This window comes from Ligilactobacillus aviarius subsp. aviarius DSM 20655, from assembly GCF_001436315.1.
GTDB lineage: Bacteria > Bacillota > Bacilli > Lactobacillales > Lactobacillaceae > Ligilactobacillus > Ligilactobacillus aviarius.
In genome coordinates, this window is sequence record NZ_AYZA01000022.1 from 154,013 (window position 1) to 203,398 (window position 49,386).

Consider the following 49,386-nt stretch of genomic DNA (forward strand, 5'->3'; position numbering starts at 1 on the left):
GGATTCGGAGGTTTTCGAACTTCACTAGCTTCGCGTCGTAGCTCGTTTGTTTTGGAACCCGATTATGCGAATATAGCAAAGAGGTTGCGACTTACGTCACAACCTCTTATTTTTTCCGGCGTTCTTCCAACGAAACGCTGTCGGCATTGATCCAAAACGGATAATTGATCAGTTTTAAATAAAGATCGTTATATTTACCACCCAATTCACGGCAATCGACTTGGGTTTGTTCAAGCGAGTTAACGGTAATGTGAAGATTATCAGTCCGCCAATGATGAACAAATGGTAATTTAGTCGGGTCGCCGAATTTTCGGGTCGCAACAAAAATCAAAAATAAGAAAATGTTGACCCGATCAACGATGGTGATCTCAATTGGTTGATCATTGTTTGAAAAGTCACTTTCTTGTGTTCGATTTTGAAGGTTAACGATAAATGCACGTTTGTAAAATTTATATTTATGGCCGATTCGCAAGGTTGCACTAAAAGCATCGGCACTATTGTAATATGCTTTGCAAATATCAATGACGTTTGCAAGCCACCGACAGTGCGTTCGCAACCAGTGGTGATGTTCGCGGGACCGAAGATTGGCAAGATTAGCTGCCATTCCAATCGAATAGTTATCTAAAAAATAACCGGTTTCTTCATGATTGGATTCATAGTACTGAATTAATGAATATTGAACCGCTTCGGTTGCATTTAAAATTTGTTTAAGGGCAACGAGGGGATTGGGGGCAATCCCAAGCTGATCAGCAAATTGGTGATGATTGCTGGTGCAGATAAAGGCAAGCGGTAAATCATGAACGTCGGCTTCTTTAATTCCCGTTAATACTTCATTTAAGGTTCCATTGCCGCCAATTACGAGGACAACGTATTTTTCATAGTCGGCGTAATCAAGATTTTTAAGGAAAGCTTGAATATTGGCTTGAGCGTCGCCGGCAACGCTTGTTTCGGCTGCGCGGTAATCCACGGCATGTTCATCTAGATATTTTTGAATTTGTTCCCAGTCTTTTTGGGATTTGCCTAAATTCGCGTGTGGATTTGCAATCACGTAAAATGATTTCATTTTTTCCGCTCCCTTATTGATCTTATCTAGAATAATTATCTCATGTTACAAAAAAATTACAAGCCAAATTATTTAGTCAAATCAATAAAAGAAGGTGTGACAAAACGTTAAAAACGAGCGTGGTGGAAGTAGAAAAACGAACGAATCGCGCAAGCACAGATTCGGAGGTTTGCGTCCTTCCACTCAGCTCGTTTGTTTTGGAACCCGATTATGCGGATATAGCAAAGAGGTTGTGACCTATGTCACAACCTCTTTTACATCTTAAATTGTTACAAGCATTGGTAAGATCATTGGATGCCGTTCTGTTTGTTCATAAAGGAACAATTGCAAATCAGAAATAATGGCATCTTTGATCATTGCTTCAGTGATTTTTTTGTTGTTTTTAAGAACCCGGTTGATTGTTCGAGCAATCCGCCGTTTGCCTTTACTGATCAATTCCCCAGATTCACGCATGTAGATAAATCCCCGTGAAAGAAAATCAGGTCCGGCGATGATTTTATGTTTCTTCATATCGATCGTTGCGACAACGACAACTAATCCTTCTTCTGAAAGGGCCCGCCGATCACGTAAGACAATGTTGCCGATATCGCCGATTCCGGAACCGTCAACGTAAACATCACTTGCATTGAAGTGACCAGCAACCCGAGCAGAATCTGCTGTCAATGCCAAAACATCACCGTTTTCAAGGATGAATGAACGGTCTTGCGGAATATCGCATTCTTCAGCTAATTCAGTATGGATCTTTAACATCCGGTATTCACCGTGAATCGGCATGAAGAATTTTGGCTTGATCAGCCGTAACATTAGTTTCTGTTCTTCTTGACCACCGTGACCGGAAGCATGAATGTTATTGACCTTTCCGTGGATTACATTGGCGCCGGCTTCTTCAAGTTCATTGATTACCCGGTTAACACTGGTTGTGTTTCCTGGAATTGGTGAACTTGAGAAGACGACCGTATCACCAGGTTGAATTGATACCTGACGGTGGGTTCCATTTGCAATTCGACTTAACGCTGCCATCGGTTCACCTTGTGATCCCGTACATAAAATCATGACTTGATTTGCAGGAAGATTATTAATATCCCGTGCATCGACGATTGCATCTTCTGGGATGTCAAGGTATCCTAATTCGCGTCCGTTTACGATTGCAGCTTCCATACTTCTTCCGAAGACAGCAATCTTCCGTCCGCGTTTGATGGCGGCATCAGCTGCTTGCTGAATCCGTGAAATGTTTGAAGCAAAGGTAGCAAAGATGATTCGGCCATCAACCTTTTCAAAAATGTGACGAATTGAATGACCGACCCATTTTTCAGATTTCGTGAAGTTTGGAATTTCGGCGTTCGTACTGTCTGAAAGGAGACACAAGACACCATCTGAACCTAATTTAGCCATCCTTTGCAAGTTCGGCGGCTGATGGGTAATTGGTGTTAGATCAAACTTGTAATCTCCAGTTTCAACGATCGTGCCGGATGGGGTTTTAACTGCAACCCCTAAAGTATCCGGAATCGAGTGGGTCGTTCTGAAAAATGAAACACTCGTTTTTCTGAATTTGAGAACGGTGTCTTCATTGATTTCATGTAACTCGGCTGTCCGAAGTAATCCATGTTCTTCAAGCTTGCTCTTGATCAGTGCAAGGGGAAGGGGTCCCGCATAAATCGGAACATTGATTTCCTTAAGTAAATATGGAATTCCCCCAATGTGGTCTTCGTGACCGTGAGTGATTACAAGAGCCTTAACTTTCTGTTTATTAGCGACAAGGTATTGGAAATTCGGAATGACGTAGTCGATTCCAAGGAGATCATCTTCAGGAAACTTAATTCCCGCATCGATTACGATGATTTCATCTTGAAATTGGACCCCGTACATGTTCTTTCCAATTTCGCCCAGACCGCCGATTGCAAATACAGCCGTCTCATTATTTTTTACTTTAAGCTGTTTCATAGGCTAAAACTCCGTTAACTTAAAGTTCTCGCTTTGCTTTTCATATTCTAAAGTCTTGTCATCGAGGCCTTCGATAAATTCAACGTTGTATTCTGTGTTTTCTTCAACGAGTAACCGCGCTTCAACTTCTGACTTGGCTTCAAGATATAAAGTTTCGGTGTTTTCACGCCGCGGATTGATCCGTTTGGTTGGTTGATAATATACTTTAAAAATCATACTAAAATCTCCTTTAATAATGTATTGTTTTAAAATTACCGAACAAGGATTGCTTACACAATAATTATTTCTATTTTAGCATATTGAAGAAATTAAGTATAGAAAGCAAATCAATTCGGAAATAAATGTTCCAATTTAGTGAATCAAAGCAACGTGTTTTATAATGAAGACGGTAGGTGATTAAAATGCTAAAGTGGATTTTGATAATCATGGTTATTTTGGTTGCTGGGGTCACAATTTTAGTTTGGAAAAATCAAAAGAAAAAGAAGGCTTTGCTTTTAGTTCAAAAAGAAAGTCAGAAGATCACGGATGAAGCTTTTACAGCGGCAATTCAGCAAATTTCGTTAATTAGTTTTGGAAAGCCGATCAAACTGCATTCGGAATTTGTTTCAAATATTTGGGGAAGCAAAGTAACGGCGTTTGAATATTCAATTGAAATTCCCCAAATTGAAACCCAGGATCTTGCTAAAATTAAGAACGAATTAACCGAAAAATTGCAAGCGTACGCAAATGAAAAACATCTTGCTGCGTATAAAGAGCATCCAGTATTTGTTGTATCGGATATTTGGATTTTTGCAGGGGTCTTACACGTTGATGTTTCACACATTACGAATGCTGAAACGTGGTCGTATGTTGAAGATGTTGCTAAATCAGATCGAACAAATTAAAAAGGTTGTGGCTCAGGCCACAACCTTTTTTATCAATTATTCTAAAATCAAAGTTCCTTCAGGGGCGCTGAATGGATTATCTTTATTAATATGGTCAAAGAATAGAATTCCATTTAAGTGATCAATTTCATGTTGAACAACGATTGCAGGATAATCTTTTAATCGTTGAACATGTTCATTCCCGTCAAGATCAAACCAGCGAAGTTTGATTCGATCAGCCCGCGGCACATATCCTGGAACATCGCGGTCAACTGAAAGACAGCCTTCACCTTCTGCTAACGCAGCTTTTTGAACTGATTCACTGACGATCGTTGGGTTAACGAGAACATGTTTAAAAATCGGTTCTTCACCTTCAGCTCCCGGAACAAGGACCGCTGTCATTCGAATTGAACGGTCAACTTGCGGAGCGGCTAATCCGACCCCTGCGCGTAAATGATACTTTTCAGCAATTTTTTCATCTTGACTATTTTCAAGAAATTCCATTAAATCATGGGCAAGTTTTTGATCTTCTTCTGATAAGGGGAAGGTTAATTTTTCAGCCCGCTTGCGCAGTGTTGGATGACCTTCACGGATAATGTTATCCATTGTAATCATGTAAATTTCCTCCTTATTACGATTAATGCTTTACCATTAATCATACCACAAAGTATAATGATTTTAGAGTTATATCTTAAATCTAAAAAGGATGATTGGTGGACATGAAAGAAAATTATGAGTATCCGTTGATGCCGGAATGGTCTAAGGATGAGATCATTACAATGGTTGAGTTTTATGCTCAAGTTGAAGATGCTTATACGACGGGCGTTGCCAAGGACGAGTTCATGAAAATGGTGCAGAAGTTTAAGGCGATTGAACCATCGATTGCAGCTCAAAAGCAACTTGACCGCAAATTCAAGGAATTATCAGGATACAGTATTTATCAAGCAATTAAAACGGTAAGCAACTCATCTAAAGAACATGTAAAGGTGGAAAAATAATGGAATGGCAAGTAATTGACGAAAAAATTAAACGGTGGATGTTTGAGGCGCGCGAGATGATTCTTGCGAGCTTTGATACGAAGCTGGATATCAACACGAAGTCAAACCGCAATGACTTGGTAACCAATATGGATAAAAAAATCGAGAAGTTTTATATTGATCACATTCATGAAAGCTTTCCGGATGCGAAAATCATGGGTGAGGAAAGTGAAAAGGATGCCTTGCAAGATGCTGACGAGCTCTTTTTCGTGATCGATCCGATCGATGGCACGATGAATTTTGTCAAGCAACAGGATAACTTTGCTAGCATGATTGCGGTTTATCAAAATCATCAACCGATTTTAGGCTACATTCTGGATATTCGGAATAATAAACTTTATTGGGGCGGCAAGGCGATCGGCGTTTACTGTAACTTTAAACGGTTAAAGGCGCCGCAAAATTTAACGCTGCGTGACGGTCTTTTAGGAGCAGGTTTACCGATGATTTTAAATGATGAATATCATTTTCAGGAAATTGCGCGTGAAGCTTCCGGAGTTCGCATGTATGGCAGTGCAGGAATTGAATTTATCAATGTTTTAACGGGTAAAACATTGGGGTATGTTTCCCGGTTGCATGCCTGGGATTATGCGGCCGGAAAGATTCTTGCCGAAGAACTTGGTTTAGTTGTTCAGGCGATTGACGGAACGGATATTGATGTGCTATCATCAAAAGTTGTATTAGTATCGACAAGAAGCGCAAACGAGAAAATTAATCAAATTATCAATGCCTAATATTAACTGTGGCGGTGGTCACAGTTTTTTTATGACACTGCTTGAAAATCAGCAAATAATTTTCAAAAAGAATGAAAATGCACTTTTAGGGTCGAAAAAAGAAAATGAAGGGAAGATAAACATTGAAAAGACGCGAAGACATCCGCAATGTTGCTATTATTGCGCACGTTGACCACGGTAAAACAACATTAGTTAACGAAATGTTAAAACAATCTGATACGCTTGATTCGCATACTGAAATTAGCGATCGTGCAATGGACTCAAATGATATTGAAAAGGAACGTGGAATCACGATTCTTTCAAAGAACACAGCCGTTAAATATGGCGATAAGCAAATTAATATCCTTGATACCCCAGGACACGCCGATTTTGGTGGTGAAGTTGAACGAATCATGAAGATGGTTGACGGGGTTCTTTTGGTCGTTGATGCTTTTGAAGGAACAATGCCGCAAACGCGTTTTGTTTTGAAGAAAGCCTTAGAACAACACTTGACACCAATCGTTGTCATTAATAAGATTGATCGTCAAGGGGCACGTCCAGAAGAAGTTGTTGACGAAGTTCTTGATTTGTTTATCGAACTTGGTGCAGATGAAGATCAACTTGATTTCCCTGTAATTTATGCATCAGCTGTTAACGGAACAACTTCAATGGATCCGGATCCATCAACTCAAGAACACACAATGGATCCGATCTTTAAGACAATTTTAGATACGATTCCTGCACCAGTTGATAATTCTGATGAACCATTACAATTCCAAGTTGCAATGCTTGATTACAATGATTTCGTTGGCCGAATCGGAATTGGACGTGTATTCCGTGGAAAGATCAAGGTTGGCGACCAAGTTACAGTTATGAAACTTGATGGTTCACAGCAAAACTTCCGGGTTACAAAATTATTCGGGTTCATGGGACTTAACCAAGTTGAAATTCAAGAGGCTAAGGCCGGCGATTTGATTGCCGTTTCAGGAATGGAAGAAATCAACGTTGGGGAAACCGTATGTCCAGTTGACCATCCGGATGCATTACCATTATTGCGGATTGATCCGCCAACATTGCAGATGACATTCATGCAAAGTGATTCACCATTTGTTGGTAAAGATGGCGATAAGGTTACTGCCCGCAAGATTGAAGACCGTTTAAGAAAGCAACTTCACACTGACGTTTCATTGAAGGTTGAAGATACTGATTCACCAGATGCATGGACCGTTTCAGGACGTGGTGAATTGCACCTTTCAATTTTAATTGAAGAATTACGGCGCGAAGGCTTTGAATTAGCTGTTTCACGGCCAAAGGTTATTTACCGTGAAATTGATGGCAAGCTTTCAGAACCGTTTGAAGCCGTTACAATTGATACACCTGATGAATACACTGGCTCAATCATTGACTCATTGGCACAACGCAAAGGTGAAATGAAGAACATGGAACCAAACGGCAATGGTCAAACACGGTTGGAATTCTCAGTTCCAACCCGGGGATTGATCGGTTACGATTCACAATTCTTATCAATGACACGTGGATACGGAATTTTGAACCACACATTCGATGAATACAAACCAGTTATTCGGAACTGGGAACCTGGACGCCGGAATGGTGCTTTGGTATCAATCAACCAAGGCAAGGCAACAACGTATGCTATCATGGGAGTTGAAGGTCGGGGAACGATCTTCGTTGATCCAGGAACAGAAGTTTACGAAGGAATGATCGTTGGGAAGTCATCCCGTGAACGTGACATTTCAGTAAACGTTACAAAAGGAAAGAACTTAACTAACGTTCGGGCAGCTGCAAAGGACCAAACAGCAACGATTAAGACTCCAGAACACCTTACATTGGAAGAAAGTATGGAATTCTTAAACGAAGACGAATTGCTCGAAGTTACACCAAATCACTTACGGTTGCGGAAACGGATCTTAAATACAAATGCCCGTGAAAAGGCAGCTAAACGTGATAAGCGTGCTAAACAATAATAATTAATGGAAAAGGGTCGCTGCTGCGGCTCTTTTTTAGTTAGCGTTTTGTAAATTTATTGCGAATCATTTTATGGTATAATTTTACAGAATGTTTCAAAATATTTAGAAGGGTGGTTAAGCATTAGGTTATTAATCACTTCTGGACCTAATAAAGATATGAAAAAGATTAGAGAGAAATTGAAATATTTTGATTGGATGCTGTTTATTCCATATGCGATTCTGTGTGTGATTGGAATTGTGATGGTTTACTCGGCAAGTTCGATCAATTTATCATACGTTGGGTTAAACTCAGCATCGTATATGATCAAGCAAGCAATCTATGTTGTTATCGGAATGATTTTAATGTTCTTGCTGGCCCATTTTAAAACCAAATGGTGGGTCAATTCAAAATTCTTAATGGTCGGTTTCGTTATTATGGCAGTGGCCCTTTTTGTTGCAAAGTTCTTTACAAACGCAATTAACGGGGCAAATGGATGGATCCAACTTGGACCGATCAGTATTCAACCATCTGAATTTGCTAAGCTGTTCAATATTCTTTTCTGTGCATATACCTTTTCAAACTGGGCCGATCGGCGTGAGCGCGGATTAGGTCATGGAAATGGACCATATGTTGCACTTGCAATAATTTTAGGATTGATTATTTGGGAACCCGATGTTGGGGGATTTATGATCAACTTCGCAATTATCATGATCATGTACCTCACTTACCGGGATCCCGAAACGAGTAAGTGGAATCGAATCAATAATCAAACGTTTCTGATTGGATTGATTATTCTGTTTGTTATTATGTTACAGGTTCCACGACTTAAGTTCATTCAAGATTTAAGTTCGCACTTTTATCAGATTCAACGGTTTACGGCGTTTTATCATCCGTTCAAATACTCGGCTAGTGTAGGGCGGCAGTTAGTCAACTCTTACTATGCAATTAGCAATGGCGGATTCTTTGGCCTGGGCCTTGGGAATAGTATTGAAAAACGGGGATATTTGCCCGAACCGTATACTGACTTTATTTTGTCAGTTACAACGGAAGAGCTCGGATTTATTGGGGCAGCCGTACTGATCATCCTCTTACTATTCATTATTTTACGGGTTTACTTGATTGGAATTCGGTCGAATAATTTATATAACCGGCTTTTCTGTTTTGGTGTGGGGACGTTTATGTTCGTTGAATCGTTCTTTAACATTGGGGCGGTCATCGGTCTTTTGCCAATCACTGGGGTTACGTTCCCGTTTGTTTCATACGGGGGATCCAGTATGCTGGTTCTTTCGGTGGCCCTTGGAATGGTAATGAATATTTCAGCTAATCAGAAACGGCATACTGAAATTGATCCGTTTGAATATTACAAGAAATAGAGTGAATTGAGATGACAGAATTTGAAGAAAATCCACGTCAAGGTGTGATCGTTTATCTGTATCGGTTACGAAACAGCAGACAATTACGCAAGTTTGGTCAAATTCAATATATTTCAAAGAAAATGAAATACGTTGTCCTTTACATGGATCAAGCTAATGTGGAAGGTAACATTGAACGTTTAAAAAAATTAAAATTTGTTAAACACGTTGAACCTTCAGTCCGGCCATTTCTCCGGGTTGAATATTCCGGCTCGGAAGACGGGCAACATTATGAGATGACTGAAGAAGACCGTGAAAAATTTAAGAAAATGAAGAGTGAAGCCAAATGAGAATTATTGCAGGAAAGTTTGGGGGCCGAAGATTAAAGGCGGTTCCGGGAATGAAGACTCGTCCAACAACGGATAAGGTTAAGGAATCAATGTTTAATATTATCGGTCCGTACTTTGATGGCGGCAATGTCCTTGATTTATTTGCTGGAAGCGGGGGCTTAAGCATTGAAGCTGTTTCGCGGGGAGCAGATCAAGCTTATTTAATTGATCGGCAGTATCAGGCGATTAAAACGATTAAGGAAAACGTGGCGGTTACAAAAGCAGAAGATCAATTTCAAATTTTTAAAACTGATGCTCGCAAAGCGCTGACGAAGCTGGCTGAAAAGCAAATCAAGTTTGATTTGGTATTTCTTGATCCGCCATATAAGCAACAAAAAATCGTTGATGATTTGCTGAAAATGAAAACGTTGGGATTATTAAACTCCAATGCAACGATCATGTGCGAGACTGATCAAAATGCAGGGCTTCCTCAAAAAATTGACGGGTTTGAATTTTTAAAAACCGTGACGTATGGAATCACGGTGCTCACAATTTATCATTATGTAGGTGATTAAAATGAAAGCGATGTTTCCAGGAAGCTTTGACCCAATTACAAACGGTCACTTGGACGTGATTGCACGCGGAAGTCGGATGTTTGACGAATTAGTTGTCGCAATCATGACGAATTCCAGTAAGCATGCGTTATTTTCAACTGAGGAGAAAATGGCGATGGTAACGGACGCTGTTCGACCATATTCAAACGTGAAGGTAGTTGCAATGGCGGATGAACTAACCGTCAAGACGGCTGCTAAATTAGGTATAAATGTTATTTTACGGGGAGTTCGCAATGTTGATGACTTTCAATTTGAACAGCAAATTGCAACAATGAACCGCGAATTAGATTCGAGGATCGAAACGCTCTTGTTGCCAACCTCTCCGAAAGTTGCATCGATTTCATCCTCGATCGTTAAGGAAATCGGCCGGTTTCATGGAGATACAGCTAAATTTTTGCCAGCAAAAGCGCAGGCAATGCTCGAGGTAAAGTTCAATGAAAAAGAAAAGTAAAAAACTAATTATTACGGTAATTTTGGCGGTGATCCTCGTGTTAGCCGTCTTTTTGCCAATTCCGTATTATATTGAAGTTCCGGGGTCAGCTCAGAATATTTCGCAATATATTCAAGTTGACAATCAAACAAAAAAGACTGCTAACCAAGATGGGACGTTGATGCTGGTTTATATTCGTGAAATGCACGCAACGCCGTTATCATATGCGATGAGTTTTTTGAACCCATTTGCTGATCGTGACAGCGCGGCTGACCTGTATCAAGGATCAAACGAAAAGGATTATCAGACTGTTCAACAATACTACATGCAAGATGCAATCAATGAAGCAAAGTATGTTGCTTTTAAAGCAGCTCATAAAAAAGTTGAACGTAAGTATTTAGGCTTATATGTCATGTCAGTAATGCCCAATTCGAGTTTCAAGGGTAAATTACACGTTGGGGATACCGTTGAATCAGTGAACGGAAAGCATTTTGGCGATTCGCAAGCGTATATTAACTACATCAAAGGCTTGCCTCGTGGTTCAAAAATCAAGATCGGGGTTTTAAGCGAATCAAAGCATAAAACGCTGACGGGAATCACGAAACGATTGGGTGACACGCAACAGTATGGGATTGGAATCACCCTTGCAGATCGAACGGAAGTTAAAACGCCGATCAAGGTTCAAGCGAACATGGATGGAATTGAAGGTCCGTCGGCTGGGTTAATGATGTCGTTGCAAATTTATGATGATTTGACCCATCAAAATCTTCTTCATGGACGGAAGGTTGCGGGAACAGGAACGATTAACGCTCAGGGACAAGTCGGTGATATTGGCGGCGCTGATAAAAAGGTGGTTGCCGCATCACGGGCAGGGGCATCGATTTTCTTTGTTCCGGATAATCCGATTCCATCGGTGATCAAAAAAGCGTATCCTGATCTACAAACCAATTATCAAGAAGCGAAAAAAGCTGCAAAGAAGATTCATACAAAGATGAAGATCGTTCCGGTCCGGACCTTTAATCAAGCACTTGAATACTTGGAAAAAACAAAATAAAGAAGTTGAAGAAAGACGATTTGATTTTATCAAATCGCCTTTCTTTTTTCGTAGCTAATAATAGGCAAGCTTCAAGGAGGAAATAAAATGTTGATTGAGTCTCTTCAAGAATTTTGGGAAAAGTACCGGGTTCAGATAATTATTGGTGGATTAGTGGTTGGAATTTTGGCTGTTTTATTTTTGCCGGGTATCGGTGGGCGGTCGAATGAGCAGCAAACGATGACTGATATTCGGCCTCCGGCGATCAGTCAAGGTTCAAAAAAGAGTCAGGTTGGAGAAATGAAGTCCCTCGCCACTTCAACTGGAGATGTTTATGTTGATATTAAAGGGGCTGTTCATCATCCCGGAGCGTATCAAATGGCAACTCAGCAGCGGGTCGGGGACGCGGTTCAAAAGGCAGGCGGTTATACGCCGGAAGCCGATCCTAATCAAGTCAACCTTGCACAAAAAATTACTGATCAGATGGTAATTTATATCCCGCGAAAGGGCGAAAAGATTCCAATTGTCAATTCGACTTCGACCATGAATCCCGGAACAGCTCCAAGTCCAACAGCCACTGAATCAAATTCGAATGGAAAGGTTAATTTAAATACGGCAACTCTTGAACAACTGAAAGGATTAACCGGCGTTGGCGAGAAGAAGGCTCAGAAAATTCTTGAATACCGGCAACAGCATGGACAGTTTAAATCGGTTGAAGAATTAAAAAACGTAAACGGCTTTGGTGAAAAAAGTTTGGCAACTTTGGCAGAACAAATTTGTGTATAAACTTCTTGGTATATAATAATTAATATCAACGGAGGTGTTTTTATGAAAAATCAACGGATTCCTTGGAATCAGTACTTTATGTGTCAGGCAATTTTACTGTCAATGCGCGGAACGTGCAAACGGCTTTCAGTGGGAGCAATTTTGGTGCGTGATGACCGGATCATTGCTGGCGGTTACAATGGTTCAGTTTCTGGGGATGTGCACTGTATTGATGAAGGGTGTTATTTAGTTGACGGCCATTGTTTGCGCACGATTCATGCTGAGATGAATGCGATTTTGCAATGTGCGAAATTTGGCATTCCGACAAGCGGAGCAGAAATCTACGTGACGGATTTCCCATGTTTGCAATGTACAAAGAGCCTTTTGCAAGCGGGAATCAAGAAAATTCACTATTTAAGAAATTATCATAACGATCCATATGCCGTTTCATTACTTAAAAAGAAAAATATCGAGGTTGAACAGGTAAAAATTAATCCTAAATATCTCGAATCAGTTGTTCAAGTTGCTGACGAAAACGCGGAATAATTTTTCGAAAGTATTTTTTATTATTTTATGCCCTTGAAGCGCTTGCGCTTAACTACTGGATTGTTTCCAAAAGTTGGTTGGCATGTTTGTTGTTGATTCTTGTGGTTATTCGAATTGGGATAACGCGATGGCGGTCGTTGATTATTGGCGGGATAATTTTTGGAGGCCTGTGGAGCCTGTTGATGATTCCTACAATTCACAACCTGACCCGGCATTTTGAAAATTATCGGGTCGAAAATCATGTTTATCAGACATATGCTGATCAATTAAAAATTTCTGATGAGATGGTTTCATTTGAGGCGATTGACCAGACTCAAAATAAACATGTTAAGGCAACTTATTTTTTTAAGAATGACCGGGAACGCGAAATATTAAATCGCCAAAAAGGATGCTTATTATTTAACGTTGATGCCGATGTGAAACTTCCAGATCAACCGTCTAATGAAAATCAATTTAATTACCGGCGTTTTCTTCAAAGCCGGAAGATTAATCAAATTGTTCAAATTGCTAAAATTAACCGGATTGATTCCAGTCATTTGAATTTCGGAAATGATTTTAGTCATCAGATTCGAATGCGGATGCTTCAGAATCTTAATCGGTTACCATCCGCGTTAAAAGATTATGCAAAAGCGTTAATTTTAGGCGTTATTGATGATGATTTTCAGGTTACGATTGAGCAGATTCGGAAGCTGGGATTGCTTTATCTATTTTGCCTTTCGGGAATGCATGTCTTTTTTATTCGCAAGTATTTAATGATGATTGGAACGTTTTTTAAAATTCCAATCGAAGGAATTGATTTGATTTTGCTAGTTGGATTTCCGTTTTATTTAATCATTGGCGGTGGAAGTTTAAGCCTTTCACGCGCAATTTGGATGGCGTGGCTTGCAATTTTATCCCGGTTTATATTGAAACGGGGACTAAGCGGAATTGAATGTTGGAGTATTGTGTTGATCGTGAGTTTATTCAGATTTCCCTTAATGTTCTTTTCGCTTGGGGCATTATTAAGTTATTTGATGACGTTTATCCTCTTACTTGCAAGTAGCAAGTCTGCATTTAAAATGAATTTCAAACTGAATAATTTTAGTATCCCGTTGATTTTAAACAGCACGTATCAATGGAATATTTTAACTTCAGGGCTCGCATTTGCTGTTGGGTGGATTTTTGAAAAAATAATCTTTCCAATTACACTTTTGGGAAGCATGGTTCCGGGAATTCGAAACATTTGTAATCAGCTTTTATTACTGGTGAATCAAGGATTTGCTTCTTTAGCTGCAATTCCAACGACAATTACTTTTGGAAAGCTTCCGGGCACGGTGGGCGTTTTAATTATCCTGATGATGTTTCTCATTGAAAATCGCCGGCATCGTTTTGCAAAATGGGTAATTATTGGAATGCTTTATCTGGGAAGCTGGCTTTGGATCGCCTTTCCGCTTAAGTCGAAAGTCATTTATTTTGATATCGGTCAGGGTGATGCAACCTTGATTCAAAAGGCCTTTCAGCATCGCGTGGTTTTGATCGATACTGGTGGTAAATTGAATTATGGAAGAAAACGACCATCGAACCGTCCAACTGCTGGCCAGCGAATTATTGCTAATTACCTTTTAAGCAAGGGATTAACAGTGGTCGACGGTTTGTATTTAACTCATCAGGATACGGATCATATTGGATATATGGCAAGTATTGGAAAGCAAATCAGGTATAATAAGATTTATGTTCCTGCTGGAATGGAAAAATTAGAATCTTTTCAGCAAAAATTGAATCGGTTAAAGCAACCGCTAAAAAAGATCATTCCGGTGACTGATCAGGTTTCGAATAAAGATTTTAAAATTTTGCACCCGTTTGAAGAGGGAAAAGGAACCAATCAGGATTCAATGGTTTTGTATCAAAAAATTGGGAATTATCGGTTTTTATTTACCGGCGATCTTGATCAAGCCGGCGAATTAAAAGTAATTGACCGCTATCCGGATTTAAGAGTTGATGTGTTAAAGTCGGGCCATCATGGAAGTAAAACATCATCTAATCCGCAGTTTGTTGATCAAATTGCGCCCAAGTTGGCAATTATTTCGGCAGGAAGAAATAATCGTTATCATCATCCCAATCAAGAAACCCTCCAAACGTTTAATGAACGGGCCATTCCTTTTTTAAATACTGCTAAAAGTGGAATGATTCAGGTTGAGATCAGCGATTCAAAAATTAACGTAACTGAGGAGCTAAAGAGGTAAACAAAGTGAATGTAAATGAATTAATTTTAAATTTAAAGGAACGGAAAGTGAATCCAGTAAATGTAATTCTCGGCGAAGAACAATACCAGATTCAACGTATTCGGCAAGCATATCTTGACTTAATTCCGGATGAAGAACGGGAATTTAATGTTGGACAATATGATATGGAGACTGTTCCGCTAAGTACGGCATTAGATGATGCCATGTCCGTTCCATTTTTCGGTGAATACCGGCTTGTGATGATCACTAATCCGTATTTTTTAACGGGGGAAAATAAAAAAAGCAAGCTTGAACATGATGTGAACGGGCTGATGAATTATATTCAAAACCCGCAACCGACAACGATTTTGGTAATCATTGCTCCTTATCCGAAACTTGATGAGCGTAAGAAAATTGTCAAACTTTTAAAGCAGAATGGGAACGTGGTTGATAACCACTTAATGACTGAAAAAGAAGTTCAAGTAGAATTAACTCACGTATTAAAGCAGAAAAAGGTCGAAATTGAACCGCAGGCGATGCAATTATTACTTGAAAAAACGGGTTCTAAAATTGAAATGGCAATCAATGAGTTACAAAAGTTGATGATTGCTGCCGGACAAGAACGCTTGATCACTGCTGAATACGTTGAGCAGCTTGTTTCAGCTTCATTAGAACAAAATGTATTTGATTTAATTGATCTGGTAATGCAGCATAACGGAACAGCCGCTTTGAAAATGTATCATGAATTACTTGATCAACAAGAAGAACCGTTAAAAATCAATGCAATCCTTTTGGGAAACTTCCGGTTACTGCTTCAGGTCAAGGTCTTGCACAAACATGGATATGCTCAGGGAAATATTGCAGGAACGTTAAAAGTTCATCCGTATCGAGTAAAGTTGGCTTTAAGAAAGATCAAGCGTTTTTCGCTTGGTGATTTAAGAAAAGCATATTTAGGATTGCTTGAAAACGAGGAAAAAATGAAGTCGACATCTCAGAATCCGGAACTATTGTTTCAAATGTTTCTATTGAAATTTAATCAAAATAAAAAAGCTGGAAATTAATCCAGCTTTTTTATTTTATTAATTAATAAAATTATTTGTTTAAACGAGCTGCCATCCGTGACTTGTCACGAGCTGCTTTGTTAGCCTTAATTAAGCCCTTTGAAGCTGCCTTATCAACTGCAGAAACAGCTGCTTGATAAAGTTCTTCAATGTTATCTGCACCAGCAGTAACTGCTTTTTCAAATTTCTTAATAGCAGTCCGCATCTTGCTTAATTGTGAAGAATTCCGACTGTTAGCTTTTTCGCTTGTCTTTACGCGTTTGATCGCTGATTTGATGATTGGCATGATTTCACCTCCAAAATTATGAATTCCGTTACCGGTCATCACTAAACTTTAACATAGACAATTATACAAGAGCAATTCCGACAATGCAATAAAAAAATCAAAGTTTGTCAAGGTATTTCGCTTGACAGCAAAAGAAGCTTGATTTTATTTAATAACTCATATAGAATATTAAGCGTGCTTAGTGCACAGACCTTTTACTGAGTGAGATTCGATTCACCGACGTTTTACTCGGTATTGGGCGACATTTAAATGAAAGGGTGGAGGTCATAATGGCTATTACACAAGAAAAGAAAAACGAAATCATGAAGAAGTATGCTCGTCACGAAGGCGACACAGGTTCAGCAGAAGTTCAAATTGCTGTTTTAACTGCTGATATCAATGAATTAAACGATCACGTTAAGGAACACAAGAAAGACTTTGCTGCACAACGTGGTTTGATGAAGAAAATTGGTCACCGTCGTAACTTACTTGCATACTTACGGAACACAGATATTCAACGTTACCGTGAATTAATCAAGAGTTTAGGTTTACGTCGTTAATCCGATTAAGAAAGTGCTTGGGTTTCCAAGCACTTTTTTTATAACTAAAATTTCTTGAATTAAATCAAATGATTAAACTGTGGTATACTTAATATTAATTGATTTGAACGGTTAGAATTTAAGAATTTTTAGGAGTGAAAATATGAGCGATATTAAGTTAGATATCCTCAGCGGTGTCCGTGAAAACGGAAAAAATATGTATGCCGTTGAGGTTGATGATCAGATTTTTATTTTAGATTGTGGATTAATGTACCCGGAAAATGAACTTTTGGGAATTGATATTGTAATTCCAAATTTGGAATATTTGGAAGAAAATGCCGATCGGATTGCCGGAATTTTCCTAACACATGGCCATGCAGATGCAATCGGAGCGCTCCCGTATTTTGTTGAAAATCATCCGGTTCCGGTTTTTGGTTCCGAATTGACGGTTGCATTGGCTAAAATTGCGTGCGAAAATGTCCCGCAAGCAAAGAAGTTCAATGATTTTCACATTGTTGATGATCAAACTGAAATCGATTTTGATAACGTAACGGTTTCGTTCTTCAAAACAACCCACTCGGTTCCAGAATCACTCGGGATTGTAATCGAAACAGACCAGGGCAATATTGTTTATACTGGGGACTTTAAGTTTGATCAAACGGCAACGGATGGTTATCAAACTGACTTTGGCCGGATTGCTGAGATTGGGCGTCAAGGCGTGCTTGCGGTTTTAAGTGATTCAACTAATGCCGAAAATCCAATCGAAATTGAAAACGAAAAAGACGTAATGGATTACATTATGGACACGTTTGAGTACCATAATGGGCGGATCATTGTTTCAGCCCACTCATCAAATTTGGCGCGGATCCAACAAGTGTTGAATGCGGCACATCAAAATGACCGGAAAGTTGCAATGATTGGGCACGATGTTGAAAAGATCGTGCGAACTGCAATTAAGCTTGATAAGCTTCATTTACCAGCAGATGATATTTTTGTTGATGTGAAGGAAATCAATGACTTAAAGGATGATCAGATCGTTATTTTGCAAACCGGACGTTCGGGGGAACCATTGAAGTCATTACAAAAGATGGCTCTTGGCCGTCACCGGTCAGTCAAATTACATCAAGGAGATTTGGTGTTGATCACTTCAACGCCGTCACCGGCCCGTGAAACGAATGTTGCCCGGACACGGGATATGATTTTCCGTTCAGGGGCAACGGTCAAGACGGTTGCAGATGATCTTAACTTGTCAGGGCATGCTAGTCGAAATGATCTTCAATTGATGTTTAACCTTTTGAAGCCGAAATATGTTATTCCGGTTCAAGGTGAATATCGTCAATTAGACGCCACGAAGGAATGCGCCTTGGAAACCGGGATTGACAGTGATCACATTTTAATGGTCAATAAGGGCGACGTCCTTCAATATGCGCATGGAAAATTCCAACCAGCTCCAGCAATCGATGCAAGTAACACGTTAATTGATGGAATTGGGGTTGGGGATATCGGAAATATCGTTCTTCGTGACCGGAAATTGCTTGCTGAAGATGGAATCTTTATCGCAGTTGTAACGATCGATCGGAAGAAACGGAAAATTGTTGATACGCCAAAATTAACTTCACGGGGGTTCGTGTACGTAAAGACAAGTCGTGATTTAATGATCGAAGCACGGAAGATCGTTACGAAAGTTGTCCAAAGTAATCTTGATAACAAAGAGTTTGATTGGACCCATCTTAAACAGGATATCCGTGATCAACTGAATCACTTCTTATATGAGCAAACGAAGCGTCATCCAGTGATTATGCCGGTAATAATGGAGATTAATCAAACATTTCCAAAGAAGAATTATAAGAAATCAAAATCTCATAAGGGATAAGATAAAAGGTCGCATCGCGGCCTTTTATTTGTAAGAGGAGAGGAGTCAATGAACGAAGAATTGATTGAAAAGGCCCAACAAGCCTATGATGACGGACATTATGATCAAGCGGTGGCATTGATGGAGGAAGCCTATTTAAAGAATAAAAACTTCCATAATAACTATTATTTATTTAAATTTTTAAAAAAAGATCAAAAATGGATTCAAGCAGTTACGGTTGCGAATGAATATCTCAATGAGTACATTCAAAATGATGATTATTTTTATCAGTATTTTGATTGTCGGCTTCATGCCGGAGATGTTTTAGGATGCTTTGAACTGTTAAACCAATTGGACCCGTATTTAAATTCAACTGAAAGGCAAATTTTAGCACAAAAGGTTAAATTATACCCGAGCTATTTGAGTAAAGAGCAACAGGAACTGAAGCAGAATGTGTTAAGAAAATTAAAATATTTAGGGGGTTTTTCAGTTCATGAACAACGCGAAATTTTAAATAATGTTAATCTTTTAAATCCACAAGAATTATTTTTAAATTGCAGATCGGTATTTCTTGATCAAGATGTTCCGTGTGTTGTGCGAATGTCGTTATTGAACACATTACGTAAAGTTTCGAATAACCAAGTTAAGGTTTTGAATTTATTCAATGAAGTAATTCAGGTTGATTTATCAAAGCTTGCGCCAATTGAAGAATTGTCGGTATATGTGAAGATCAAGCAGCGGATTTTTGATTCAAAAAAGATTGCGGAGCCATTAAAGCTCAGAATGTTTAGCGAAGCAAAGATGAAACTTTTTGTCGTTTATCCGGAAATTGTGCAAATCGATCAGAATGACCTGGTAAAAATTGCTTTGCTACAAACGGAAAATCTCTCTCCAAAGGGGATGATTTTAAATCAGCAAATCAATCGTGAGATCGATAAAATTAACGATTTTAAAATTTAATTGTTTTTTTATTTACAAACTTCAAGGACACTTATATAATGAATCAAGGATTCTTCTTTTAGAACAAAATCATTTTATTACTTGGTTTTATTTAAAAGAAGTAGTATAATACAAATCAAGGGTTATCAACAAACATTTTTGTGGATATCTTTGGAAAAACACAGGAGGTTCGTATTAATGGCAAAAGAACATTACGAAAGAACAAAGCCACACGTTAACATTGGTACAATCGGCCACGTTGACCACGGTAAAACAACTTTAACAGCAGCTATCACAAAAGTTTTAGCTGAAAAAGGTTTAGCACAAGCTGAAGACTACGCTTCAATCGATGCTGCTCCAGAAGAACGTGAACGTGGTATCACAATCAACACAGCTCACGTTGAATATGAAACAGAAAAGCGTCACTATGCTCACATCGATGCCCCAGGACACGCTGACTATGTTAAGAACATGATCACAGGTGCTGCTCAAATGGATGGTGCTATCTTAGTTGTAGCTGCAACAGATGGTCCTATGCCACAAACACGTGAACACATTTTGCTTGCTCGCCAAGTTGGTGTTAAGTACATCGTTGTCTTCTTAAACAAGACAGACTTAGTTGACGATGACGAATTGTTAGACTTAGTTGAAATGGAAGTTCGTGACTTATTAAGTGAATACGACTTCCCTGGCGATGACATTCCTGTTATCCGTGGTTCAGCTTTGAAGGCTCTTGAAGGCGACAAAGAACAAGAAGCTAACATCATGAAGTTGATGGATACAATCGATGAATACATCCCAACACCAGAACGTCCAACAGATAAGCCATTCTTAATGCCTGTTGAAGACGTATTTACAATCACTGGTCGTGGTACTGTTGCTTCAGGTCGTATCGACCGTGGTACAGTTAAGGTCGGCGACGAAGTTGAAATTGTTGGTTTGAAGGACGAAGTTCTTAAGACAACAATCACAGGTGTTGAAATGTTCCGGAAGACCCTTGACTTAGGTGAAGCCGGCGATAACATCGGTGCATTACTTCGTGGTATCAACCGTGACCAAGTAGAACGTGGTCAAGTTTTAGCTAAGCCAGGCTCAATCCAAACTCACAAGAAGTTCAAGGGTGAAGTTTATGTCTTAACTAAAGAAGAAGGTGGACGTCACACACCATTCTTCTCAAACTACCGTCCACAATTCTACTTCCACACAACAGACGTTACAGGTGTTATTGAATTACCAGAAGGCGTAGAAATGGTAATGCCTGGCGATAACGTTACATTTACAGTAGAATTAATCGCACCAGTTGCTATTGAAAAAGGTCTTAAGTTCACTGTTCGTGAAGGTGGCCGTACAGTTGGTGCCGGTGTCGTATCAGACATCCTTGACTAATTTGAAGCCAATTAAAAGTCTGGGTTTATCCCAGGCTTTTTTTGTTACCTCAACAATTTTTGAGATTTCGTTTACATTTTGCGATTTCTAAGGTAAAATTAGTTAATATACAGATACTGTTTATCGTATAAAATTTAGAGTACGGAGGGAATAAAATGTCTGTTAAATGGGAAAAAAAAGAAGGTACAAATGACGGAAAGTTAACCTTCGAAATCCAACCAGATAAAATTAAGGAAGGCTTGGACATCGCATTCAACAAGGTGAAGAAATCACTTAACGTGCCTGGTTTCCGTAAGGGTCGTGTACCACGTCAAATCTTCAATAAGATGTACGGCGAAGAAGCATTATACCAAGATGCTTTAAATGCTCTTTTACCAGAAGCATATGCAAATGCGGTATCAGAATCAAAGATCAAGCCTGTTTCACAACCTGAAATCAACGTTGAATCAATGGAAAAGGATTCAGCTTGGGTTCTTTCAGCTAAAGTAACGGTTGAACCTGAAGTTGAATTAGGTGAATACAAAGGCCTTGAAGTTATGAAGCACTCAACTGATGTTTCAGACAAAGAAGTTGCTGATGAATTAGAACGCCGTCGTCAACAACAAGCTGAACTTGTATTAAAGGAAGACGAACCAGCTGCAGAAGGCGATACAGTTGTAATCGACTTTGAAGGTAAAGTTGACGGTAAGCCATTCGATGGTGGCAAGGCTGAAAACTACTCCCTTGAATTAGGCTCAAAGACATTCATTCCAGGCTTTGAAGATCAATTAGTTGGTCACAAGGCTGGCGATGAAGTTGAAGTTAAGGTTACATTCCCAGATGACTACCAAGCAAAGGACTTGCAAGGTAAAGATGCTGTCTTTGAAGTTAAGATTCATGAAGTTAAGCAAAAAGAACTTCCAGAGTTGGATGATGACTTTGCTAAGGATATCGATGACGATGTTGATACATTAGAAGAATTAAAGGCAAAGGTTAAAGACGAAATCAAGGAACAAAAGGAAGCAGCTGCTAAGAATGCCGTTCAAGAAGAAGCGATCTCAAAGGCAGTTGAAAATGCTAAGATTGGTGACGTTCCAGAAGCAATGATCGAAGATGATGTTCAACGTCAAATGGACCAATACTTCAGTGGAATGCAACAACAAGGAATTAACCCAGACATGTACTTCAAGTTAACAGGAACTTCAGAAGAAGACTTACGGAAACAATTCCGTGAAGGTTCAGAAGAACGGGTTAAGACCAACCTTGTCCTTGAAGCAATCGTTGAAAAGGAAAACATTGAAATTTCAGAAGACGAAATCAATGATGAAATCAAAGATTTAGCAACTCAATATGGAATGGATGAAAAGGCTGTTCGTTCTGCCTTATCAGATGACATGTTGAAGCATGATATTTCAATCCGGAAAGTCGTTCAAGAAATGACAGATTCAGCAAAGCAAGACTTGCCTGAAAAGAAAGAAGAAAAATAATTTTCGTTGATCAAAAAGACAGCTCTCGAAAGAGGGCTGTTTTTTTACTCATTTTCATGATCAGCGGTCGCAAGCTGATCTTCAAATGGAATTGAATTATCAAATCCTAAAAGTTCATGCGGACTTAAATAGCGGGTTTTAATAATAATTTCGGAAATTTTTTGCGGCGGCTCAGGGTTGGCCTTAGTCAGCCACAATTTAATTACGCTGATTAATTCTGAAATCACCACTTCATGGGCGTAATCTTCCGGAATATAGTTTTTAACGTTGATATTCCCTTTAATAAGTTCAATATCTGAATTTAAAATATTCCGTAAAAGTTCTTTGATTTTCTCTTCGAAATACGGATCCCCGTTTGGCCCAATTAAGGCTTTCGCTAATTCAAGCTCATCATAGATATATTCAATAATCTTGTTGATCTTTGAATAAAGTTGAAGCTGCATTTCCTCAATGCTTTGTTCACAAATTTGATTGGTATTCTCAACTTTTAACATTTTATTTACGTGTTCAAAAAATTGTTTTTCATAATGATCGACCAAATGGGGTTTATCAATAAAGTGTTTATAAAATGTACTGCGGTTAATATTGGCAGCCTCAGTAATATCTTTGACCGTGATATGACTCAATCCCTTTTCGTTTACAAGGTAGATGAATGCGGCTTTGATTTTTCGTTCAGTCGTCGCAATTTTCTGATGCACACTCATAAAAATTCTCCTTTTATACTTCTGCTATTCATTATGAATGCTTTAGCTAAAAAATACAATACTTAATCAACAAGGTGTTGCTTTTAATTTGCTAATTTTGACATAAAAAATGGTTAAAAGCAACACCTTGTCGGATTTTGATGATTGATATTCCCGATAAATTAATATATATTTGTATGGTAAAAACAACACTGTGTCTATTTAAAAGAGAAAAGAGGAAATTTAATGGAACAAAAGGACGGCTCAAAGAAACGATACATTGTGCAAGCAATTATTTGGGTTGTTTTGTTAATTGCTTCTTTGATTACGTTACCAAATATCAATCAATTAGTACGTGAAAAAGGACAAATCAAGCTGCCAAGCGACTTGACCAGTCAGGTGGCTGATAATATTCAAAATCACTGGGGAAGACATGAGGATAACACGCGGCAAGTCGTTGTTGTCTTCAACAATGGCGATCGGAAATTATCTGCCAACCAGCAGGATAATATCGATGCCACGATTAATTCCTTTAAACATCAGGAGAAGAAGTATCATATTAAATCAATGACTGCGCCGAACGAAAATAAATATACACGTGCACAGTTGATTTCCAAGGATAAAACAACTGAAATTCTTCAATTGAATGTTGATAAGAATATTACGGTTGCGAAAACCCGTGAATTGATCACGAAAGGTGCGAAAACTCCGGGGGTAAAAACTTATGTTACCGGAAGTGACATCTTAAATGATGATTTCATTAGTGAAACGCAAGAAGGAATTAAGAAGACCGAAACGATTACGATCGTCTTTATCTTTATCGTCTTGGCCTTGATTTTCCGCTCACCGTTAACCCCGATTTTCTCATTATTATCAGTTGGAATTTCGATGTTGATCTCGCTAAGTGTTGTTATGAACTTAGCAAAACATTTTAATTTTCCATTATCAAACTTTACTCAAGTTTTCATGGTTGTTGTTTTATTCGGGATTGGGACTGACTACAACATCTTAATGTTTGATCAGTTTAAAGAAGAACTAAGTAAAGGATTATCGCCACTGCAAGCCACGCGTCGGTCACTCCGGATTGCCGGAAAGACGATCCTGTTTAGTGGATCTTCCGTTTTAATTGGATTTTCAACGTTAGGTTTGGCGAAATTTAGTATTTACCGTTCGGCAGTCGGAGTTGCCGTTTCAGTTGCGATCTTATTGTTGGCCTTGCTGACCCTTAACCCATTCTTTATGGCAATGCTTGGAAAGCGCATTTTCTGGCCAAGCAAGAAGTTTGATGGTTCATCAACGAATAAGATGTGGCATAACATTTCAAAAACGATGGTCAAGATGCCATTTATTGGATTGATCGTCACTGCGTTATGTGCCTTGCCATTCTTCTTGTCAAAGGGAAGTCCGTTAAATTATGATACGTTGGTTGAATTGAATGATTCTGTCCCAGCTAAACAAGGGTTTAAGGTTGTTCAAAAGCACTTCTCAAAGGGAACGGCTGAACCGACAACCCTTTACATTAAGACTGATCGTCCGGTTGATAACGAAAAAGATCTCAAGGAAATCGATGAACTTGCACGGCAAATTCAAGCCGTGAAGGGCGTTAAAACCGTCGCAACGGTTACTGAACCGGGCGGATCAAAATTAAAAGAATTATATGTAAATGATCAATTGAAGACCGTTACAAACGGAACAAAGGATGCCCGGAAAGGCTTAAACCAAATTAGTAACGGTTTGGATGGGGCTAATTCGCAATTGAAAGGGGCCAACATTCAAGCCGGGGTTGATGGTGCCAAGAAGCTATATGACGGAAGTCAACAGCTTCAAGCAGGAGCAAACACATTAGCAAACGGCGCATCAACATTAGGTAATGGAATGGTTACTTACGCTAATGGGGTTTATACCTTAAATAATGGAATGAGCCAACTTGCTGCTGCAACCGGCGGGTTAGGTTCAGGTGTTGACGCGTTGTATAACGGTGCTAATGCATTGAACAGTGGCCTTGCAACGTTGAACAGTAAGACGGGGGCTTTAAGTTCAGGTGTGAATGCATTATTTAATGGTGCGAATGCATTGAATGGTGGCCTATCAACGTTAAACGGCAAGACAGGGGCTTTAAGTACTGGCGTGAATGCGTTGTTCAATGGTGCAAACGCCTTAAATGGCGGTTTATCAACGTTGAATAGTAAGACGGACGCTTTAAGCACAGGCGTTAACAAGTTGACTGATGGAAGTAATCAACTTGTAAATGGTTCAAACGAACTTGCTGATAAGTTGAATGCCGCTAAGAATAATCAACAATTGGCCCAATTAGGACCAAAAGTTAAGGAACTTCAAGCTGGTGCAAATCAAGTTGCCGATGGCTTGAAACAGGTTCAAAGCCAATTGAATTCTTCTCAAATGCAACAACTTAAAGGCCAACTGGGCAACTTAACGAATGCATTAAGCCAGTTGCAAAATGCTGCAACACCAGATATCAGCGGAATTCAAAAGACGGCCCAAGCACTTTCATCGAATAGCGATAAGGCGAAGACGGATGCTGGCAACTTGCAAAATGCTTTGAACCAATTGAAACAGGCTGCAGGGTCAGCTTCATCAGGAAGTGCTGGATTATCAGACCAAGATATTAATAATATTGTTAACTCGGTTCAAGGATTAAATGACTCACAAAAGCAACAGCTTCAAGGAGCATTGCAAAGCGCATCAAATCAGATTGCACAAAAGCAACAGCAAATGATGAGCGGTTTGAGCGATAGCATCAACAGTGCAACTAATAGTGCGCAAGCATTGCAAAATGATATGCAATCTGTTTCATCAAGCGGTTCTGATTTATCAAACCAATTGAATCAATTGCAATCAACGGCGGAACAGTTAAGTAAATTGAAGACGATGGCTTCGCAATCACAAACTCAAGAAGCTGTTAATAACTTGAACAACGCTGTTAACCAATTGCAAGGAGCAATCAATAAGTTAGCTCCAGGTTCAAGTCAAGTTGCCGATGGGGTTGGTCAATTAAGCCAAGCAACTGGTCAAATCCAAGACATGGTTAACCAGGCAGCAGCCGGAGCAACTCAAATCAGCAACGGGGCCAATGCGTTGAATGACGGTTTGAATCAATTAGGTTCACAAGTACCAACATTGACAAGCGGCATTGCCCAACTTGCAAATGGTTCAAATCAATTAGCAGGCGGCATTGGATCAATGAAGGGTCAATTACCAGCATTGACTGGTGGAATTGCCCAACTTGCAAATGGTTCAAATCAATTAGCAGGCGGCATTGGATCAATGAAGGGTCAATTACCGGCATTGACTGGCGGTGTTGCTCAACTTGCAAATGGCTCAAGCCAATTAGCAGGCGGCATCGGTTCAATGAGAAGTCAAATGCCAACAATGCTCGGTGCGATTTCAGCATTGTCAGCCGGAACTGGTCAATTGGCAGCCAATGCCCCGGCATTAGTTTCAGGCGCTGGTCAAGTTTCATCTGGAGCAGCATTGCTTGCTCAAAACCAAGGAACGTTAACAAACGGTCTTGGGCAGATGTACAGTCAAATCAGCGGAATGGCTGGGCAAGTCAACGAACTGGAAACTGGATTGACAACGGCAAGCAACGGGGCCAAGAAGATCAATCAAGGACTTGGAACCGCTAATAACTACCTCACAGGCCTTAAGAATTCAGCAGCTGCGGATACGTACTATGTTCCAAAGGATGTTTTGAAGAGTAAAGAATATCAGAAGGCTGAAGATAGTTATCTTTCACAAAACAAACATGCGGTTAAATTTACGATCGTCTTAAATGAAAACCCAAGCTCACTGAGTGCGATGAAGACGGTTGAAAATATTCAAAGTCTTGTGAATAAGTCAATTAAGGGAACATCCCTTTCAGGCGCAAAGGTTGCTTTAGGTGGTCAAACGGCATACATCAATGATACGCGGAATGTTGCTTCGAAGGACTTCATTCGGACGGCAATCATCATGTTGACCGGAATCTTGTTGGCATTGATGCTGATCACGCGGTCGATCTTACAACCGTTCTACATTCTGGGAACATTATTGTTGGCATACATCATGTCATTAGATATTACGCATTTGATCAGTAAGGCATTCTTAGGCCAAAGCATGTTGACGTGGAATACACCATTCTTTAGCTTTATCATGCTGATCGCCTTAGGGGTTGACTACAGTATCTTCTTGATGATGAAGTATCAAGAAGATGATGGCTTCCTCGCAACGCCGGGAGCGCGGATCGTGAAGGCTGCAACCGAAATCGGAGCCGTGGTTGTTTCAGCTGCTTTGATTTTGAGCGGAACCTTCGCTGCTTTGATGCCATCCGGAGTCTTGACGTTGATTCAAGTTGCGTTAGTTGTAATTATCGGGTTAACGATTCTGGTATTTGCAATTCCAACGATCATTCCGAGTCTTTTGAGCCTGACATATCCGATTAAGGATAAGATGGATAAGACAACGAAAAAGAAACACTAATCAAAAATAAAAAATTGCAGGTTTTGCCTGCAATTTTTTTATTGGCGTGAAAGTGTTTAGTTAGAATAAATAATTAAAATTTGGTAAGATAGAGTTAATGATTTTTTGATGATAGGGTGAGAATGATGCACGATAATAAGGAAACACAGGAAGAAATCCGCTGCTCATTTTGCGGAAAATCGGAATCACAGGTTAACAATATGATTTCGGGACCTGGAGTTTATATCTGCGATGAATGCGTTGAAGTTGCAGATTCAATTATCAAACAGGAACAACGCGCACAACTAGCAAATGACTTTTCACGAATTCCAACACCGCAAGAGATCGTGAAGACCTTGGACCAATATGTGATCGGTCAAAAACAAGCCAAGAAGGTTTTGGCAGTTGCGGTCTACAACCACTACAAGCGAATTTCATCATCGCTTAATAGTGATGATGATACCGAATTACAGAAAAGCAATATTTGCTTAGTCGGTCCGACTGGTTCAGGGAAAACATACCTTGCCCAAAATTTGGCGCGGGTTTTAAATGTTCCGTTTGCGATTGCCGACGCAACCACGTTAACGGAAGCCGGTTATGTTGGGGAAGACGTTGAAAACATTCTGTTGAAGTTGATTCAAAATGCAGATTACGATATTGAACGCGCCCAACGCGGGATTATTTATATTGATGAAATTGATAAAATCGCCAAGAAAGCCGAGAACGTTTCGATCACCCGGGATGTTTCCGGTGAAGGGGTTCAACAAGCATTATTGAAGATCCTTGAAGGAACGGTTGCAAGTGTTCCGCCACAGGGAGGACGGAAACACCCACAACAAGAACTCATTCAAATTGATACAACCAATATCTTATTTATTGTCGGCGGAGCTTTTGATGGAATTGAAAACATCGTTAAAAACCGTCTCGGTGATAAGACGATCGGCTTTGGAACCAATTCAAGTTCATCATTTGATGAAAGCAAGAGTTTGATGCAGCAGATCATTCCAGAAGACTTGATGAAGTTTGGATTAATTCCGGAATTTATCGGCCGGCTTCCAATTTTAACTTCACTTGAGAAACTTAATGAACATGATTTGGTTCGAATCTTAACGGAACCGAAGAATGCGTTAGTTAAACAGTATAAGAAGTTAATGGCGTTGGATGATGTTGAGCTTGAATTTACCGATGAAGCCTTAAGCGAAATGGCTCAGTTAGCCATTCGGCGGAATACCGGTGCGCGGGGATTACGTTCAATCGTTGAACATACGATGATGGATGTAATGTATGAAACTCCAAGTAATGATCAAATCAAGAAGGTCATTATTACGGGAGATGCCGTTAAGGGTACTGGGAAACCGGAAGTTATCATGGCAAATGAAAAATAGACTTTCAGGACCATTCTTTTTTTGCTAGAATAGTTTTGAGATTAGTAGTGGGAGGCTTTAAAATGGAAAAAGCACAGATCGGTGTTATTGGAATGGCTGTCATGGGGAAGAACCTTGCGTTGAACATTGAACGGCAAGGTTATCGCGTTGCGGTATACGATTGGGATTCAACGTATACTAAGCAAGCAATGAAAGATCATGGCGACAAGAATTTTGTTGCAAGTTACGAAATGAAGGATTTCGTTGAATCAATTGAGAAACCGCGGCGGATCTTAATGATGGTTAAGGCTGGCGCTCCAACCGATTCAACTATTCAAAACGTTTTACCTTACCTTGATAAGGGTGATGTTTTGATCGATGGCGGGAATACCTTCTTTAAGGATACAATGCGGCGGAATAAGGAGCTTGAAAATTCCGGAATCAATTTCATCGGAATGGGAACTTCAGGCGGACAAAAGGGTGCATTGAACGGTCCTTCATTGATGCCCGGCGGTCAAAAAGAAGCTTACGATCTGGTTGCTCCAATTTTAAAGCAAATTGCGGCCAAGGCACCTGAAGATGGCGAACCATGTGTTGCTTACATTGGACCAAATGGTGCTGGACACTACGTTAAGATGGTTCACAATGGAATTGAATACGGCGATATGGAATTGATCGCTGAAAGTTATGACTTGATGAAGCGCGTCCTTCATATGTCAAATGCTGAAATTGCAGCAACGTTTGATGAATGGCGGCATACTGAATTAAACAGTTACCTGATCGATATTACAGCTGAAATTTTGACGCGGAAAGATGATCTTGGAACTGGAAAAGACATCATTGATGTGATCCTTGATCGGGCCGGAAATAAGGGAACTGGAAAATGGAGTTCACAAAGTGCACTTGATCTTGGAATGCCGCAAACATTGATTACTGAAGCAGTGTATGCCCGCTACATTTCAGCCATGAAGAAGGAACGGGTTCAAGCAAGTAAGGTTTTGCCACAACCTGAAAATCAAGTTCCAGAAGTCGATAAGCAAGCAACGATTGAAAAAATTCGGAAGGCCCTTTACTTCAGTAAGATCATGAGTTACGCTCAAGGATTTGAACAGATCAAAGTGGCTTCGGACAATTATCAATGGAACATTCACCTTGGAGAACTTGCAAAGATTTGGCGTGCAGGATGCATTATTCGGGCTCAATTCTTACAAAAGATTACCGATGCATACGATCGTGATCCAGAATTGGATAACCTTTTGCTTGATGATTACTTTAAAGAAGTTGTTACCAAGTATCAAAGCGATGTTCGCGATGTTGTTGCGTTAGCTGTTCGGGCTGGGATTCCATGCCCATGCTTTACATCGGCAGTGACATACTATGATCAATACCGGTCAGCTGATCTTCCAGCAAATATGATTCAGGCCCAACGTGATTACTTTGGGGCTCACACATTTGAACGGACTGACCGTGAAGGCAACTTCCACTATGAATGGTATCCTGAAGAGTAATTAGCAAATAAAAATCAAGAAAACGCCACGAGATAGTTTTCGTGACGTTTTTGATTATTTAACATTGGAGTGAGAAATTAATGAGCAGAATATTGATTGTTGAAGATGAAGAAAATTTAGCACGATTTGTTGAATTAGAGTTAAAACATGAAGGATATGAAACTCAAGTCAGTTATGACGGCCGGGAGGCCCTTGAATTGGCCTTGAATGAAGACTGGAATGCCATTCTTTTGGACTTGATGCTTCCAGGATTAAACGGACTTGAAGTTTGTCGCCGAATTCGCCAGGTGAAAACGACCCCGATTATCATGATGACGGCTCGCGATTCAGTTATCGACCGGGTTTCAGGATTGGATCACGGGGCTGACGACTACATCGTCAAACCGTTTGCCATTGAAGAATTATTGGCGCGTTTACGAGCCGTTCTTCGGCGGGTTGATTTAGAAGATGAAGGGCGCGCTGGCAAGGCAACGACGGTCACATATAAAGATTTGACGATTGAAAAGGAAAATCGAATCGTCCGGCGCGGTGATGAAGTAATTGAATTAACGAAACGGGAATATGAATTGCTGTTAACGTTAATGGAAAATGTCAACGTGGTCCTTGCCCGGGAAGACCTTTTGAAAAAAGTTTGGGGCTATGAAAGTAAAATTGAAACCAACGTGGTCGATGTTTATATTCGGTACTTGCGGAACAAGATCGACCGTCCCGGTGAAGACAGTTATATTCAAACGGTTCGCGGAACTGGATATGTAATGCGGTCGTAAACCAATGAACAAGGAAGTTATTAACGGCGAAAAAATGCAGGAAAGTACAAAGCGGCCAACTTCATTAAAGGTTAAGTGGTCGCTGGGGACAGCCCTGGGAACGACGATTATTTTTGCGATTTTTGCAGTGCTGCTTTTCCAGTGCTTTTCAAGCATGTTGCTGAAACAGGATCAAAACAATGTGCGTAGTGCATTAAACGCGACGGAACAAAAGCTGAATAACTGTCACCATAATTTAACGATCGAAGACATTCAACGGTCATTTAATATTGATTATTCGCCGCAACGCCCGGCAAAGGATAGTCCGTATAAAGACTCATTTATTCAATCAGCATCGCATGAAGGGTTGACGGTGAGTGTTTATGATTGTTCCGGCCGTGAATTATATACAACGAAGCATAATACAATTAAGTTTCACAAAGTCAAGGAATTAACGGAAACGCATTACCGGCAGAATGGGCATACGATCTTACTGTTACGGAAGCCAATTCTGGATAAGGGAACCCACCAGGTAATTGGTTACGTTCAGATTTCAAACCGCCTCGTGCAATACGATCAAAGCCGGCACAAGCTGATTACCTTATTCATTATTATTGGTCTAACGGTTTGTTTTGCAATTGCGTTGATGAGTTACTGGTTGTCATCTCTTCTTTTACAACCAATCGATACGCTGAATGAAACAATCGATAAAATCAACAGTAATGATGATGAAGGGAAGGCCTTGTCTGAAGTACGGGTTCCAGTTGTTTCAAAGGATGATGAGCTTGCAGAATTAACGGTTTTGTTTAACCGGATGTTGGACCGGATGCACCGGTATGTTGAGCAACAGCAGCAATTTGTCGGCGATGTTTCGCATGAATTGCGGACACCGGTTGCCATTATTCAAGGTCATTTAGAATTGCTTGAACGCTGGGGGAAAGACGATCCGCAAGTGCTTGATGAATCGATCAAGGCCTCGCTTCAAGAAATTGATCGGATGAAGAATTTAGTTCAGGAAATGCTTGATTTATCCCGGGCAGAACAGGTTGAAATTCAGTATAAAAATGAGATTGCTGATGCGCGGGAAGTCGGCTTACAGGTCTTTAACGACTTTAAGATGATTCACCCTGATTTTCAAATTGTATTAGATAATGATTTGAAAACGAAGACCCCGGTTCGAATTTATCGGAACCACCTTGAACAGATTTTGATTATTTTGCTTGATAACGCGGTCAAGTATTCAACTGATCGCAAGGAAATTCACATGGCAATGTCCAAAAATACCCGATATGTTGAGCTGGTTGTTCAAGATTTCGGAGAAGGAATTTCCCAGGCGAATATTAAAAAGATTTTTGATCGGTTCTACCGGGTCGATAAGGCCCGCAGCCGGAATAAGGGTGGAAATGGATTAGGACTTTCGATTGCCCATCGGTTAGTTGAAGGTTATCATGGCTCGATCAGCGTTGAAAGTGTTGAAGGACAAGGATCAGTCTTTAAAGTTCAGTTACCCCTTGTGAAAGACGTTCAAAAAGGAAGGTGTGACAAAACGTAAAAAACGAGCGTGGTGGAAGCAGAAAAGCGAATGAATCGCGGAGCATAGATTCGGAGTTTTTCGAACTTCCACATAGCTCGTTTGTTTTGGAACCCGATTATGCGAATATAACAAAAAGGCTGCGATTTACGTCACAGCCTCTTTTTATTACTTATTTCGATGTTGCTTGCCAGCATTGCGTTGGCGGTTTAAATTATGAGTTTCAGCTGATTTTTCCTGCGCATCCTTAATTTGGGCTTGGATTGGCTTGATTGGTTCTGGATGAACGGGTTTCCGTGCAGCCATTTGAGCTTCAACTTCTTTTTTGATTCGTGGACGCATTCCGTTGATCAATAATGTCTGAAGACATGCAATGATTCCGCCCGCAAAGAAGTACAATCCTAATCCGGCAGGGGCAATCCAGGTCATAAAGGCAAACATTACTGGGGTGTAAATCATCATCATTCCCGTTGTCATTTTTGCCATTTGACCATTTTGTTGCGGCATTCCCCGGGTTGACAGCCAACCTTGAAGGGCATAGATCAAGAAAGTCAATGCAACAAACGTAAAGCTGCGGCCGGCAAGGTTGATGCCGAAGAATGTTGAGTGGGCCAAGTCAGGTGAATATTCAATTGCGGCATACAATGCAGCAAAGATCGGCATTTGAATCAAAAGGGGCAAACACCCGATTCCGCCGGTCATTGAAATTTCGTTATCCCGATACAGGGCCATCATTTGTTGGCTTAAAAGCATTTGTTCTTCTTGCGTTTGCGCTTTTTGCGCTTGTTTTTGAAGTTCCATTAATTGTGGTTGAATCGCAGCCATTTTTTCTTGCTGAACCGTTGATTTTTTCATTTGACTCAGCATCAATGGTAATAACAAGAACCGGACAACGATCGTAATCACGACGATCGACCACCCGTAACTACCGCCTAAAAGGTTTGCAAGCCACTTTAAAAGGTGTTGGGTTGGAACTGCAAGGTAATCATAAATGAATCCGTATGGCTTTCCAGAGCTTGTACGTTGAACGCATCCGCCAAGGAAAAGCGAAACGGTTAAAAACATCCCTGCAAGGATCCCAATTTTTTTCTTTTTCAATTTTCAAATCCTCTCATTATAGTTTCATGAACTATGATAAGAAAAATATATCGGAATTTCAATATCTTCCCGGTTATTGATAAGTAACTGAAAAGTCTTTATATGGAGCATGGTCAATTTCATCGATACGAACATCATCGACGCGGCCGCTCGGGGAAGGCGAAAGCTTAACCTGACTGATAAACTGTTGCAAGGTCATTGGATCAGCCTGAGCTTCAATATAAACAGAGCCGTCATTTCGGTTCATTACGATTCCCTTTACGCCTAATTCATCGGCCAGCTTTTTGGTCATAAAGCGGAAACCGACGCCTTGAACGAGTCCATAGACTTCGAGTTTGATTGTTTTCATGAAACCACTTTCTTTCTTTAAATTAACAATATTTTAGCATAAATGACCTTTTAAATTTAAGGGTTATGTTTTTCTTTATTGAATTGAGTATGGTAAAATCTAATCTAGATTTTTATCGGAGGGATAATTATGAATATCGGAATTGATAAAATTAGTTTCTTTACGCCACATTTATACTTGGATATGGCGGAATTAGCTGAAGCACGTGACGTTGATCCGAATAAATATTTGATTGGGATCGGTCAAAGTAAAATGGCGGTTATTCCACCAACTCAAGACGTTGTTTCAATGGCGGCGAATGCAGCTGATAAAATTTTGACTCCTGAAGATAAGGAACAAATTGATATGATTTTATTTGCAACTGAATCAGGAATTGATAATTCAAAGTCAGGAGCCGTTTACCTTCAACGGTTGCTTGGATTTAAACATCAGGTTCGGGTCGTTGAATTAAAACAGGCTTGCTACGCAGCAACTGCAGCAATTCATTTTGCTCATGGGCACATCGCAATGAACCCTGATTCAAAAGTGCTCGTAATCGGAGCTGATAACGCGCGTTACGGGTTAGCAACCAAGGGTGAACCAACTCAAGGCGGCGGAGCCGTTGCAATGTTGATCAGCCGGAATCCACGGATCTTAGCTGTCCAGGATGATGCAACCTACTGGGCCGACGATGTAATGGACTTCTGGCGTCCGTTAGGCTTTGATGAAGCCCTAGTTGATGGCAAGTATTCAACCAACGTTTACCTTGAATTCTTTAAGCATGTTTTCAAAGAATACCAAGCCAATACCGGGTTTGATGTTTCAAAATTTGATGCAATGTTATTCCACTTACCATACACGAAGGAAGGATTTAAAGCATTGAAGATTGCGATCGAAGATGCTGATCCAACAGTTGCTGCCCGGTTAACGCATGAATTTGAAAATGTGCGGCGGTACAGCAACCAAATCGGAAACCTTTATACCGGTTCATTGTATTTAGGATTGCTTTCATTACTTGAAAATTCAACGGATCTTAAAGCCGGAATGCGGTTAGGATTGTACAGTTATGGTTCAGGTGCTCAAGGCGAATTCTACTCTGGTTTGTTGCGCCCAGGATTTGACCAAAACATTGAACACGAAGCATTCCAAAAGGTCCTGGATGCCCGGAAACAACTGAACGTTGCCGAATATGAAGACGTTTATAATTCTCGGATCAAGATCAGCGATAAGACCCGGAAACTTGATATCAGTACTGATCCTGCAAAGTTTGTTTTTGCCGGGGTTGAAGATTATCAACGGCAATATGTTGTGAAATAATTAAGAACAATCAGGTAATTTATAAATGAAACATTGCTTTTGATGGCGTTTTTTGTCAGAATAGAATTAAAGCAATGTTTTTATTTTATAGTAATAAGAGGAGATTTTTATGACAAATGAAAATCAGTTCACTTTATCAGATCATGATGAAGCCACAAAAACATTAACCGAGGCCGTAACAGGCAAGATTCAATATTTACAGACATTAGCAAAGGCAATTGATGATCAAGATGACCGTCAAGTGTATGAACTTATTAATTCGAAGAAATATTCTGATGAAATTTTACATGCTCGGCATGGTGCTCAGGATACAGAAAATGAAAAATTAGTTGAAGATATCCAACCAAAGATCAGCGCATTTTTAAGTCAAAAGTTGATTCAATACTTAAATGAAATGTATCCGTTCTTTTACTTTGAAGAAACCGCTCCGGGGAATTTCCAATTTTATTTTGGAAATTGGTGGGGCAGAAGACTTTTCGGAACGGTCGATGTCTTGAACGTTGAATTTCATTTTGACAAACGCGAATATGAAAAATTGTCAAAGGCGTTCGAACTTGAATACGAGAATAAACGCTTAAATAGTGATGCAATCGAACGACTTTCAAAGGAAAACGAACGGTTGCAAAGTTTGATCGATTCTCAAGATGAACGCGATCAGCAAAAAGAAAAATTACGTGCTCAAATCAAGGCAGTTTCTCAAGAAAAAGTAATGCCGTGGGAAAGTTCAAAGCAACGGGAATCAAAACAAAAGTTGGTTGATCAATTAAGTCATTTAACTGAACTTGATGAAGAAGCCAATGATGCATACCGGACGATTCGGGACAATGAAGAAACGGTTTTAGCCTTATCAAAGGAAGATACGTTAATTGGATACGAAAAGCAAAGTATCGTATCGAAGTTCGGTAATTTTGAAAACTTTGAAGCTAAAAATAAGACCCTTTATCGCGACTACATCGCAAATTTGATTGCTGCAGAAAAATAGGTGAGATAAGATGAGCGAAAAATTACAAACGGTAACGTTTTTCCCAGACGGAACAACAAAACAAAAAAGTAAGGATGCCCGTTCGTTAAGTACGACAGGTCGCTTAATGGCATATCGCGATCAATTGAAGAAAAACTTGGACAATGGAATTCACTTCACCGAGATTTTAAATCAATTGATCACAACGGACGATGCGATGGTTTTATTGAAGTCGATCCAACAATTATCGACATATCAGCTTGATTCGGCATATTTGATTTACCCGCAACAATATACGCGGCCGGACTTTTATTTGATCTTTTTAAGCCGGCTTCTCGGATTGCATCAAGCAGAAAAATTGGTTTTACAAGCCAATGAACAAAATGATGAACTGTATCACGAATTTCCAGGAATCGATAAGTTAGGCTACTTTACGTTTGTGGAAAACCCAGATGGTAGTGCTTACTACGTTGAACAGCATACTCAAGAAACGTTATTCTTTATTGACTTCAATAAGCACTTACTTCTTTTTAATAGCGAAGCATTAACGAATTTATTGATCGTTAAGTTGAAAAAGGAGATCAATGAAGAAACGTTGCGGAAATTTGAACTTCAGTTACTTGCGATTGGAAAGTTCATGAAGGAAGATTATGGATTTGATGTTGATTTCAACATTTTAGACCCATCAAATTATGCATCGTATGCAATTATGGATGATCAAATGCCGCAAACTGCATTGGATAAATTATTCATCAATGCTTCAAATGCCGGCTACATGTTGATCACCGGGATGCATAATGAAGCTGAATTGGAGTTAAGTCGGGGCATTAAAATGGCAGTTGAACCTCAAGAAAATGGTCAATGGGTAATTAAAATCAACGATCCTGATAACCGCATTTCATGGTTTGATGTACTGAATAAATATGATTTCATTCGTGATTGGTACTTGGGAAATCTCGAAAGTCTTGAAATCAAGAATGATCCTCGTTACTACTAATTTATAGAAGGTGAAGATGGTGGATTTTAATCGAATGCTTGGATTAGCACGGCAAAGTGCTTTTCCGAAAATGTTGCCTGCGAAAAAAATTACGCTTGATGAAAAATACAGTAATTTGGTTGTGAATGTCAATTTAAGTTTGGCAAATCTGTTTATGAAGATTCAAGCCAAGGCACCGAAAACAGAATTGCTTAAAAGTTATTGTCAGGGGATGCGCGACTTTTTTGAAATGGCCAATTTCAAAGAGTGGGCATATATTATGTTGATGACGGATGAAGATTTAAATCAAATTGGGCAAAAATGGAAGAGCGATTCGTTTGCAACGGTTTATTTGATTATTCAACAGCAAATCAATAAGTGCTATTTTAATCGGCAACCCCAAGCTTTGGTCCATGCCTGGCACATGTACTTGAAACTGGGATTGATCGATTTAGACTTCGATGAACAAGAAATTGAGTCTCAGTACATGAAGATGTACGATCAAAATTAAGAATGAAAAAGAAGGTGCAATCAACGATTGCACCTTCTTTTTGAAGAATAAAAAAACACGTCCATTAACTGAACGTGTCCATATGGTGATTCGGGAGAGATTCGAACTCTCGACAATCCGCTTAGAAGGCGGATGCTCTATCCAGCTGAGCTACCGAACCATTTCAACAACGTTAGTATTATATGATGATTATTCTTAAAAGTCAATTTAATCTTTAAGGATGATGAACCTTGACGAGTCAATTAGATTTTGATAAACTACAACTGTTGTACTTGTGCATAGTACAACTGCAACCGCACGTTTTAAGTTTAAGTGTTCATATGAACCACTAAATTACGGCGAGTCTAAGGATTAATTAAGGAGGTGCACAAGATGTACGCAATCATTAAAACTGGTGGCAAGCAATTAAAAGTTGAAAAGGGTCAAGCTATCTACGTTGAAAAGTTAGACGTTAAGGCTGGCGACAAAGTAACTTTTGATCAAGTTGTCTTAGTTGGTGGTGAAAAGACTGTTATTGGTACACCATTAGTTGAAGGTGCAACCGTTACAGGAACAGTTGAAAAGCAAGGCCGTGCAAAGAAAGTTGTAACTTTCAAGTACAAGCCAAAGAAACACCAACACACAAAGCAAGGTCATCGTCAACCATATACAAAGGTTGTTATTGACGAAATCAACGCTTAATTGAAAGTTGGTTGATATTTTGATTCAAGCACATTTTAATTATCGGTCTGGAAAACTTTCCGGATTTGAATTAAAAGGGCATGCAGATGCCGGTGAATATGGACAAGATATTGTCTGTTCCGCAGTGTCTGTTCTTGCAATCAATACCGTTAATAGTTTAGAAAAGCTTGCTCAGAGCAAACCGCAAGTTTTGTCGGATGATGAAAATGGCGGATTCCTTAAAGTTGAGCTTTCCGATGATCAAGTGCAACTTCCGAATGTTCAATTACTACTTCAAAGTTTTGAACTCGGTTTACGGGATGTTGCGAATAGTTATGGTAAATACATCAAGATAAGATAAGCATTGAGGAGGTGCAACTGTTATGTTAATGAACTTGCAATTCTTTGCTCACAAAAAAGGTGGCGGTTCAACTGCCAACGGTCGTGACTCACGTTCAAAGCGTTTAGGCGCTAAGAGTGCTGATGGTCAACTCGTAAAGGGTGGTTCAATCATTTACCGTCAACGCGGTACACATATCTACCCAGGTGTAAACGTAGGTATGGGTGGCGACAATACATTATTTGCTAAGGTTGAAGGTGTTGTACGTTTCGAACGCAAAGGCCGTGACAAGCGTCAAGTATCTGTTTACCCAGTTGCTGACTAATGTATTTTGAAAGAGGCTGTGACGAAAGTCCAGCCTCTTTTTTGTTAAGTGAGGGATTATGATGAATAAAACGGAATATCATACGCGAATCAGGAAGGTTCAAACCTTTATTGGAGATCATCATATGGATGGTTTCCTGGTAACTGATCCGGTCAATATTAATTATCTTTCAGGATTTACCGGTGATGAAGGGTTGCTTTTGATTACTGATCAAACAGCTTATTTGATTAGTGACGCCCGGTTTCAAGTTGAGCTGATGACCCAGACGATTACAGATTATCGAATCACGAATGATTATTTTCAAACCGCGTGTCAGTTATTTGAAGAAGATCACTTGGTAGCCGTCGGGTTTGAAGCCTCGATTAGTTATCATGATTATGATTATTTAGATGAAAATTCAGTTGCGGACATCGTTCCAACCGAAAATGTGATCGAATCTTTGCGGGCAATCAAAAGTGATGCTGAAATTCAGATTTTAAAAAAGGCAGCGGCATTAGCCAAACAAGGTTATGCCCGCTTACTTACTGAAATTCTTAAACCGGGACTTTCAGAAAAGGAAGTGGCTGACCGGTTTGATTTTGAAATGCGGCGGTTAGGGGCTGATAAGGCGTCATTTGACCCAATTATTGCAACCGGAATTGATAATACGGTCAAACCGCACAGTGTTAATTCAACGCGTAAAATTCAACCGGGGGATTTGATTCTGGTTGATTACGGTTATTTTTATCAAGGATATACGTTTGATGTTACCCGGGTCTGCGGAATGGGGGTTCAATCTCCCGAAATTCACTGGTTAACGGCGGCTGTTCAGGATGCGCTTCTTGAAACAATGCAAATTGTTGCTCCGGGATTGCCGGTTTCTGCTCTTTGGCAAAAAGCAAATGATGTTTTGCAGGTCTATCACCTTGATCAGTACTTTACCCACGGAATCGGGCATGGAATCGGGCGGTCGATCCACGAAATGCCAACGTTAAGCTATCGCAGCGATGAGCCGCTTCAAGTCGGCCAGGTAATCACGATCGAGCCGGGAGTATACGTTTCCGGAGTTGGCGGGGTGCGATTGGAAAATGATTTATTAGTTACTGCGGACGGTTTTGAAAATTTGACTGATTTTGATCTGGGATTAACGGAACTCTAATAATCTGCTTGACAAAATAAAGAATTCACGTGAAAATATTCAGTATAGTGATTTCTTTAACTATGTATCGGAAATTCGAAATTTTTACCTGAGGAGGACAAAAGATGATTTCTGTAAATGATTTTAAAACAGGATTAACAATTCAAATTGATGGCGAATTATGGCGGGTCGTTGAATTCTTACACGTTAAGCCAGGTAAAGGTTCAGCCTTCGTTCGTTCAAAACTTAAAAACTTACGGACAGGTGCTGTTCAAGAAAAGACATTCCGTGCTGGTGAAAAGGTAGAACAAGCCCAAATCGATCGGAAAGAAATGCAATACTTGTATGCTGATGGTGACAACTATGTCTTCATGGATACTTCAACATACGAACAACTTGAATTAAACAAGGCTCAAATCGAAGACGAAATCAAGTACTTAAAGGAAAACATGCTTGTTAAGGTTATCATGCATGATTCAGAAACTTTAGGACTTGAATTGCCAAATACTGTTGATTTAGTTGTTGCTGAAACTGAACCAAACATTAAGGGTGACACATCATCAGGTGGTTCAAAGCCAGCTACAATGGAAACTGGATTAGTTGTTCAAGTTCCATTCTTTATCAACGAAGGCGATACGCTTACAATTAATACATCAGACGGTACTTACATTTCACGTGCATAATTTTGAAGGAGGCTATTAATAATGGCTGAAGATAATAACATCATTTTAGCAAGTCAAGAACCTAGTTTAGGCGAAATTAAGATTGCGCCCGAAGTTGTTGAGGTCATTATTGGAATCGCAGCAAGTCAAGTTGACGGCGTATACTCAATGCGGGGTTCATTAGCCAATAGTGTCTCAAAACTTTTTGGCAAGGAAAATCGGAGTAAAGGCGTTAAACTTGATCAAAAAGATTCAGCATTAAAAGTCGACGTTTATGCATTACTTAACTATGGGGTTTCAGTGCCGAAAGTTGCATATGAAATCCAAGAAAAGGTAAAACAACAAGTTTTGTTTATGACGGGATTGAAACTGGATGTTGTTGATGTTCATATTCAAGGAATCGTTCCTGAAAAGCAAGAACCAACAATTGATCCAAATAATCCTTTTGCAGAAGAAAACGGTGAAGAATAGTGAGTATTACAAGACACCAAATTCGAGAGGTTGCTTTTCAAGCTTTATTCGCGGTGAATAGTAATCCTGACACTGATGTGATGACCGTTGTTGATAATTTACTTGAAGAGAAGCATGTTTCAAAATGCCCAGATTATTTGCGTGAATTGGTTCAGGGAGTTTTAAGCCATCAAGCTGAACTTGATGACGAGATTGCTTCGAAACTTAGTTCAAAGTGGACGTTAAGCCGGTTACCAAAGACGGATTTAATCATTTTACGCTTAGGATTATACGAAATCCAAAATTGTGACGAAATTCCGAATAAGGTTGCGTTGAACGAAGCCCTTCAGCTTGCGAAGGAATTTAGTGATGAAAAGCAACGCGGCTTTATTAACGGCGTTCTTTCGAATTTTATTTAGAGAAAAAAGGTTGGAATTTAAATTCCAACCTTTTTTCTTGTTCAAATAATTATTTTGAAAGAGATATGCTAAAATCATAGTATGAATAATTACTTAAGGGAGATCGATTTTGGTGACAACGAAACTGGATGGGAAAAAGCTTTCAAATGAAATTAAAGAAGAACTAAAGGAACGGGTTCAACGCCTTCAGGATAAAGGAATTACCCCGTGTTTAGCGGTTGTTCTTGTTGGTGATGATCCTGCAAGCCAGGTATATATTCGCAACAAAAAACGGGCAGCACAAAAGGTTGGCGTTAAAACCCTCGATAATGTTTTACCGGCTTCAACAAGCGAAAACGAGATCATTGATTTAATTTATTCATTAAACAATGATCCGCAAGTTCATGGAATTCTTGTTCAGTTGCCGTTGCCGCAAGGAATCAATGAGGATCGGGTGATTCAGGCAATTTTGCCGTCAAAAGACGTTGATGGCTTTCACCCGCAAAATATTGGAAAATTGTTTATGAACAAGGGTGAGCTTGCACCATGTACCCCGAATGGAATCATGCATTTATTAGCAAAGTATAATATCCAACTTGATGGGAAACGGGTCGTGATCGTTGGCCGTAGTAAAATTGTTGGCATGCCGATGATTGCAATGATGTTGAATGCGAATGCAACGGTCACGGTGACTCACAGTCATACTCATAATTTAAAGGAAATTACGCGGGAAGCTGACGTGGTGATCGTGGCTGTCGGCAAAGCAGAATTTTTAACGGGGGATTACTTTAAACCGAACGCAGTTGTCATTGATGTCGGAATGAACCGGAATGAAGCTGGCAAATTAGTTGGCGACGTTGAAGCCGCTTCGACAGCGGATAAAGTGGCATTCATGACGCCGGTTCCTGGCGGTGTCGGCCCGATGACAATTGCAATGCTTTTAAAACAAACGATTGAAATTGCAGAGAGAAGTATTTAAATGCAGCGTGAAAATTATTTAACCGTAACGGCCTTAACGAAATACATCGCGCGTAAATTTACGTATGATCCGTATCTTGAACGGGTGTATTTGGTCGGGGAAATCTCAAACTTTCGGCTACGGGAAAGGCATCAATACTTTAGCATTAAGGATGAAAATGCCAAAATTGAAGCGGTGATGTTTCAATCTAATTTTAGCCGAATCAAATTTAAACCCGAAGATGGAATGAAAGTTCTGGTAACCGGCAGAATTGAGGTCTATGAACAAACTGGGAAATACCAGATCAACATTGAAACAATGCAACCGGATGGAGTTGGTGCGCTGTATCAGGCGTACGAACAGTTAAAGGCCAAACTTGCCCAAGAAGGGGTCTTTAGTCGGCCAAAGCGTCCGCTTGTTAAGTTTCCAAAGCGAATTGCGGTAATTACAAGCCCGTCCGGAGCGGTTATTCGGGATATTATCACAACAACGCGCCGGCGTTATCCAATCGTTCAGCTTGTTTTGTTCCCGGCTGAAGTTCAAGGAGAATATGCAAAGGATTCGTTAGTCGGACGTTTGAAGGAAGTTAATGCGCGCGGTGACTTTGACACGATCATTATTGGTCGTGGGGGCGGTTCGATCGAAGATTTATGGCCGTTTAATGAAGAAGAGGTTGCCCGTGCAATTGCAGCCAGTAAGATTCCCGTAATTTCATCGGTCGGTCATGAAACGGATACGACTTTGTCAGACTTGGCAGCTGATGTGCGGGCAGCAACCCCAACAGCGGCGGCGGAGTTGGCAACGCCCGTTTTAGCCGATGAAATATTGAAACTGAAGGACTATCAAGTCCGGCTTGCACAGGCAATGAAACGGATAATCCAGCTTAAGCAGCAACGGCTTTCAAAGTTGCAAAAGTCGTATATTTTTCGCCAGCCGGAACGGTTATATGATGGGTTTATGCAAAAAATTGACCTGCTTGAAACCCGTCTTTTAGGAAATGTTCAGCAAAAATTACAAACCGAACATCAGCGACTTTTAGTTTTAAATGGAAGATTGCAAAAGTGCAGTCCACAGCAGTTGATTCAGGAGCGGCGGCATCGGGTGGCTAATTTAGAAGAACATTTGATTGAACGGACGAAAAATTTAGTAACGGCGAAAGAACAACAGTATCTTCGCGCGAATCACGCCTTGGCGCTGTTGAATCCCCTCAACGTTATGGGACGGGGATTTTCGTACGTAACGGATTCGGATGACCAGGTGATCAAGTCGGTTGATTCTTTGACCGTCCACGATCAACTGAGTCTTCATTTGAAAGACGGAACAGCGCAAGTTGAAGTTCAGAAAGTTAGAAAGGATCAATCATGACGACAGCAAAACCAACATTTGAAGAACAGTTAAATCAACTCGAACAAATCGTAAATCACCTGGAACAGGGCGACGTTCCATTGGAAGAGGCGCTTGATCAATTCCAAGCGGGAATGAAGTTAAGCAAACATCTCCAGGATACGTTGGAAAATGCGGAAAAGACATTGACCCATGTTGTTGATGATCAAGGAAACGAAAAGTTATTTGAAAAAGGAAATTCAGATGAAGAATAATCAAGTTGAAGAGTTTAAGCAGGCAACGATTGCGAAAATTGATCAGTGCCTTGATGAATATCTTGCTGGGTTAGAAAGTTACCCGGTTTTAAAGGAAGCAATGCGCTACTCGGTCGATGCAGGCGGCAAACGGTTGCGGCCATTTTTGATTTTGGCAATTTGCCAAACATTTAAGGGAACGTATTCTGATTTGGACCTGCAAGCCGCATCAAGTTTGGAATTAATTCATACGTATTCACTGATTCATGACGATTTGCCGGAAATGGATAACGATGATTTGCGGCGGGGAAAACCAACCAATCATAAAGTTTATGGGCAAGCAATGGCGGTATTAGCTGGCGACGGGTTGCTGACGACTGCTTTTGAGTGGTTAAGCCGATTAGAGCTTGATCCCGCAATTCAGGTTAAACTAATTCATGCATTAAGCAAGGCCGCGGGACCCGAAGGAATGGTCAATGGGCAAGTTGGCGACATTCAAGGTGAACAGCATCAATTAACGTTGGCCCAGCTTCAACGTGTTCATCGCGGGAAAACCGGCGCTTTGATTCAATATGCCTGTTATGCAGGCGGATTGCTAAGCAATGTTTCCGCTGAATACCAAGATGCATTAAAGCAATTTGGAATTCAATTTGGATTGGCATTTCAAATTTATGATGATATCCTCGATGTTGTGGGAACAGAGGCTGAACTAGGAAAGAAAGTTCATAAAGATCAAGCTGAAAATAAGAATACCTATCCGGGATTGTTAGGGCTTGAAGGCGCTCAGAAAGAATTACGCCATTCAGTTCAATTAATGCGCGAAAGTCTTGCGGTGCTTCACCAGGATGGAATTGATATTTCATTATTAGCTGATTTTTTAAATTATTTTAAGATAAAGGATAAAGCATGAAAAAAGAACGAATTGATGTATTACTTGTAAAACAAGGACTTTTTGACAGTCGCGAACAGGCGAAGCGCGCCGTTATGGCGGGTGAAATTTTAGGTGAAAATGAAGAACGGCTTGATAAACCGGGAATGAAAATTGATCCGGAGACCAAACTGCATTTTAAAGGGACCAAAATGCCGTATGTCAGCCGGGGCGGACTGAAACTTGAAAAAGCACTTAAAGTTTTTAAATTATCTGTGCGCAACAAGATTGTCCTTGATATTGGGTCTTCAACCGGCGGCTTTACGGATGTTGCGCTTCAAAAAGGAGCAAAACAAGTTTATGCACTTGATGTCGGAACGAACCAACTCGTATGGAAATTAAGACAGGATCCGCGGGTCGTTGTTATGGAAAATACCAATTTCCGGTACAGCAAACCAGAAGACTTTACGGAGGGACAGCCGGAATTTGCAACCACGGACGTTTCATTTATTTCATTAAAGTTGATTTTGCCGCCATTACATCCAATTTTGAAGGAAAGTGGTGATTTGGTCGCATTGATCAAGCCGCAATTCGAGGCTGGACGTGAAAAAGTCGGCAAGCATGGAATCATTCATGATCCAAAAGTGCATGAAGAAGTGATTAACATGATCATTAACTTTGCAGTTGAAAATCAATATGATGTTTGTGATTTGGATTTTTCACCAATTACGGGTGGTCACGGGAATATTGAGTTCTTGATCCACTTAAAGGCCGTTGACCGGGAAGGCCAAATTGCACCTGAAATTGATCCGCATCGAATCGTTCAACAGGCGCATTCAACGTTACAGAACCAATAATCAAAGGAAGGGGATTAATATGCTTCAAGAATTAAGAATTAAAGACTTTGCGATCATTGAAGAAGCAGATATTGATTTCCAAGCTGGGATGACGGTTTTAACCGGGGAAACAGGTGCTGGGAAATCGATTATTATCGATGCCTTAGGCCTTTTGGCTGGTGGCCGCGGCTCAGTTGACTTTATTCGCAAGGGGGCTGCGAAGGCTGTTCTTCAAGGACAATTTGTCTTGCCAGCTTCAGCTCCCGTTTTCCAAATTCTTGACGATTTAGGAATCGATCATGAAGATCAAACGTTGATCCTTCAACGAGATTTGTACCAAGCAGGAAGAAACGTTTGCCGAATTAATGGAGTATTGGTTAACTTAACTTCATTACGGAAAGTTGGCGAGATGTTGATCGATATTCATGGTCAAAATGAACACCAATCATTAATGCGGCCAGAAACGCACCTTAGTTTATTGGATGAATATGATCATCATTTACGCGATGAATTGCGGCGTTATCAGGATGCATATCAGCAATATCGTAAGTTAAAAACAGCATTGGATAAAAGAGAGGCCAATGAAAAAGAGTGGGCCCAACGGTTAGATATTTTGCAATTTCAACTTAATGAAATCGAAAGTGCCCAACTCGTTCCGCATGAGGAAGAAAAGTTGATTGAGGAAAAGGATCAGCTGGATAACTACCAAACGATCCATGATGCACTTGAAAACAGTTATCAGGCACTAATGGGCGAAAACGTGGATGTGATCGGTCAACTGGGAACGACGATGGATGAACTTGAAAAGATTTCAGATCTTTCAAGCGACTTGAATGGAATTTATGAAAAAGTTTCCGATGCGTTTTATAACTTGCAAGATGTTTCGCATGAGATCAATAACCAACTGGATTCAATGGAATGGGATGAAAACCGGCTTGACCAAATCGAGCAGCGCTTGGACTTGATTCATCAATTGAAACGGAAATACGGCGATTCAGTTCAACAGGTAATTGACTATGGTCAAAAGATCAAACAGGAATTGGCTGAAATGCAAGACAGCGCGGAAAGTTCAGAAGAACAAGAAAAAGCGGTCAAGACAGCGTATGATTCAGCTTATAAGTTAGCCCAGACGCTTTCAAGTCATCGTCATCAAGCAGCGCATGAATTGGAAAAGGCCATTCATCAACAATTAAGTGCATTGTATATGGATAAAGCCGTCTTTAAAGTTAAGTTCAGCGGCAATCAAGAATTAACTTCAACCGGATTAGATAATGTTGAATTTTACATTCAAACAAATCCAGGGGAATCGATGGGCCCGCTTGCCAAAATTGCATCTGGAGGGGAACTTTCACGAATCATGCTGGCGTTAAAGACGATCTTTTCACAACAGCAAGGCGTTACAAGTATCATCTTTGATGAAGTTGATACGGGGGTCAGCGGCCGGGTTGCGCAAGCAATTGCTGAAAAAATCTCGCAAATCTCACAAAATTCGCAAGTATTGTGTATTTCACACTTACCGCAAGTGGCAGCGATTGCGGATCATCACTATTTTATTTCGAAGAAGGTCATCGATGGCCGGACCGGAACAAGTGTTCAAAAATTAACTGCTCAGACTCGAATTCGCGAAATCGCGCGTATGTTATCCGGTTCAGAAATCACCGAACTAACGTTAAAACATGCCGATGAATTGATTCAAATGGCGGATCAGATTAAAAATAAAAAGGGCTGACAAAACGTTAAAAACGAGCGTGGTGGAAGCAGAAAAGCGAACGAATCGTGCAGCAAAGATTCGGAGGTTTTCAAACTTCACTAGCTTCGCGTCGTAGCTCGTTTGTTTTGGAACCCGATTATGCGGATATAACAAAAAGGTTGTGACGTGTGTCACAACCTTTTTTATTTAATATAATCACGATATAAACCAATTACTTTTCCTAAAATCGTTACGTGATCAAGAATAATTGGATCCATGGTATCATTTTCCGGTTGTAAGCGATAATTGTGCGCTTCACGGAAGAAACGTTTACACGTTGCTTCGTTTTGATCAGTCATTGCGATCACGATCTCGCCGTTATCAGCCGTTGACTGTTTGCGAACAATCACCTTATCGCCGTTGAAAATCCCAGCGTTGATCATACTTTCACCGCGAATCGTTAGCATAAATAAATCATCGGCGGTGTCAAAGTTCGGCGGAAGCGGGAAATAATCCGTTGTTTCTTCAACTGCTAAAATTGGTTGGCCAGCAGTAACCGTTCCAATCATTGGAATGGCATCTGGTTTGGAACTTGAAACTCCTAATGCTTCCATTCCAGCAGGAGTAACTTCAATTGCCCGTGGTTTGGTTGCATCTTTAACGATAAATCCGCGTTTCGCTAACCGCGCAAGGTGGCCGTGAACCGTTGATGTTGATGAAAGGTCAACGGCTTCACCGATTTCGCGGACGGTTGGCGGATAACCTTTTTCTTGGACCGTTTCATAAATAAAACGGAGAACTCTCATTTGGCGTTCTTCAGTCGGCTTACTCATAATAAACTCCTTTATCGATCTTCTTATTGACTTAAATGTTAGCACATCTTTTTGCCAAAAACAAACAAAGGTTCGCCATCATTGAAATTTAAGATTTTCTTTTGTAGAATTAAATTAAACACTTTAAAGAAAGGGGCACTGAGCGATGACGGAAGATAAACCAACGAACGAACAAAATGAACAACGCGGCGGTGCAATTCCTCAAGATTTGATCGATCGAATCAATGAACTTGCTCACAAGAAAAAAGACAAGGGTTTGACTGAGGAAGAACAAGCTGAACAAAAGCGGTTGCGTGAAACTTATCTTTCACTTTTCCGGGAAAACTTCAGAAGTCACATCGAAATGCTTCAAGTTTACGATAAAGATGGAAAAGAAGTTACTCCCGAAAAGGTAAAACGGATTCAACGCGAACGCGGCTTGCGGGATGATTAATTATAATTTGGAATGAAGGCTTTATTTTTTAGCTTTTTTCGCTTAAAATGATAACTATGTTAGTCGTAAGGAGGAAAGGATCTTGTCAACAGGAATTGTAGTTTTACTTGTAATCATTGGCGTGATTGCTGGATTTGCAATTGGTTTTTTTGCTGCAAAGAAGTATCTTGAAAACTACTTGAAGAAGAATCCACCATTCAACGAACAAATGCTTAAAACCATGATGCTTCAAATGGGTCAAAAGCCATCACAACGGAAGATTAACCAAATGATGACTTCAATGAAGGCCAGCTATGCTAAAGAAAATAGCAAGAAGAAAAAATAATTAGATTGAATTACGAAAAGAGGTTGTGACTTGTGTCACAACCTCTTTGCTATATCCGCATAATCGGGTTCCA

Annotated in this window: 51 protein-coding genes, 1 tRNA gene and 1 other annotated feature; of the genes, 42 read left to right on the top strand and 10 right to left on the bottom strand. The window is 40.1% G+C overall.

All coding sequences use genetic code 11. The annotated features are described in order from the left end of the window. Window positions 1-106 precede the first annotated feature (106 nt). The 3 genes from FC33_RS06200 to FC33_RS06210 form a co-directional block, all read right to left on the bottom strand. Window positions 107-1,063, bottom strand: a complete 957-nt coding sequence (locus FC33_RS06200; protein WP_057827741.1) for a diacylglycerol/lipid kinase family protein — start codon at window positions 1,061-1,063, stop codon at window positions 107-109. Window positions 1,064-1,324: 261 nt separating this feature from the next. Beyond that, window positions 1,325-3,004, bottom strand: coding sequence for a ribonuclease J1 (gene rnjA / locus FC33_RS06205; protein WP_057827742.1), 1,680 nt, complete (start codon window positions 3,002-3,004; stop codon window positions 1,325-1,327). Between the two features lie 3 nt (window positions 3,005-3,007). Continuing rightward, a complete protein-coding gene (locus tag FC33_RS06210) occupies window positions 3,008-3,220 on the bottom strand; it encodes a DNA-directed RNA polymerase subunit epsilon (protein WP_057827743.1) in 213 nt (70 codons plus the stop codon). A 185-nt stretch (window positions 3,221-3,405) separates the two neighbouring features. Between FC33_RS06210 and FC33_RS06215 the strand changes: the two genes are divergently transcribed. Beyond that, the gene (locus FC33_RS06215; protein WP_146993451.1) at window positions 3,406-3,888 is read left to right on the top strand and encodes a hypothetical protein; all 483 of its coding nucleotides are present in this window, start codon (window positions 3,406-3,408) and stop codon (window positions 3,886-3,888) included. A gap of 36 nt (window positions 3,889-3,924) precedes the next feature. On the opposite strand, the gene def is transcribed toward FC33_RS06215, so the two are convergent. Then, a complete protein-coding gene (def, locus tag FC33_RS06220; protein ID WP_057827745.1) occupies window positions 3,925-4,482 on the bottom strand; it encodes a peptide deformylase in 558 nt (185 codons plus the stop codon). A gap of 104 nt (window positions 4,483-4,586) precedes the next feature. On the opposite strand from def, the gene FC33_RS06225 reads away from it, so the two are divergent. The 12 genes from FC33_RS06225 (at window position 4,587) to holA (ending at window position 15,913) form a co-directional block, all read left to right on the top strand. Beyond that, window positions 4,587-4,865, top strand: coding sequence for a UPF0223 family protein (locus FC33_RS06225; protein ID WP_057827839.1), 279 nt, complete (start codon window positions 4,587-4,589; stop codon window positions 4,863-4,865). Next, the gene (locus tag FC33_RS06230) at window positions 4,862-5,635 is read left to right on the top strand and encodes an inositol monophosphatase family protein (protein WP_186806297.1); all 774 of its coding nucleotides are present in this window, start codon (window positions 4,862-4,864) and stop codon (window positions 5,633-5,635) included. Before FC33_RS06225 ends, FC33_RS06230 begins: the two co-directional genes overlap by 4 nt. A gap of 122 nt (window positions 5,636-5,757) precedes the next feature. Continuing rightward, window positions 5,758-7,599 carry a translational GTPase TypA gene (typA, locus tag FC33_RS06235; RefSeq protein ID WP_057827747.1) on the top strand — a complete coding sequence of 614 codons (1,842 nt, stop codon included), beginning with the start codon at window positions 5,758-5,760 and terminating at the stop codon, window positions 7,597-7,599. A 159-nt stretch (window positions 7,600-7,758) separates the two neighbouring features. Then, window positions 7,759-8,955, top strand: coding sequence for an FtsW/RodA/SpoVE family cell cycle protein (locus FC33_RS06240; RefSeq protein ID WP_057827748.1), 1,197 nt, complete (start codon window positions 7,759-7,761; stop codon window positions 8,953-8,955). An 11-nt stretch (window positions 8,956-8,966) separates the two neighbouring features. Further along, complete coding sequence (locus FC33_RS06245; protein WP_057827749.1) at window positions 8,967-9,284, top strand: YlbG family protein; 318 nt, start codon at window positions 8,967-8,969, stop codon at window positions 9,282-9,284. Beyond that, a complete protein-coding gene (gene rsmD / locus FC33_RS06250) occupies window positions 9,281-9,838 on the top strand; it encodes a 16S rRNA (guanine(966)-N(2))-methyltransferase RsmD (protein ID WP_057827750.1) in 558 nt (185 codons plus the stop codon). The genes FC33_RS06245 and rsmD overlap by 4 nt, the downstream gene beginning before the upstream one ends. A 1-nt stretch (window position 9,839) precedes the next feature. Beyond that, window positions 9,840-10,328 carry a pantetheine-phosphate adenylyltransferase gene (coaD, locus tag FC33_RS06255; protein WP_307723665.1) on the top strand — a complete coding sequence of 163 codons (489 nt, stop codon included), beginning with the start codon at window positions 9,840-9,842 and terminating at the stop codon, window positions 10,326-10,328. Next, complete coding sequence (locus FC33_RS06260) at window positions 10,312-11,361, top strand: SepM family pheromone-processing serine protease (protein WP_057827752.1); 1,050 nt, start codon at window positions 10,312-10,314, stop codon at window positions 11,359-11,361. The genes coaD and FC33_RS06260 overlap by 17 nt, the downstream gene beginning before the upstream one ends. Window positions 11,362-11,448: 87 nt before the next feature. Continuing rightward, window positions 11,449-12,126: a helix-hairpin-helix domain-containing protein gene (locus tag FC33_RS06265; protein ID WP_057827753.1), complete on the top strand. Its 678-nt coding sequence runs from the start codon at window positions 11,449-11,451 to the stop codon at window positions 12,124-12,126. A gap of 42 nt (window positions 12,127-12,168) precedes the next feature. After that, on the top strand, window positions 12,169-12,651 hold the full coding sequence (locus FC33_RS06270) for a ComE operon protein 2 (RefSeq protein WP_057827754.1): 483 nt from the start codon (window positions 12,169-12,171) through the stop codon (window positions 12,649-12,651). 59 nt (window positions 12,652-12,710) lie between these two features. Next, complete coding sequence (locus tag FC33_RS06275) at window positions 12,711-14,873, top strand: ComEC/Rec2 family competence protein (protein WP_338033108.1); 2,163 nt, start codon at window positions 12,711-12,713, stop codon at window positions 14,871-14,873. Window positions 14,874-14,878: 5 nt separating this feature from the next. Beyond that, window positions 14,879-15,913 (top strand): DNA polymerase III subunit delta, encoded by a 1,035-nt coding sequence (gene holA / locus FC33_RS06280; RefSeq protein ID WP_057827756.1) that lies wholly within the window; start codon window positions 14,879-14,881, stop codon window positions 15,911-15,913. 31 nt (window positions 15,914-15,944) lie between these two features. Here the strand turns inward: holA and rpsT are convergent, their stop codons facing one another. Continuing rightward, the gene (gene rpsT, locus FC33_RS06285) at window positions 15,945-16,199 is read right to left on the bottom strand and encodes a 30S ribosomal protein S20 (RefSeq protein WP_057827757.1); all 255 of its coding nucleotides are present in this window, start codon (window positions 16,197-16,199) and stop codon (window positions 15,945-15,947) included. A gap of 269 nt (window positions 16,200-16,468) precedes the next feature. Here rpsT and rpsO point away from each other — a divergent pair, with 269 nt between their 5' ends. The 5 genes from rpsO to tig all read left to right on the top strand — a co-directional run bounded on the left by rpsO (window position 16,469) and on the right by tig (window position 22,360). Continuing rightward, window positions 16,469-16,738, top strand: a complete 270-nt coding sequence (gene rpsO / locus FC33_RS06290; RefSeq protein ID WP_057827758.1) for a 30S ribosomal protein S15 — start codon at window positions 16,469-16,471, stop codon at window positions 16,736-16,738. Window positions 16,739-16,880: 142 nt separating this feature from the next. Beyond that, window positions 16,881-18,590: a ribonuclease J gene (locus FC33_RS06295; RefSeq protein ID WP_057827759.1), complete on the top strand. Its 1,710-nt coding sequence runs from the start codon at window positions 16,881-16,883 to the stop codon at window positions 18,588-18,590. Window positions 18,591-18,638: 48 nt separating this feature from the next. Beyond that, entirely contained in the window at window positions 18,639-19,529 is an 891-nt protein-coding gene (locus tag FC33_RS06300; RefSeq protein ID WP_057827760.1) for a hypothetical protein, read from the top strand. 177 nt (window positions 19,530-19,706) lie between these two features. Further along, window positions 19,707-20,894 carry an elongation factor Tu gene (gene tuf, locus FC33_RS06305; RefSeq protein WP_057827761.1) on the top strand — a complete coding sequence of 396 codons (1,188 nt, stop codon included), beginning with the start codon at window positions 19,707-19,709 and terminating at the stop codon, window positions 20,892-20,894. Between the two features lie 155 nt (window positions 20,895-21,049). Beyond that, window positions 21,050-22,360: a trigger factor gene (gene tig / locus FC33_RS06310; protein WP_057827762.1), complete on the top strand. Its 1,311-nt coding sequence runs from the start codon at window positions 21,050-21,052 to the stop codon at window positions 22,358-22,360. 44 nt (window positions 22,361-22,404) lie between these two features. On the opposite strand, the gene FC33_RS06315 is transcribed toward tig, so the two are convergent. Next, complete coding sequence (locus FC33_RS06315; RefSeq protein WP_057827763.1) at window positions 22,405-23,064, bottom strand: TetR/AcrR family transcriptional regulator; 660 nt, start codon at window positions 23,062-23,064, stop codon at window positions 22,405-22,407. A 225-nt stretch (window positions 23,065-23,289) separates the two neighbouring features. On the opposite strand from FC33_RS06315, the gene FC33_RS06320 reads away from it, so the two are divergent. The 5 genes from FC33_RS06320 to FC33_RS06340 all read left to right on the top strand — a co-directional run bounded on the left by FC33_RS06320 (window position 23,290) and on the right by FC33_RS06340 (window position 32,671). After that, a complete protein-coding gene (locus tag FC33_RS06320; protein ID WP_057827764.1) occupies window positions 23,290-27,522 on the top strand; it encodes an MMPL family transporter in 4,233 nt (1,410 codons plus the stop codon). A 125-nt stretch (window positions 27,523-27,647) separates the two neighbouring features. Further along, window positions 27,648-28,886, top strand: a complete 1,239-nt coding sequence (gene clpX, locus FC33_RS06325) for an ATP-dependent Clp protease ATP-binding subunit ClpX (protein ID WP_057827840.1) — start codon at window positions 27,648-27,650, stop codon at window positions 28,884-28,886. A gap of 62 nt (window positions 28,887-28,948) precedes the next feature. Continuing rightward, window positions 28,949-30,373 carry an NADP-dependent phosphogluconate dehydrogenase gene (gndA, locus tag FC33_RS06330; protein WP_057827765.1) on the top strand — a complete coding sequence of 475 codons (1,425 nt, stop codon included), beginning with the start codon at window positions 28,949-28,951 and terminating at the stop codon, window positions 30,371-30,373. 80 nt (window positions 30,374-30,453) lie between these two features. Next, complete coding sequence (locus tag FC33_RS06335; RefSeq protein ID WP_057827766.1) at window positions 30,454-31,140, top strand: response regulator transcription factor; 687 nt, start codon at window positions 30,454-30,456, stop codon at window positions 31,138-31,140. 34 nt (window positions 31,141-31,174) lie between these two features. Beyond that, on the top strand, window positions 31,175-32,671 hold the full coding sequence (locus tag FC33_RS06340) for a HAMP domain-containing sensor histidine kinase (RefSeq protein ID WP_420864656.1): 1,497 nt from the start codon (window positions 31,175-31,177) through the stop codon (window positions 32,669-32,671). A gap of 147 nt (window positions 32,672-32,818) precedes the next feature. Here FC33_RS06340 and yidC read toward each other — a convergent pair whose 3' ends face one another. Next, a complete protein-coding gene (yidC, locus tag FC33_RS06345) occupies window positions 32,819-33,748 on the bottom strand; it encodes a membrane protein insertase YidC (RefSeq protein ID WP_057827768.1) in 930 nt (309 codons plus the stop codon). A gap of 73 nt (window positions 33,749-33,821) precedes the next feature. Continuing rightward, entirely contained in the window at window positions 33,822-34,097 is a 276-nt protein-coding gene (locus tag FC33_RS06350) for an acylphosphatase (RefSeq protein WP_057827769.1), read from the bottom strand. 129 nt (window positions 34,098-34,226) lie between these two features. Between FC33_RS06350 and FC33_RS06355 the strand changes: the two genes are divergently transcribed. The 4 genes from FC33_RS06355 (at window position 34,227) to FC33_RS06370 (ending at window position 37,841) form a co-directional block, all read left to right on the top strand. Next, entirely contained in the window at window positions 34,227-35,393 is a 1,167-nt protein-coding gene (locus FC33_RS06355; protein WP_057827770.1) for a hydroxymethylglutaryl-CoA synthase, read from the top strand. A gap of 109 nt (window positions 35,394-35,502) precedes the next feature. Further along, window positions 35,503-36,375, top strand: coding sequence for a hypothetical protein (locus FC33_RS06360; protein ID WP_057827771.1), 873 nt, complete (start codon window positions 35,503-35,505; stop codon window positions 36,373-36,375). A 10-nt stretch (window positions 36,376-36,385) separates the two neighbouring features. Further along, the gene (locus FC33_RS06365; RefSeq protein WP_057827772.1) at window positions 36,386-37,351 is read left to right on the top strand and encodes a hypothetical protein; all 966 of its coding nucleotides are present in this window, start codon (window positions 36,386-36,388) and stop codon (window positions 37,349-37,351) included. Window positions 37,352-37,370: 19 nt separating this feature from the next. After that, window positions 37,371-37,841: a hypothetical protein gene (locus FC33_RS06370; protein ID WP_057827773.1), complete on the top strand. Its 471-nt coding sequence runs from the start codon at window positions 37,371-37,373 to the stop codon at window positions 37,839-37,841. Window positions 37,842-37,924: 83 nt separating this feature from the next. Here FC33_RS06370 and FC33_RS06375 read toward each other — a convergent pair. Continuing rightward, a tRNA-Arg gene (locus FC33_RS06375) sits at window positions 37,925-38,001 on the bottom strand. 121 nt (window positions 38,002-38,122) lie between these two features. Next, window positions 38,123-38,197: a sequence feature (ribosomal protein L21 leader region), on the top strand. A 16-nt stretch (window positions 38,198-38,213) separates the two neighbouring features. On the opposite strand from FC33_RS06375, the gene rplU reads away from it, so the two are divergent. The 13 genes from rplU to recN all read left to right on the top strand — a co-directional run bounded on the left by rplU (window position 38,214) and on the right by recN (window position 47,761). After that, complete coding sequence (rplU, locus tag FC33_RS06380; protein ID WP_057827774.1) at window positions 38,214-38,522, top strand: 50S ribosomal protein L21; 309 nt, start codon at window positions 38,214-38,216, stop codon at window positions 38,520-38,522. A 19-nt stretch (window positions 38,523-38,541) separates the two neighbouring features. Continuing rightward, a complete protein-coding gene (locus FC33_RS06385) occupies window positions 38,542-38,862 on the top strand; it encodes a ribosomal-processing cysteine protease Prp (RefSeq protein WP_057827841.1) in 321 nt (106 codons plus the stop codon). Between the two features lie 22 nt (window positions 38,863-38,884). After that, complete coding sequence (rpmA, locus tag FC33_RS06390; RefSeq protein WP_057827775.1) at window positions 38,885-39,166, top strand: 50S ribosomal protein L27; 282 nt, start codon at window positions 38,885-38,887, stop codon at window positions 39,164-39,166. Between the two features lie 61 nt (window positions 39,167-39,227). Beyond that, complete coding sequence (locus tag FC33_RS06395; RefSeq protein WP_057827776.1) at window positions 39,228-40,304, top strand: M24 family metallopeptidase; 1,077 nt, start codon at window positions 39,228-39,230, stop codon at window positions 40,302-40,304. Window positions 40,305-40,408: 104 nt separating this feature from the next. Continuing rightward, the gene (efp, locus tag FC33_RS06400) at window positions 40,409-40,966 is read left to right on the top strand and encodes an elongation factor P (protein WP_057827777.1); all 558 of its coding nucleotides are present in this window, start codon (window positions 40,409-40,411) and stop codon (window positions 40,964-40,966) included. A 21-nt stretch (window positions 40,967-40,987) separates the two neighbouring features. After that, a complete protein-coding gene (locus FC33_RS06405) occupies window positions 40,988-41,416 on the top strand; it encodes an Asp23/Gls24 family envelope stress response protein (RefSeq protein WP_057827778.1) in 429 nt (142 codons plus the stop codon). Further along, window positions 41,416-41,814 carry a transcription antitermination factor NusB gene (nusB, locus tag FC33_RS06410; RefSeq protein ID WP_057827779.1) on the top strand — a complete coding sequence of 133 codons (399 nt, stop codon included), beginning with the start codon at window positions 41,416-41,418 and terminating at the stop codon, window positions 41,812-41,814. The genes FC33_RS06405 and nusB overlap by 1 nt, the downstream gene beginning before the upstream one ends. A 112-nt stretch (window positions 41,815-41,926) precedes the next feature. Beyond that, window positions 41,927-42,772 carry a bifunctional methylenetetrahydrofolate dehydrogenase/methenyltetrahydrofolate cyclohydrolase FolD gene (gene folD / locus FC33_RS06415; RefSeq protein WP_057827780.1) on the top strand — a complete coding sequence of 282 codons (846 nt, stop codon included), beginning with the start codon at window positions 41,927-41,929 and terminating at the stop codon, window positions 42,770-42,772. After that, a complete protein-coding gene (gene xseA, locus FC33_RS06420; RefSeq protein WP_057827781.1) occupies window positions 42,773-44,116 on the top strand; it encodes an exodeoxyribonuclease VII large subunit in 1,344 nt (447 codons plus the stop codon). After that, window positions 44,113-44,349: an exodeoxyribonuclease VII small subunit gene (locus FC33_RS06425; protein WP_057827782.1), complete on the top strand. Its 237-nt coding sequence runs from the start codon at window positions 44,113-44,115 to the stop codon at window positions 44,347-44,349. Before xseA ends, FC33_RS06425 begins: the two co-directional genes overlap by 4 nt. Beyond that, window positions 44,339-45,238 (top strand): polyprenyl synthetase family protein, encoded by a 900-nt coding sequence (locus FC33_RS06430; protein WP_057827783.1) that lies wholly within the window; start codon window positions 44,339-44,341, stop codon window positions 45,236-45,238. The genes FC33_RS06425 and FC33_RS06430 overlap by 11 nt, the downstream gene beginning before the upstream one ends. Further along, window positions 45,235-46,053 carry a TlyA family RNA methyltransferase gene (locus FC33_RS06435; RefSeq protein WP_057827784.1) on the top strand — a complete coding sequence of 273 codons (819 nt, stop codon included), beginning with the start codon at window positions 45,235-45,237 and terminating at the stop codon, window positions 46,051-46,053. Before FC33_RS06430 ends, FC33_RS06435 begins: the two co-directional genes overlap by 4 nt. Window positions 46,054-46,072: 19 nt before the next feature. Then, window positions 46,073-47,761 (top strand): DNA repair protein RecN, encoded by a 1,689-nt coding sequence (gene recN / locus FC33_RS06440; RefSeq protein WP_057827785.1) that lies wholly within the window; start codon window positions 46,073-46,075, stop codon window positions 47,759-47,761. A gap of 164 nt (window positions 47,762-47,925) precedes the next feature. Here recN and lexA read toward each other — a convergent pair whose 3' ends face one another. Next, window positions 47,926-48,555, bottom strand: a complete 630-nt coding sequence (lexA, locus tag FC33_RS06445; RefSeq protein ID WP_057827786.1) for a transcriptional repressor LexA — start codon at window positions 48,553-48,555, stop codon at window positions 47,926-47,928. A gap of 145 nt (window positions 48,556-48,700) precedes the next feature. Between lexA and FC33_RS06450 the strand changes: the two genes are divergently transcribed. Then, window positions 48,701-48,988: a DUF896 domain-containing protein gene (locus FC33_RS06450; protein ID WP_057827787.1), complete on the top strand. Its 288-nt coding sequence runs from the start codon at window positions 48,701-48,703 to the stop codon at window positions 48,986-48,988. An 82-nt stretch (window positions 48,989-49,070) separates the two neighbouring features. Then, window positions 49,071-49,313: a YneF family protein gene (locus FC33_RS06455; protein ID WP_057827788.1), complete on the top strand. Its 243-nt coding sequence runs from the start codon at window positions 49,071-49,073 to the stop codon at window positions 49,311-49,313. Window positions 49,314-49,386: the final 73 nt, after the last annotated feature.

Bases quoted from the DNA above. Each gene is read 5' to 3' on its own strand.
- FC33_RS06200 (WP_057827741.1), bottom strand. From the start codon at position 1,063: ATGAAATCATTTTACGTGATTGCAAATCCACACGCGAATTTAGGCAAA.
- rnjA (WP_057827742.1), bottom strand. From the start codon at position 3,004: ATGAAACAGCTTAAAGTAAAAAATAATGAGACGGCTGTATTTGCAATC.
- FC33_RS06210 (WP_057827743.1), bottom strand. From the start codon at position 3,220: ATGATTTTTAAAGTATATTATCAACCAACCAAACGGATCAATCCGCGG.
- FC33_RS06215 (WP_146993451.1), top strand. From the start codon at position 3,406: ATGCTAAAGTGGATTTTGATAATCATGGTTATTTTGGTTGCTGGGGTC.
- def (WP_057827745.1), bottom strand. From the start codon at position 4,482: ATGATTACAATGGATAACATTATCCGTGAAGGTCATCCAACACTGCGC.
- FC33_RS06225 (WP_057827839.1), top strand. From the start codon at position 4,587: ATGAAAGAAAATTATGAGTATCCGTTGATGCCGGAATGGTCTAAGGAT.
- FC33_RS06240 (WP_057827748.1), top strand. From the start codon at position 7,759: ATGAAAAAGATTAGAGAGAAATTGAAATATTTTGATTGGATGCTGTTT.
- FC33_RS06245 (WP_057827749.1), top strand. From the start codon at position 8,967: ATGACAGAATTTGAAGAAAATCCACGTCAAGGTGTGATCGTTTATCTG.
- rsmD (WP_057827750.1), top strand. From the start codon at position 9,281: ATGAGAATTATTGCAGGAAAGTTTGGGGGCCGAAGATTAAAGGCGGTT.
- coaD (WP_307723665.1), top strand. From the start codon at position 9,840: ATGAAAGCGATGTTTCCAGGAAGCTTTGACCCAATTACAAACGGTCAC.
- FC33_RS06260 (WP_057827752.1), top strand. From the start codon at position 10,312: ATGAAAAAGAAAAGTAAAAAACTAATTATTACGGTAATTTTGGCGGTG.
- FC33_RS06265 (WP_057827753.1), top strand. From the start codon at position 11,449: ATGTTGATTGAGTCTCTTCAAGAATTTTGGGAAAAGTACCGGGTTCAG.
- FC33_RS06270 (WP_057827754.1), top strand. From the start codon at position 12,169: ATGAAAAATCAACGGATTCCTTGGAATCAGTACTTTATGTGTCAGGCA.
- rpsT (WP_057827757.1), bottom strand. From the start codon at position 16,199: ATGCCAATCATCAAATCAGCGATCAAACGCGTAAAGACAAGCGAAAAA.
- rpsO (WP_057827758.1), top strand. From the start codon at position 16,469: ATGGCTATTACACAAGAAAAGAAAAACGAAATCATGAAGAAGTATGCT.
- FC33_RS06295 (WP_057827759.1), top strand. From the start codon at position 16,881: ATGAGCGATATTAAGTTAGATATCCTCAGCGGTGTCCGTGAAAACGGA.
- FC33_RS06300 (WP_057827760.1), top strand. From the start codon at position 18,639: ATGAACGAAGAATTGATTGAAAAGGCCCAACAAGCCTATGATGACGGA.
- tuf (WP_057827761.1), top strand. From the start codon at position 19,707: ATGGCAAAAGAACATTACGAAAGAACAAAGCCACACGTTAACATTGGT.
- tig (WP_057827762.1), top strand. From the start codon at position 21,050: ATGTCTGTTAAATGGGAAAAAAAAGAAGGTACAAATGACGGAAAGTTA.
- FC33_RS06315 (WP_057827763.1), bottom strand. From the start codon at position 23,064: ATGAGTGTGCATCAGAAAATTGCGACGACTGAACGAAAAATCAAAGCC.
- FC33_RS06320 (WP_057827764.1), top strand. From the start codon at position 23,290: ATGGAACAAAAGGACGGCTCAAAGAAACGATACATTGTGCAAGCAATT.
- clpX (WP_057827840.1), top strand. From the start codon at position 27,648: ATGCACGATAATAAGGAAACACAGGAAGAAATCCGCTGCTCATTTTGC.
- gndA (WP_057827765.1), top strand. From the start codon at position 28,949: ATGGAAAAAGCACAGATCGGTGTTATTGGAATGGCTGTCATGGGGAAG.
- FC33_RS06335 (WP_057827766.1), top strand. From the start codon at position 30,454: ATGAGCAGAATATTGATTGTTGAAGATGAAGAAAATTTAGCACGATTT.
- FC33_RS06340 (WP_420864656.1), top strand. From the start codon at position 31,175: ATGCAGGAAAGTACAAAGCGGCCAACTTCATTAAAGGTTAAGTGGTCG.
- FC33_RS06350 (WP_057827769.1), bottom strand. From the start codon at position 34,097: ATGAAAACAATCAAACTCGAAGTCTATGGACTCGTTCAAGGCGTCGGT.
- FC33_RS06355 (WP_057827770.1), top strand. From the start codon at position 34,227: ATGAATATCGGAATTGATAAAATTAGTTTCTTTACGCCACATTTATAC.
- FC33_RS06360 (WP_057827771.1), top strand. From the start codon at position 35,503: ATGACAAATGAAAATCAGTTCACTTTATCAGATCATGATGAAGCCACA.
- FC33_RS06365 (WP_057827772.1), top strand. From the start codon at position 36,386: ATGAGCGAAAAATTACAAACGGTAACGTTTTTCCCAGACGGAACAACA.
- rplU (WP_057827774.1), top strand. From the start codon at position 38,214: ATGTACGCAATCATTAAAACTGGTGGCAAGCAATTAAAAGTTGAAAAG.
- rpmA (WP_057827775.1), top strand. From the start codon at position 38,885: ATGTTAATGAACTTGCAATTCTTTGCTCACAAAAAAGGTGGCGGTTCA.
- FC33_RS06395 (WP_057827776.1), top strand. From the start codon at position 39,228: ATGAATAAAACGGAATATCATACGCGAATCAGGAAGGTTCAAACCTTT.
- efp (WP_057827777.1), top strand. From the start codon at position 40,409: ATGATTTCTGTAAATGATTTTAAAACAGGATTAACAATTCAAATTGAT.
- FC33_RS06405 (WP_057827778.1), top strand. From the start codon at position 40,988: ATGGCTGAAGATAATAACATCATTTTAGCAAGTCAAGAACCTAGTTTA.
- xseA (WP_057827781.1), top strand. From the start codon at position 42,773: ATGCAGCGTGAAAATTATTTAACCGTAACGGCCTTAACGAAATACATC.
- FC33_RS06425 (WP_057827782.1), top strand. From the start codon at position 44,113: ATGACGACAGCAAAACCAACATTTGAAGAACAGTTAAATCAACTCGAA.
- FC33_RS06430 (WP_057827783.1), top strand. From the start codon at position 44,339: ATGAAGAATAATCAAGTTGAAGAGTTTAAGCAGGCAACGATTGCGAAA.
- FC33_RS06435 (WP_057827784.1), top strand. From the start codon at position 45,235: ATGAAAAAAGAACGAATTGATGTATTACTTGTAAAACAAGGACTTTTT.
- recN (WP_057827785.1), top strand. From the start codon at position 46,073: ATGCTTCAAGAATTAAGAATTAAAGACTTTGCGATCATTGAAGAAGCA.
- lexA (WP_057827786.1), bottom strand. From the start codon at position 48,555: ATGAGTAAGCCGACTGAAGAACGCCAAATGAGAGTTCTCCGTTTTATT.
- FC33_RS06450 (WP_057827787.1), top strand. From the start codon at position 48,701: ATGACGGAAGATAAACCAACGAACGAACAAAATGAACAACGCGGCGGT.